Origin of the sequence: Kitasatospora griseola, assembly GCF_014648555.1 — a bacterium.
GTDB classification, from domain to species: Bacteria; Actinomycetota; Actinomycetes; order Streptomycetales; family Streptomycetaceae; genus Kitasatospora; species Kitasatospora griseola.
Map to the genome: position 1 here is coordinate 1 of NZ_BMRI01000029.1, position 49,211 is coordinate 49,211.

Below are 49,211 nucleotides of genomic sequence, written 5' to 3' on the forward strand. Positions count from 1 at the left end.
ACAACGACCACACCGGCCAACCCGTCAAGCGCTCGCTGACCGCCTACGACCACTAACCCTTGGCATCAATCATCTAGAGGGTCTGGCTACCCCAAGCGGCTACCCCCTGCCTGACGACCTGTTTCGGCGCGCAAAGTTGTGTCCCCGCACGGTTCGGAGCGATCGGGGACAGCGTGACCAACGAGCTACTTGCACAACTTCGGGCAGAACAGTTCGAGCAGGCGCGTACGGCGTGCGCCTACCTAGGGAGTGCGCTCAACTCCATCGGTGTCGTGCTGCCGGGACTCAAGGTGGAGCAGGCGGAGTCGGGCGACTGTCGGTTGGCACTCGGCAACTTGGACATTGATCCCGGTAAGGAGTTGGCGTTCGCCGTTCTCGCAGGCGCGTCGGTGCTCCACGCGATCAAGGCGGTCCCGAACGCCGGCGAACTGCTGGTCGACACGTCTACAGGCCGACTCGGCAAGTTCCGCGGCGTGGAGGGCGAACGGTGGCGGCTCGCCGGGGTGTTCGGCAACGGCGAGCCGTGGACGGCTGATCCGCACAACGTAAGGGAGGCGACCGTCAACGAACGGGTCCGTGCGGACATGGCGGCCGTCATCGGCGGGAAGGCAGGGTAAGCGGTGACGCGCTTGACTGCCTTGACGGGCCTTGTGGTGCTCGGATTTGGCGCTGTGCCAGCTGGCGCGGTACTCGCGTTCGCAATGCTGGCACCGGATGACGGGGTGCGGTGGGTGGCGTGCTTCGTCGCCCTGGCGCTCGCCGTGATCGGCGGCGCATACGGCCCGGATTGGCTCGAAGCGTGGCAGCGCCACAGACGGGCCCGCGCTGCCGCAGGGACCGGACGATGAGTGCCGAGGCCGAGACACCGCACGAACTCGCCAGCACTGTCCAACGGGCAGATGTCCCGGCCTGCCCCACCGAGTAGCCCCAACAACTCCCGTTTGGGTCGCGTGCCAACCCCGCGAACGAAACGGGTGCACCACCCGACCGGTCACCCGATCGGCCGGACGCTCGATCACCCCTAGGCGGAGAAATGACGACCAACCTGTACGCGCTGCCGACTGAGGGCCTGGCGCTGGCCAAGGCGTGCGGCGGCAACAGCGGCGACGGCGAGTCCGAGTCGTGCGCGACCATCGGTGCCATCCCGGGCGCGGTGGACGCCTACGCGCTCGGTGACAGCAAGCTGGGCAACGGTTCACCGCTGCTCCGCTTCACCGGGGCCGAGCTGGACGCCCTCGCCGACCGGATCACCGTCATCCGGGGCACGGCGGTCTGAGTTCCAGGCTGACGCACCACTGAATCACACGGGGGTCGCTGGTCTGAGTCTCAGTCAGACCAGCGGCCCCCGCTCCGTGGAGGATAACCCCAGTGACAGAACTCGCCCACTTCCATGGCTACGGCCCGTGGATCGGTAGGCCCGACCAGTACCACGCCGAGTACCTGCGGCGCCCCGCCCCGTTCAACACGGAATGGCGCGACATGGTGGACGCGATGAAGCGCCCCGACCAGGAGGCATATCTCCGGTTCGAAGAACGGACGATTCCGCCGATGCGTACCGGGCATTGGCTGTTGCGTCGACCGGACTGCCTTGCAGGCCAGACGTGGAGGGAATCGAAGGAAGCGGCGGAGTGGTTGGCCGGCGAGTTCGAGCGCCACCCGCCGGTGCCGCTTCCGGACGGCCGCCCGATCCACCCGGGGCTCTCCGCCAAGGTGGAGTACGCGGCTGCCGCGCTCACCAACGGCACGGACGTGGTGTGGATGCACTACCTGCCCGGGGACTACATGTTCAACGCGTGCGTGGTCGTATGTCCGAACCGGCACTTGCCCGATCTCCCCTGTCCGCTTCCCCCCTCGTGATCGGAGAAGACTGCATGGCGCTGGCAACCCTGGTCGGCTCCGAAGCGGCTGAGGCACTGCTACGTGCCTGCCCTGTCGAACCGGCGGTGTACCGCCGTGACGGGTCCGAGCTGGACGAGCGAATCACGCTGCCTTTCATGGGGGCGTACATCGACCACGGGCTGACGGACCCCGCGTTCACGGCCGCTGTGAAGGACGGGAAAGCCGTTCACCCGGGACGGTTCTCACGGGACGGCAGGATGCGTCCCGGGAAGCTGCGGGAGCTGTTCGAAAGCGGGCACACGGTCAACCTGCGGTATCTGCAAACGCGAGTGCCGTACGTGGCCGAGCTGTGCCGCGAGATCGAAGCGGAGACCGGGTACACGCTGTTCGTCTCGGGCTTCGTCACCCCGCCCGGAGCGCAGGGGCTCAGGCATCACTGGGATCAGTTCCTTGCCGTGGTGACACAGCTTCACGGCCGCAAGCGCTGGCCGATCTGGCGTCCGGAAGTGGAGTTCCCGGTGGACGAGTACCTGTCGTCTCCCACCACGTGGACGGCAGAGATGCAAGAGCGGTGGAACAGCACCGAGCCGTACGCGGTGTTCGACCTGAACCCTGGTGACACGCTGGTCATACCGCGCGGGTGGGTCCACAGCCCGCACTGCCTCCCGGACGATCCTGATCCGTCGCTGCACCTGACTTTCGCTCTGCGGGAGCGCGTGCCGCTCGACCTGGCGGAAGCCCTGGTGCATACCGCGCTCGAACGTCCCGAGTTCCGGGCCGGTATCGCACCGAGCCGGCTCACCCCCGAGACCCTGCCTGCGACGCTGACAGACGTGCTGGCGCAGACAGTTCGACACCTGGCTACCACTGATCCGGCGGACGTCGCGGATGCCATTCGCGCGGCACTGTTCTCGGAACCCGCCGGACAGGGTCACAGGCCGGGGCACGGCCGTTAGCGAATTCACTTGGCATGCAAGTGAAAGCGGTACCGGTCCATGCCTACCCGCGCCCCTGACTGGCCCCGTCCGCATGAGCAGTAGCGGACGAGGCCGGGTCGTCAGCCCCGCTCGTCCTGGTCTGTCACGAAGCTACCCATGCCGAACTCGGTCCGGACCAGCTTCCGCCGCCGAAGTTCCGTGAACACCTTCGCCGAGGTTGCCTTCGCAAGACCGAACTCGGCCTGCACCATCGGGCCGGTGATCATCGAACCGGGCGTAAAGCCGGAGTCTCCGCGTTCGATGCGGGCAGCAAGCTCGGCAGCAACCTGCGGCCACTTCGGGCGGGTCGGGTCAAGGTCGGTCACAGCTCCACGCTAGCGGGCTGCATGCCGCTACGCCGCCCCACCGGAGCGCATGACTACCTATAGATAGCTATAGGCTGGTCCCGTATTTTCAACAAAAGGACCCCCAGTAGTCGGGCCTAATCGACTGCCGGGGGCCGTCCGGACAGCTAGTTGGGAGCTGAACGAACATGCGACACCTTATCGTCCGCACTCTGCGCTACATCCTGTGCTTGGCACTGCCCGCCCGGGGCAAACGCCGCATCACCGAACTCGCCACCGCGCCGACCAACGAACCCGTCGCGCATGACCAGCCCGTACAACACGCACACGCGAAGATCCAGGAACAGCCGCTTCCCGGTCCAGTGACCCGCCCATACATCGACCGCAGCAGGTGGCTTGCCGAACTGGACGAAATGCAGAGCCAGTACGAAGAGATGCAGCGCCAGCGAGCGCGGCGCGAAGCACTCCGCGCGGTCGTGCTGGGGCTTCCGGACACCGGCTACACCTACCCCGGTGCGCACACCCTCGCTGGGGCGGTGGCGTGATGAGTAGGGCCTATATCAAGCATGTCCGAACCGACCGGGCCGAAGGCAACACGCAAGGGCTCGCCGCGCTTCTCAAGGCAGGGTGGAGCATCCGGGCCGGTCTCAGTTGGCCGGTGGTCTACGCGCCCCGCCACCGGACCGACAGGGCCCCGTGGGTGGATTCCAGCGGCACCCGGAGACACGCTCTGGAGTGCTGGGCGATACCGCCCGAGTAGCGGCAGTGAACAGAAGCCCCGTCCGGTCTGATCCGGGCGGGGCTTCCGCACGTCAGGGGCCACGTGATAGCCATGTGCCCAAAGATTGATCAAGGGGTGGAAATGACGAAGCAAAACAAGACGTGGGCACTCATGGCCGTGGCCGGTGTGCTGGCGCTGACTGCCTGTAGCTCAACCGGCACCAGCAAGGACAAGGCAACTGCCGACCCGAAGCCGACTGCCAGTGCACCCGCCGCACCGGCCAGCAGCCCGGCCGCGCAGACGACCAGCGAAGCCCCGAAACAGCCGTCCGGCATCCCGTCACCCGACAAGGCACAAACTGTCGCCCTGGTGGCCGCTCTGAAGGCCGTAGACCCCGCCCTGGCGGCCAAGGAAGACAAGGCGGTCGACCGGGCCCGGAACATCTGCCAGGAGATCAAGAGCGGCAAGGATGCTGCCACGGTCGAGAAGAACGCGGCGGCCCGGTTCACGGGCGGTTCGGTGACCGTGACGCCGGAACAGGCAACCGCGATCGTTGCCGCCGTGAAGGGGTCGTTCTGTAGCTGACGCACCACCAGAGAAGCCCCGTCCGGCATGGTCCCGGGCGGGGCTCTTTCTGTTCTGATCAGGCGCTCTCACCACTTGCAAGGGTGTAGGGTCCACCCCGCGCCCCCGACTTCCCGCCGTGCGGGGCTACTTCGCCGCAGCCCCCTCCGCCACGGCCGCCGGCTCGGCCGGGACGGCCTTCAGCGCGGCGGCCTTGCGGATGCCCGGGATGGCGAGGGTGACCAGGCCGGCCAGGACGGCCGCGCCGGCGCCGATCACGAAAGCCGTGCGGAACCCGCCTTCCGACGGCAGTGCGCGGCCGTGGAAGTCGATGGTCATGTGCGCCAGCACCACGCCGATGACGGCGGAGGAGGTGGAGGTGCCGATGGACCGCATCAGGGCGTTCAGACCGTTGGCGGCGGCGGTCTCGGAGGCCGGCACGGCGCCCATGATCAGTGCGGGCATCGCCGCGTAGGCGAACGCGATGCCGCCGCTGATCAGGCAGGAGAACACCAGGACGCCCCAGGCGTGGCCCATCAGGGCGAGCGCGGCGAGGTAGCCCGCGGTGATGATGACGGCGCCGACCAGCAGCGAGACCTTGGGGCCCTTGGCCCGGGACAGCTTGGCGGAGATCGGCGAGAGCAGCATCATCACCAGGCCGGCGGGGGCCATCCACAGGCCGGCCTGGACCATCGACTGCCCGAGGCCGTAGCCGGTGCTGGTGGGCAGCTGGAGCAGCTGCGGGGAGACCAGGCTCATCGCGTACATCGCGAAGCCGATCACCACGGAGGCCAGGTTGGTCATCAGCACCTGGCGGCGGGCGCTGGTGCGCAGGTCGACCAGCGGCTGCTCGGTGCGCAGCTCCCACCAGCCCCAGACGGGGAGGACGACCGCCGCGACGGCGAACATGCCGAGGGTGGAGCCGGACGCCCAGCCCCAGTCGCCGCCCTTGGAGACGGCGAGCAGCAGGGCGACCAGGCCGATGGTGAGGCCGATGGCGCCGACCACGTCGAAGCGCCCGCCGGAGCGAACGGGCGATTCGGGGACGAACGCGACGACGGCGCCGGCGATCAGCGCGCCGAGTGCGGCGGAGATCCAGAACAGGGCGTGCCAGCTGGTGTTCTCGGCGATGACGGCGGACAGCGGCAGGCCGAACGCACCGCCGATGCCGAGCGAGGAACTCATCAGCGCCATCGAGGAGCCGAGCTTCTGCGGCGGCAGTTCGTCGCGCATGATGCTGATGCCGAGCGGGATGACGCCGGCGCCGACGCCCTGCAGTGCGCGGCCGATCACCATCGGCGCGAGCGAGCTGCTGAGGCCGCAGACCACCGAGCCGACGACCAGCAGGGCGAGGCTGATCAGCAGCACCCTGCGCTTGCCGTACATGTCGCCGAGTCGGCCGAGCACCGGGGTGGCGACGGCGCCGGCCAGCAGGGTGGCGGTGATCGCCCAGGACGCGTTGGCGGCGGTGGTGTGGAGCAGCTGCGGCAGTTGGGGGATCAGCGGGACGACCAGGGTCTGCATCAGCGAGACCACGATGCCCGCGCCGGCGAGCACTCCGACGACAGGGCCGGTGCGTGCCTGACTCATGGGGTTCTTCTCTTCTCTCTGACTACGATATGCATGATGCATATAATGTGTACCATACATATTTACTGCCCGCGGGATATGCTGCCGAAAAGTGACGCACGGGACGGAGGAGCATGCGGCACGCCAAGGAACTCGCCCTGATCGAGCGGGAAATGATGCTGCTCAGCCGCCACCAGGTGCTCGCCACCGCCCGCACCTCCGGCAGCCCCGACAGCCTCGACCGCAGCGCGTACACGCTGCTCAGCCGGATCGAGACCGAGGGCCCGCTCACCATCGGCCAGCTCGCCGAGGCGTTCGGGCTGGACACCTCCACCGTCAACCGGCAGACCGCCGCCATGCTGCGGGCCGGCCTGGTCGACCGGATCCCCGACCCGGACGGCGGGGTGGCGCGCAAGCTGCGCATCACCGAGGAAGGCCTGCGCCGCCTCCACCACGACCGCGACTGGTCGATCCAGGGACTGGCCAAGGTGGTCGACGAGTGGACGGCCGAGGACCTCGCCGGGTTCGCCGGGATACTCGAACGCTTCAACCGCGACATCGAGAAGATCCAGGGCCGCCCCTGGCCGCGCGACTGACGACCCGTCCCGCCCCCGCCTTCCTCCCGGCCCCGACCCGGCGTCAATTCGCGCCGCCGGACGCTCCCCCGACCGCGTTGCACCCGAGCGGGTGGCCGGTGCGCCTCGGCCTGGGAACTGCCGGGTAAAACCTGTCACCCGGAGCCCGGCACCCGTCCCCGGCGAAACGATCAGGCCCTACGATCGCCCCAGGAGCGGGCGCCCGGGGCCCCGGGTCGAACCGCGCGGGAAAGGGCGGGCGAGGCGTGGTGGCCGAAGCGGTGATTGATCTCAATGCGGATCTCGGCGAGGGCTTCGGCCGCTGGAGCCTCACCGACGACGAAGCCCTGCTCTCGGTGGTCACCAGCGCCAACGTCGCCTGCGGCTTCCACGCCGGCGACCCGTCCACCATGCGGCGGGTGTGCGCGCTGGCCGCCGAGCGCGGGGTGCGGATCGGCGCCCAGGTCTCCTACCGCGACCTCGCCGGGTTCGGCCGCCGCGCGATGGACGTCCCGCCGGAGGAGCTCGCCGACGAGATCGCCTACCAGATCGGCGCCCTCCAGGTGTTCGCCCGCGCCGCCGGCTCCCGGGTCTCCTACGTCAAGCCGCACGGCGCCCTCTACAACCGGGTCGTGCACGACAACGAGCAGGCGGAGGCGGTGGTCTCGGGCGTCCTGCGGTCCGGCGCGATCTGCGACGGCCCGCTGCCGCTGCTCGGCCTGCCCGGCTCCCGACTGCTGGCCGTCGCCGAGGGCGTGGGGCTCCCGGTCGTCACCGAGGCGTTCGCCGACCGCGCCTACACCTGGGCCGGCACCCTCGTGCCGCGCCGCGACCCGGAAGCCGTCGTCCACGACCCCGAGGCGGTCATCGCCCGTGCGGTCGGCATCGCCCGCGACGGCACCGTCGCGGCCCTCGGCGGCGAGCCCATCGCCGTCCAGGCCCGCTCGCTCTGCGTCCACGGCGACACCCCCGGCGCGGCCCAACTCGCCTGGCGGGTCCGGGGCGCGCTGGCCTCCGCGGGCGTCCGGGTGGAGGCCTTCACCTGACGGGCCGTCGCCGCCGAAAATTCCTCGAATTCGTGGCCCTGCGACCGCCCGGAAATGCCCCTCCCGCGCCCTCCGCGACACCCGCACGCCCCTCGCGCCCCCACCCGCGACCGTGGCGGCGGACCCCCTCCGAAACCCCCCGCGGCGCGGCCTGCGCGCCCTCGCCATACCGCCTCTGACCTGGCGTTTTCTCCAATTTCCCCTAGGGTTGGGGCACTGCCCGAGCACATCGGAGGGGACACTGTGACGGATACGTACGACGCCAGCTCGATCGTGGTGCTGGAGGGCCTGGAGGCGGTCCGGAAACGGCCCGGGATGTACATCGGCTCAACCGGCGAGCGGGGCCTGCACCACCTGCTGTACGAGGTGGCGGAGTCGGCCATGGACGAGGTGCTGCTCGGGCACGCCGACCGGGTGGAGGTCGCCCTGCTGGCCGACGGGAGCGTGCGGGTCACCCACGACGGCGTCTACCGGCGGCCCCTCGACGAACAGTTGACGGTCCTGCACCTGGGCGCGCGCCGGGGCGGCCGTCACGTCATCAGCTGGTTCGACCTCGGCCTCTCCGTGGTCAACGCGCTCTCCGACCGACTGGTCGCCGAAGAACGGCACGGCGGAGTGACGAACCGCCAGGAGTACTCCCGCGGCGAGCCGGTCGCCCCACCGCACCCGACGGGCCCGGCGGACGGCACCGGCACGACCATCACCTTCCGGCCCGACCCGGAGATCTTCGAGACGGTGACGTTCGACCGCTCCACCCTGACCGAGCGTTTCCGCGAACTCGCCGCACTGAACCGCACCTTGGACCTGACCCTGACCGACGCACGCGGGGACGTCCCGCACACCGAGCGCTTCCACTCCCCCGACGGCGTCCGGGAGTTCCTCGCCCGCCTCGGCGCCGACCCGGCCGAGGCAATCGTCGTCGAACACGAGGACGACCGGATGGGCGGGTCGATGGCGATCGCCCTCGCCCCGGCCGGCGACAACGAACCGCAGATCGCGACGTTCGCCAACTCCCGCCGCATCGACGACGGCACCCACCTGGAGGGCTTCCGCGACGGCGTGGCCGCCGTACTCGGCCCCGACGCCCGGCTGACGGCGGTCGTCTCGGTGAAGCTGGACGAACCGAGCTACGAAGGCTCCTGCCGCGAGATCCTCGGCAACACCCCGGTCCGGGCCTGCGTCGCCGAAGCCGTCCAGCAGGCGCTGGAGACCTGGCGGGACGAACACCCGGAGCGGGCGGCCGCGCCGACCACCCGCTGACGCCGCCTCAGACCTCGACCCGAGCCTGCCCCGGGTCGAGGTACCGCACCGCCACCCCCGCACTGTGCGGCGCCAGCAGCTCGGCCAACTCTCCTGCGGCGAACGCCAACTGCCCCTCGTCCGGCTGCAGCGTCTCCAACAGGAACAACGCTTCCACCGATTGCTCGGTGACCCGGGTACGGTGTGCGTCCCGATGGTTCCAGTGCCGAGTGAGAACACCCGCCGCATCCCGGTAGATCACCTCACCCGCCTTCGGCCGCTCCACCGCCTCCGGCTCCCCGAGCGGCGTGAACTCCTCACCGCCATCGGCGAACCCGATCACCACCTCCCCGTCCACCGCCGCCAGATCGAACGCCCCGGCAGGCAGCCCGTGTCGGACGGACACCGCGTTGTACGAGTCCACCGCCGCGTTGATCCGCGGCAACACCCCCTGCTTCGCCAGCCGCCGCCCCAGCGCATCCACACTCGGCCGAACCCGCCGCGGATTGGTGCCGAAGGCTCGATACGCGGCATGCCACACCCCGATCCGCGAATCACCCTCGTCCGCCGGCCGCCAGACGCCTTCGGCAAGTTCCCGCTCCAACCGCTCGATCACGGCAACGGTCTCGGGCCACGGCTCGGCCCCACGAATGCCCCGGGCGGTGACGAGGGCAATCCGAGTGTCGGGAAAGGCCTCGGCCACAGCCGGGTGCAGGTGCACAGACGCCATCCGGATGGTGCTCCGTTCAGAGAGATGCGGACGGACAGGACGCGGGCATCCGCACGCGATGCGCCACGCTCGATTCGGACAGATGAGTGGAGTGCGGGGCGACGAGAACAGCCCGACGACCACAACAACACCCGGGCCACAGCCCGGCGGTGCGGTGCACCTGGCACTCGCCCCTTCCAGCAGGAACCGAAAACCGGCACGCCCGCCACACGGCGACGACAGTCGTTCGACGAGCCGTCGGCAGGCCGAACACGGCTCCGCGCCGGCGACAGCGCGGCGCTACGGCGCAGCCGCCAACCCCAGGCCTCCCTTGCCTGGGCCAAAACCCGCATGCCGACCGAACGCCGCACGGCGACAGCCGAACGGCGAGCCGTCGACAGGCCGAACGCGGCTCCGCGCCGGCGACAGCGCGGCAGTACAGCGCAGCCGCCACCCCAAGCCCCGGACCAGGCCGAGCCGAAGCCGGCGTGCCGACCGGGTGCCGCACCGCGACAGCGGGCACGCGCGACGGCGGCACGCCGGTCCCGGGCCGCTGCCGGCCGCTGAGCTCCGGCCCGGAGGCCCGAGATCGCGCGCCCATTCACACCAGCGCCAGCAGGCCGACCGCGAGGGCGGCGGTGCCGAGGCCGGCGAGTTGGGTGCGGTGGATGCGTTCGGCGAGGACGGCGCGGGCGAGGAGGACGGTGCCGGCCGGGTAGAGGGCGGTGATGACGGCCACGACGGTGAGGTCGCCGGTGCGGGCGGCCAGGAGGAAGAGGACGCTGGCGGTCGAGTCGAGCACTCCGGCTGCTGCCGCCAGGCGGTACGCGGGGCGTTCGGGGCCGAGCCGGCGGCGCCAGATCGCGGCGGCGGTCAGGGTGAGTGCGGAGGTGACGGTCCGTCCGACGATCAGTGGGGCGATGCCACTGCCGGTGGGGGCCTGGTGGAGGCAGACCAGCTGGACGGCGATCGCGGTGCCCGCCCCGAATGCGAGCAGCAACGCGGTCCGGGAGACCCGGGCCCGGCCGTCCGCCGTGCCCGCGCTGACCAGCACCACGGCCGCCAGGGCCAGGGGCAGGCCCAGCAGCCCGGCGGTGCCGAGGTGTTCACCCTGCAGCAGACCGACGGCGACCGGCAGTACCGCCGACACCAGGGCCGTCACCGGAGACAGCACGTTCATCGGGCCGATCGCCAGCGTGCGGTACAGCAGCGCGAAGGCCGCCGCCGAGGCCGCGCCGGAGGCCGCGCCCCAGCCGATCGCCGCCGCGTCGAACGTCGCGCCGAGCAACGGCCACATCGCCAGCTCGACCAGCAGACTGGCGGGGGCGGCGATCAGCACGGTGCGCAGCACGTGCGCCCGGCGCGAGCCGAGGCCGCCGAGGAAGTCGGCGCAGCCGTAGGCGAGCGAACTGCCGAGGGCCAGCAGCAGAGCGATCATGGCATTTCCCCAACCGTGGAGCGGAACACCGGAACGGTACAGCAGACTGTACGCAGCAGACCAACACACTGATCGCTCGAACTGTTCCGCCCGCCCGCACACGACCGGAAAGCACTTGCCGCACCCCGCGCCCGGCTGCTCTGCTCACCCCCATGAACCCCACGAACCCGACGAACCCCACCAACCCTGCGAACCCCACGGACATCCGGCTGCGCACCGACCGGCTCACCCTGCGCCGCCTCTCCCCCGCCGACCTCCCGGCCGTCACCGCGCTGTGCGGCGATCCGCAGGTGATGCGGCACCTGGAGGACGGCCGCCCGATGCCCCCGGCGCAGGTCGCCGACGAGGTGCTCCCGGCGCTGCTGCGCGAGTACGAGCGGCTGCCGGCCGGGCTCGGCTGCTGGGCGCTGGCCACCGATGAGGAGCCGTTCCTCGGCTGGGCCGCGCTGCGTCCGGCGCACTCGGTGGGGTTGGAGACCGGCCCGGCCGGCGGGCTGGAGGTCGGGTACCGGCTGCTGCCCGCCGCCTGGGGGCGGGGGTACGCGAGCGAGGCGGCCGTCGCTCTGGTGGGTGCGGCGTTCGACGAGTTGGGGGCGGAGCGAGTGGTGGGCACCACCATGGCGGTGAACTCCGCGTCCCGCCGGGTGCTGGAGCGGGCCGGACTGCGCCACGTCCGGACGTTCTTCGAGGACTGGCCGGACCCGATCCCGGGCAGCGAGCACGGCGACGTGGTGTACGAGCTGACCCGCGCCGAGTGGGCGGCCCGGGACGTCGACTGACGGGCCGCCGAAACGACAACTGCCGTCAACTGTCCAGGAACGACAGGAACTTCGGCCAGGCGTCCAGGTGCGCGGCCTCGTTCGCCTCGGCGTCGCCGCCCAGGTCGAGCGGGGCGCCGATGAGCGGGGTGGCGGTGCTCCCGGCGGGCAGGTACGGGAGGCCGGCGACCGCGTGTCCGGCACCGGGGTAGAGCAGGGCCTGCCGGTTCGGCGCGGCGGCGGTGGGGGTGCCGATCTGCCGGGCCCAGCGCGGCGCGGGCCAGAGCCGGTCGTTCTCTCCGGCGACGGCCAGGATGGACGCGGGGATCCGGTCCAGCGCGATCGGCCCGGTCGGGACGGGTACGCCGTTCTCGGTCCAGGCTGTCCCGTCCGGCAGGCCGCCGTTGATCTCGGCGGACGGCGCGAACACCACCACCCGCCGCACCAGATCGGGCAGTTGGGCGGCGACCAGCAGGGCGAGCTCGCTGCCGCGCGAGTTTCCGTCGATGGCGATGCCGGTGGCGCCCGTCCGTTCGGCGAGCAGCCGGGCCGCACCGACCGTGTACTCGACGGGGACGTTCTGCAGGGTGGGCGGCAGTCCGGACAGACCGAAGTAGGCGATGGACAGCGCGGGGTGGCCGTGCGAGGCGAGCAGCGCGGCGGCGTCGACGCCCGAGTTGCCGCCCCCGGAGCCGCCGAACAGCAGGACCGGGGTCTTGGCGGGCGTCCCGGCGGGCGGCAGGAAGAGGGTGCCGCGCACGTGGTCGGTGTCGAGGTTCAGCTCGGTGTGGGTGACGCCGTCGACCGTCCACCGGCGGGTCACGGTGTGCTCGGCGGCGGCCAGGCCGTCGGCGGTGGCGGTGATCCGGACCGGGAAGTCGGGAGCGGTGAGGGGCGACGGGGGGCTGAACACCGTGTTGACGCTGCCGTTGGTCGGGAGCATCGACCAGAACAGGCCCATCCCGTCGGCCTGGCGGTAGGAGCCGCTGATCGGCGCGTCCCGGTCGAGGCTGACCGTGCCGTTGCGGTCCGCGCGGTAGACGCCCGTGGACTTCCAGCCGATGCCGAGGAGGTCCTCGGCCTCGGCGGTGACGGTCACGTCCTGGCCCTGCCGCAGACCGGCCAGCACCAGGTGCACGGGCTGGTCGACCAACGCGTCCTTCTCGTCGGCGGTGATCACCAGGTGGTGCCGACCCGATCCCGACGTGCAGCCGGCCGATCCGGTGAGCAGCAGCGCGGCCAAGGCGGCGGAGCCCAGCGCGCGGCGGGTTGTCCAGACCATTCCATCCCCCTGTGTCGCGGAGCATTCTGCACCCGGCGGGAGCCGCGATCAACCGCCCCGGTCCCGAACTTCCGCTCCGGGCGCGGAGGTTGGACGCCCGAACGATCCTGCGCAATTCATCGCCCGATACGCATGGAAATATTCACATATGCCCGGTTGCGAACTCCGCGACACCTGGAGCCCCTATCATGCGGCCACGCCGGACCGAGCCCCCGAGCCGCCGCCGGACCACCCCACGAGCGAACAGGACTGACGCCATGCTGAACCATCGAGCGATATCCGCGGGGGTAGTCCGGTGATCGACTGGTTCCACGGGGCCGTGCTCGGCCTGGTGCAGGGCCTGACCGAGTTCCTGCCGGTCTCCTCCAGCGCGCACCTGCGGGTGTTCTCCGCCCTCGCCGGCTGGGACGACCCGGGCGCGGCGTTCACGGCGGTGACGCAGCTGGGCACCGAGTCCGCGGTGCTGATCTACTTCCGCCGCGACATCGGCGCGATCATCAAGGCCTGGACGCTGTCGCTGTTCAAGGCGGAGTGGCGGAGCGACCGGAACGCGAAGCTCGGCTGGTACGTGATCGTCGGCACGCTGCCGATCGGCATCATCGGCAAGCTGTTCCAGGACACCATCGAGACCACCCTGCGCGATCTGCGCCTGATCGGCACCACGCTGATCGTGTTCGGCCTGATCCTCGCCGTCGCCGACCGCTCGCGCGCCGTCCGCAACGCCCGCCCGATCAGCTCGCTGACCTTCCCGCACGCCCTGATCTACGGCGCGGCCCAGTCGCTGGCGCTGATCCCGGGCGTCTCCCGCTCCGGCGGCACCATCAGCGCCGGCCTGTTCCTCGGCTACAGCCGCGAAGCGGCCGCCCGCTACTCGTTCCTGCTGGCCATCCCGGCGGTGCTCGCCTCCGGCGCCCTCGAACTCTTCAAGATCGGCGAAGGCCCGGCCCCGGCCTGGGGTCCGACCATCCTGGCCACCCTGATCGCCTTCGCGGTCGGCTACGCGGCCATCGCCTGGTTCCTGAAGTACATCTCGAACAACAGCTTCATGCCGTTCGTGATCTACCGCGTCCTGCTCGGCGTCACCATCATCGGCCTGGTCACCGCCGGCGTCCTCGCCCCGGACGCGGGCGCGGTGCACTGACCGCCGCCACCCTCGAAGCGGTGCACTGACCGCCGCCACCCTCGAAGCGGTGCACTGACCGCCGCCACCCTCGAAGCGGTGCACTGACCGCCGCCACCCTCGAAAGGGCGGGCCCCGGAGCCTCCGGACGGCCCGCCCTTCTTCGTGCCGCTCGCGCCCTGCTTCACACCCCCGGAGCCGCTCCGACGCGACACGCCGACCCACCGGCATCCTTGGTGAATCGATCAAATGTGCGATTAGATGCCATGCCATGACACTCGCTTGGAAACTGGTCGTGGACAGCGCCAACGCCTCCACCATCGCCGAGTTCTGGGCCGCCGCCCTCGAGTACGAGGTCGAGGACCCCACCGCGCTGATCGACTCGCTGCTCGCCGCCGGCCGCCTCCCCGCCGCCGCCGTTCTCGAACACCCGGACGGGCGCAAGGAGTTCCGCGGGTACGCGGCCGTCCGCCACCCCGAGGACCCCTACGACCCGCTGAGCGGCATCGGCAAGGGCCGTCGCATCCTGTTCCAGGACGTGCCCGAGCCCAAGGCCGGCAAGAACCGGCTGCACCTCGACGTCCACTCCGACGGCCGGCTCGACGCCACCGTGGACCGGCTGGAGTCCCTCGGCGCCACCCGCGTCAAGGAGCACGACCAGGGCCCGATCGGCCACTGGTGGGTGATGCTCGACCCGGAGGGCAACGAGTTCTGCGTCGCCTGACCGGCCGTCACACCGTCAATGGGCGGACCGCCGTGACAGGCCGACGGCGCGTCACAGCTCGGGCGCGCCGTCGGTGAGGTGGTCGCCGAGCGGGGTGCGGTGGTAGAGGACGCGGCGGCCGAGCCGGGTGCGGTCGACCAGGCCGGTGTCGCGCAGGACGGCCAGGTGGCCGCCGACCGTGCCCACCGACTGGCCCATCAGGGCGGCGAGTTCGCTGGTGGTGGCGGGGACGTCGAGATGGCGGAGGATCACCGCACGGCCCGCGCCGACCAGCCGGGCGAGGGCCCGGTCGCCGCCGGACGCGGGGCCGGCGACGCCCGTCCCGCGGGCCGGGTAGACCAGTGCGTGCGGCCGGCCGGGCGCGTGGCACAGCCAGGAGCTGCGGCGGGCGCTGACCGGGACGAACAGCATGCCGTCCGCGCCGACCACCCGGTCCGGGCCGGGCTGGTCGCTGAACCGGATGGCGTCCGCGCCGACCCACGCGCTGCGGCGGTTCATCAGGTGCAGGGCCCGCGGCCAGCCGTGCGCGGCCAGCAGCCCGGCCCGGTGGGTGACGTCGCGCTGCAGGACGGCCCGGCGGGCCGGCCAGTCGGCGGCGACGTGGGTGTCCCAGACCTCGCGGAACAGCTCGGCGGCCCGCGCCCCGTGGTCACGTCCGGTGAACCAGTCCAGCTGCTGCCGGTCCTCCCAGCTGTGCGCCACCGACAGCCGCAGGCTCTCCCGCACCGCCTCGTCCGGCACTCGCGCCACCTCGGCGAGTTCGGACTCCAGGGTGGTCTCCATCCCCCCGCCCGGCGGCACCACCAGATGGTCCGGCAGGTACTTGGTGGCCGAGATCAGTCCGACCAGCCCCCGCGCGTACGGGTCCGTCCGCAGCCGGTCGTGGAACGCCACCCGGTGCCGGGCGTGCCACTGCGGATGCCACGAATCGGCTGCGGGCCGGGCGAGTTGGACGATCGTCGCGAGCGTCTCGGCGAACGGCGACAGGGCGAACCGGGAGCGCGACAGCGCCAGCGAGTCCAGTCTCAGCATCACCACGACGAAGTCCGCCCTTCCTCCAGGTTTCGGTGAACGGCGAAACGATAGAGCCCCGGCGGCGCACCCTCGCACACTCTGCGGATGCTTCCACCACTCCTTCACCACTCCGGCTTCCGCCGGTTCTTCACCGGCCGCGCGATCTCGCTGTTCGGCAGCGCGATGGCGCCGGTGGCGCTGGCGTTCGCGGTGCTCGACGGCTCCGGCCGGGCCGCCGACCTGGGCGTCGTGCTCGCCCTGCGGACGCTCCCCATGCTGGCGTTCCTGCTGCTGGGCGGCGCGATCGCCGACCGCCTGCCGCGCCGCACCGTCCTGCTCACCACCCACCTCGGGGCCGGCCTCACCCAGGGCGCGGTCGCGGCCCTGCTGCTGACCGGCCACTACGCACTCGGCCCGATCGCCGCCCTGGAGTTCCTCAACGGCCTGCTCACGGCCTTCACCTCGCCCGCCCTGGTCGGCGTCCTGCCCGAGCTCGTCCCGCGCGAGCAACTGCGCCCCGCCAACGCCCTGTTGGGCATCGCCGCGAACGGCAGCAAGGTGTTCGGCCCGGCCCTGGCCGGACTGCTGGTGGCGAGCGCGGGCGCCGGCTGGGCGGTGGCCGTCGACGCGCTCAGCTACCTGCCGGCCGCACTCTGCCTCGCCCGGCTGCCCGCCGGCCGGATCCGCAGCCAACGGGCCGCCCTGCTACCGGAGTTGCGCGAAGGCTGGACGGCGTTCCGGCGCACCCGGTGGATCTGGTGGACGACCTGGTCGTACTGCGCGACCAACCTGCTGCTCACCGGGCCCTGGCAGATCCTCGGCCCCCAGCTCTCCGGCCCCGCCCTCTGGGGCACCCTGCTCGGCGCCCGGGGCGCCGGCCTGCTGCTGGCCGGCGCCGTGCTCTACCGGCTGGCCCTGCCCCGTCTGCTCGCCGCCGGTCAACTCGCGGGCCTGGCACTCCCGTTGCCGCTGCTCGCCCTCGGCCTGCACGCCACCGTCCCGTGGCTGGTCGCCGCCGCCCTCGTCGCCGGCCTCGGCAGTGCGCTCGCCGCCACCGCCTGGGACACCTCGCTCCAGGAACACCTGCCGGCCGATGTGCTCTCCCGGGTCGCCTCCCACGCCGACGTCTTCTCCTATCTCGCCATCCCCCTGGGCCAGTTGGCCTGCGGCCCGCTCGCCGCCCATTACGGCCCGCACACCGTCGCCGCCGCCACCGCCCTCGCCCAGGCCGCCCTGACGCTGCTCCCGCTCCTCGCCCCGTCCGTCCGCACCCTCCCGCACGGCCGACCGGCCGTGGCCTGACCCGTCGCCGGCCGGAGCGTCACGCGTACCGGACCAGCAGGCCGTGGCGGTAGCGGGCGGTCCGGGCGAGGAACGTGCGCAGGGCGGCGTACTCGGCGGCGAGGTGGTCGAGCGCGTGCGGGTCGTCGTCCCCGAGTTCGGCCGGGTCGAGGCCGGCGGCCAGGACGTCGAACGGAAGGTCGGCCAACCGGCGTTCGACAGCCGCGACCTGCTCGGGCATGAGGAGGCGGGGCGGGCCGTAGCCCCAATCCTCCGCGCCGGGGAGCGGCCGGTCGCCGTGGACGAGGTCGGCGGGAAGGTCGCAGCGGCCCAGCAGCACGGCCAGCTCGTCCCAGGCCGGCCCGGTCTCGTGGAGGCGCCGCTCGGAGGGCGCGCGCAACTCTTCCCGCTCCGTCTGTTCGTCCCTGAACTCCTCGGCCCAGCCCGGCTGTTCGACGGCGCGGGCGAGGTCGGCGGCGGAGAGCCGGAGGTAGCTTCCGAGGATGCTCATGCGCGGCATCCTGGCAGCCGCCTGCGACAGCAGCGACTGGGACGGCCTAACGGCCGGAGCGCCCCGAGCGGCGGCGCACCAGCAGGGCGACCAGCGTGCCGATCACGGCGACGGCGATCAGGCCGCCGAGGACGATCGTCGTGGTGCTCTCGCCGTTGTCGTCGTCGGCCTTCTCGGTGCTGCCGGACGGCGTGGGCGACGGCGGGGCGCTGGCGGTGAGGGTGGCGGAGACCGAGGCGGCGGGGGCCGGGGCCGAGGGCGCCGCGGCGGCGGGCAGCGCGGTGGCACCAGCCGCGGCCGGGCGCAGCGCGAGGACGGGCGCGGGGTGCTCCGGCTTGGCGTCGCCCTGCGGGGTCTCGATCCACCGGTCGGTGTGACCGTCGGAGTAGTCGACCAGGGTCTTGAACACCACCGAAGTGGTGGACGGAAGTTGACGGACCTTCACGCTGTACTCGGCGGCCGCGCCGGGCGCGAGGGCCGGGCCGGCGACCGTCCAGCCGTCGGCGGTGGGGGTGAAGGCCCAGCCGTCGGGGGTCTTGTCGGGCGTGATGTCGGCGGGGGCGAGCCCGGCGGGCAGCGTGACCTTGACGTCCGTGATGCCCGCAGTGGAGGACTCGCCCTCGGCGGAGAAGGTGACGGTGGCATCGACGGCGAGCGCCTGCGCGGTCGAGGAGTTGACCTCGACGTGCGCGGCGGCGGGGCCGGCCACCCCGAGGACCACCCCCAGGCTGAGGAGGGCGGTCAGGGCGTGGCGAGGCGCTCGCGGTCGCTGCATGGGCGTGACTCTACCGGTCGCGGGCCGTCAAGCGGCCGCGAACGGCGGCGTGGACCTCGGCTTCTTCGGCCGGGTCGGCGGCCAGGCGGCGCAGGCGTTCGAGAACGCGGGCGTCGCCCGTGGTGATGACATGGGTGGCGGCGAGCTCCCGGGTGGACTCCTCGCAGTCCCACAGGCACTCGACCGCGGGCCCCTCCCCGAAGTACGGGTCGGTGACGGCCAGGGCCTGGGCGGCCCGGCCGCGCAGCTCCGAGGAGACCGCCTCGCCGTAGACGTGCCGCAGGGCGGGCACCGCGGCGTGGGCGCGCAGTCGGCCGATGCCGTCGACGAGGCTGCCGAGGCCGGTGCCGGTGACGCCGTTCAGGGAGATCCATTGATGGAGTGCGGCGACCACCAGCGGGGCGTCGCAGGCTTCGCCCGCGTCGGCGAGGAGGCGGACGGCGGCTTGGCCGAGGGCGCTGTCGGCACTGCCGGTCGCCGGGTCGGCCCAGCGGCGGGCGTGCGTGAGCGCCTCGGGACCTCGCATCCGGCCGAGCAGTTCCAGCGCGGTGGCGACGATCCGGTGGTCCAGGTCGGCGGCGGCGGCCTCGATGTGCTCGGCTGCGGCCGGGTCGCGCTGCTCGACCAGGTACCGCAGCGCGGTGCAGCGGGCGCCGGCCGGGCCGCCGGCGGCGGCCTCGTGCAGCAGCGGCGCGTCCTCGGGTCGGACCACGGCGGTCAGGCAGCGGGCGGCCGCGGCGGCGCGCCTGGCGAGCGCGCCGGGCTCGCGGCCCTCGCCCTGATCGGCCCAGGCGAGCACGTCGGCCGTGGACCAACCGGGCGTGACGCCTTGGCGGTTGAGTTGTCGCTGCCACAGGTCGAACGGCGACTGCTCGCTCGCGGTGGCGACCCGTGGATGGTGGACGGCCCACAGCCGCCACACCCGCGGCTCGTACGCGGCGCGGATGGCTTCGCGCAGTTCGGCGTCGCCCTCCGGGTCGGCCGGGAAGCGGCGCAGGACGGCCGGGGCGAGGGCGAGCAGGGCCTCGTCGGAGTCGCGCAGGGCGAGCTCGTCGAGGGCCCAGGCCCAGTTGGTCCCGGTGGTGGTGTAGGCGCGCAGCAGGTCGAGGGCGTCGCGGCGGCCGTAGCCGGCGAGGTGGCCGAGTACGGCCAGGGCGAGGCCGGTGCGGGCCTCGTCGGTGTCGGTGGCGTCCTCGGGGGAGGTGAGGTGGAGTTCGAGGCCGGTGAGGGGGGCCTCCAACTCCATGTAGAGCCGGGCGTAGTACAAGGAGCGGTTCTCGACCTGCCAGTCGGCGCGGGGGTCGTTGGTCACGCAGCTCTCGACGGCGGCGATCGCCTCGTCGCGGTCTGCGGCCAACGCATGCAGCTGCCCGTCTCCGCGACCTCTCTGGAGGAGGCCGAGTAGGCTGGCGCTGGGCGCTATCACTGGCTCGAACATGAGGTCAGCATCCGTTGCGGCGGTCGTCAAGGCAACGGGATTTCCGTCGCCGGGGTCGGTTGGCACAGCTCAGGCGCCCGGGCGCCGGAATCACCGAAGGTTACCGCCTGGGGGGCCGATCCGCACACAGGGCAACGGATTTCCGCAGGTACGGGCCCGCAGGGGGCGGCTCCGCCCGCGCGGAACCGGATCCGTCCGTACCGGATCGACCGGTTCCGGACGCTCGACCCGGCGCCGCGCGGGCCCGCCGCCGGGAGCGGCTCGGCGTGGCTCAGATCGGCCGGGACTCGCGGGGCGCGGGCAGTGCGGCGCGGATCCGTTCGCGCAGCTCGGCGACGGCCGGGCGGTCCTGGTGGCGGGCGGAGAGCCGGTCCATCGCGCGCAGCCGGTCCCAGGTGCGTCTGGAGGAGGTCTGGTCGATCCCGTCGAGGACCCGGTCGGCCTGCGCCACGGCCGCGTCCGGCTCGTCGGCGATCCAGTGCACGGAGGCGAGGGTGATCCGGTCGAGCAGGGCGGAGCGTTCCCGGCCGCTCTTCTGCCGCAGCCGGATGGCCTGCAGGGCGTGGTGGGCGGCCAACGGGACGGCGGCGGCGTCGTGTTCGGCGAGGGTGCGGTGGACCAGGGCCTGCATGCCGTGCAGTTCGGCCTCGTCGAACAGCTGCATCCAGCTGGGAGTGGGCCCGTCGGCGTCCTGGACGAACAGCTGCTCGGCCTCGCCCAGGGCCCGGTGGGTGGCGTCGGAGCGGCCGAGCGAGGCCTGCGCCCAGGCTTCGACGGTGCACAGCATGGCGCGGGTGCGGGGCAGTGCGCCGTCGGCGGGGCGGGTGCCGGCCCGGGCCAGCTGCATGAGTTCGAGGGCGTCGTCGGCGCGGCCCAGGTGGAGCATCTGGCGGGCGGCGCGGGAGACCGCCTCGGCGGCCCGGGGGCGGTCGCCGGCCTCCCTGGCGGCCTGCGCGGCGATCACGAAGTAGCGCTGGGCGGTGGGTTCGAGGCCGACGTCGTGGGACATCCAGCCGGCCAGCACGGCGAGGTTGGCGGCGACCGTCCAGAGCCGGCGTTCCAGGGCGACGGGATGGCGGTGCGCGAGCAGCCCGCCGACCTCGTTGAGTTGGCCGACCACGGCCTTGCGCTGGAGGCCGCCGCCGCGGGAGGCGTCCCAGGCCCGGAACACCTCGACCGAGCGTTCGAGGGCGGCGACCTCCTCGTTGCCGACCGGGCCCGGTGCGTTGACGTCGGCCACTACGCCCGTGGCCGGGAGGCGGCGGGGACCGGGGCGGGCGGCGGCGTCGGTGGCGCCGCCGGTGAGCCAGTCGTGCAGGTTGTCGGCGATGACCGCGCCCGCTGCGAGGGCTGCGGAGGCGCCGACCAGTCCGCGTCTGTTCAGCATGAGGTCCATTCCCGTGAACTCGGTGAGGACCGCGGCCGTCCGATCCGGTGCCCCGGGCTCCGTCGGCGGCGCTGCCGTGTTGGCGGACCTGGCGGGTCGGTGCCGTTCGAGACCTAGGTCCTCGGTGGTGACGACACGGCCGAGCCGCTCGGTGAACACGGCCGCCAGCACCCTCGGCACCGGGTCGCGCGGGATCTCTCCCTGCTCGATCCAGCGCCGGACCCGGGAGGTGTCGGTGGACAGCTGCTGCTCGCCCAGTGCCGCACCCCGCCGGTTGACCAGCCGTGCCAATTCGCCCTTCGACCAGCCGGTCAGTGCGAAGTGGTCGGCCAACCTGCTGTTCGGCCCCCTGCTCAAATGAGCCCCCAGGTTCATCGGCTGAGCCCGACCCTAGTCGTTCTGTCACATGCCAAGCGACCATTCGCCAGGGTTCGCCAGGGTGCGCTATGTGGTGTGCCAGTGCCGATCGGGTGTCAGGTAGGAATGCGCCAACCCGACTTCGCGTCGGAACGGCCCCCGACCGGCCCGGATGTCGACCCGACGGCTCGTCAGGAGCCGTTCCCGACCGACTGGTTCAGGGGGTGGCGCGACCGGGTGGCGCGGGGGCTCCGGGCACGGCACGGACGGTCGGATCGGACGCATTTCCCCAGGGTGCGGACGGTTCGGTGGGCCTGCTCCGCGCCCGGTGCCCGCGCCCCGCCCGGCGGCCCGGTCCCAGCCCGCCCGGGCCTCGTGAAGCTTTGCCGCCGGTCAAGGAAGGACCCTCACCCGCCCATGTACTCCACAGCCAGTACCGGTACTCGCCCGACCGCCCCGATCGGGGTGGACGGCGCGGTCGCGCGCCCTCAACGCTCCGGTCTGCGACACCCGACCGCCGGCGCGGGCCGTCCCGTGCAGCGCGCCGTGGAGCTGCGCGACCCGCGCGGGCGCACCACCCTGGTGACCCGCCCGATGCCGGAGCAGCCGGGCCGGTTCGGCCGTCCGGCGCCCGGGCGGGGCGGGGAGGCGTTCGTGGACCGGGTGGATCCGGCCGCGCTGCAGACCCCGGCGGTGCGTGCGGTGCTCGCCAACGTCGCGCGGATATGTCCGGCGTTCCTCCCCCGGCAGGTGCTGCGGGAGGGCACTCGGCACGTCCTGGTCGCGGGCACCATCGGCCGGGCCCCGGTGGTGGCCAAGTGCCTGGCGCCGGCGGCGCTGCGCGGTCCGCAGGCGGCGCAGCTGGTGGACCGGTTCCACCACGAGGTGGCGGTGTACCGGGCGTTCGTGCGGCACCGTCCGCCGGTGCGGATGCCGCGGCTGGTGGCGGCGGACCACGACCGCTGCGTGCTGGTGCTGGAGCGGGTCCCCGGCCGTCCGGCGGCCCGCGAACGGCACCCGGCGAACGCGCCGACCCCGGGCGAGGTGCGGGCGGTGCTCGGCGCGGTGCGCACGCTGAACCTGTGGCGCCCGCCGACGGACGTGTTCGACCAGCCGCTGGACTACCAGACGGAGATCGCCCGGTTCCACTCGCTGGGCCTGCTCACCGACCGGGACGCGGGCGACCTGCGCGCCCTGCTGCACGGCCTGGCCGCGGTGCCGCGACAGCTGTGCCACGGCGACGCGCTGCTGGGCAACATGCTGCTGGCGCCGTCCGGCCCGGTGCTGCTCGACTGGGAGCAGGCCGGCTGGTACCTGCCGGGCTACGACCTGGCGGTGCTGTGGAGCGTGCTGTCGGGCGACACCGCGGCCCGCCGGCAGATCAGCCAACTCGCCCAGTCCGGCGGCACGCTGGCCCGGGACGCGTTCCTGGTCAACCTGACGCTGGTACTGATGCGGGAGCTGCGCATCCACGACCTCCCGGGGGCGGGCGAGGAGCAGCGGATCATGATCCGCCGGCTGTACGACGACGCGTCGCTGGCCCGCCGCGCGGTCCGCGCGGCGGTCGGCACCCGCTGATCCGCCCGGCGGATCGTCAACTGCCCAGCAGGGCTTCGCCGAGGGCGTCCAGGACGGCGTCCTCGGCGGGCAGCTGGGTGCGCAGGCTGAGGGTGTCGCGCAGGTGGCGCTCCAGCGGGTGGCGGCGGTCGAGGCCGGCGCTGCCGGTGAGGGTGAGCGCCTGCTGGACGGTGTCGGCGGCCGTGCGGGCCGCCAACAGCTGGACGGTGGGGGCCCGTTCGGCGGCGGCCGGGTCGGCGTCGGTGCGGGCGGCGAGGCCGTGCACGAGCTCCTCGGCGCCGGTGAGCCGGGCGTCGAGTTCGCCGACCGGGCGGCGGTGTGCGGCGGTGCCGCGCAGGCGGCCGGCGGACCAGTCGAGGGCGGCCCGGGCGGTGCCCAGCAGGACGGCGGTGAGGGCGAGTTGACGCCAGGCGGCGGTCAGCGGGTGGGCCGCCGCCACCGGGGTGCGGGACAGCAGGGCGGCGTCGGTGCCGACCCGGGCGCCGTCCAGCAGGACGTCGTGTCCGGCGGCGGCACGCAGGCCGAGCTGGTCCGCGGCGGGGTCGATCTCCAGCCCGACGCTGTCGGCGCGGACCAGGAACAGGCCGGTCCGGGGCAGCTGCTCCTCGGTACGGGCTTCGACGGCGAGCCAGGCGAGGGCCTCGGCGCCGGCACAGTGCGCGGCGCGGCCGGTGAGCTGCCAGGCGTCGCCGTGCCAGTGGGCGGTGACGGCGGGCGGCCGGCCGGTTCCGGCCCGCAGGGTGCCGACCAGTGCCGGGCCGCGGCGGGATTCGGTGAGCAGCCGCCGGTAGAGCGCGGCGGGCCAGGGCGCGGTGCGGGCCTGTTCGGCGTGGTGCAGCAGGGTGTGGGCGGTGAGCAGCGCGACGGAGGCGTCGCCGCGGCCGAGCCGGCTCAACACCCGGACGGTGTCGGCGAGTCCGGCGCCGGGCCCGCCGTAGCGCTGGCCGACCGTCAGGGTGAGCAGTCCGGCTTCGTGGACGGTTTCGACGCCCTGGTACGGGAAGGTGCCGTCGCGGTCGTGTTCGGCGGCGCGGGCGGCGAGCAGGTCGACCACCCGGGGCAGCCGGTCGAGGGCCCGGTCGAGCGCGGTGGCCGACTCGTGGGGGTCCCGCTCGACGACGGGTGCGGTGACGGCGGGGCTGTGCGCGGGGGTGCGGGGCATGGCGGCGTTCCTCCGGGCTGGCGTGGTCGGTCGGGCGGTCCTGGACTCCGGGGTGGGTCAGGACGCCGGACAGGTCGCGCCGGCGGTGCGCCGGAGGTCCACGTGCAGGCGGCGGGTGAGCAGCAGTGGCCGGGGCATCGCGCCTAGTCCTGCTGGAACATCTCCGCCGGAAGCGGCTTCAGGAGTTGGTAGAGGTCGTCCGAAATCGGTCGGTCCCAGGAGGCGATGGTGACCTGGACGTCGTCGCTGCGCCCGAACTGGGAGCAGTACAGGCGTCCTTCGCTGACCTTGACCTTCCGGACGATCAGCAGGTCGTCGCCGAGCATGACCGGGAAGTCCTCGGCGGAGACGAATTCCACCGGCTCGTCGTTCTCCAGGGCGGCGAGCAGCTGGCGGACCTCGAAGGGCACGCCGTCCTCGCTGTCGCGGGCGGGCGACCCCTGCGGGACGTTGCCGATCAGCATGGCCGGGCCGCGGCCGCCGAGCAGGTCGTAGCGCAGGAAAATGCCTTGGCAGGAGCCGTCCGGAGCGGCCATGATCATGGCCCCGAACAGGCCGGGCCAGTCGCCCGGATCCATGGCCAGGACGTCGAAGTCCGGGCCGGCGGGCTGTCCGGAGCGACGGCGGAGAAATGACATGGGCCCATCGTACGTGCCCGGTGGGCCGGGGCCGGTGAGTGGGTCCGCGATCAGGCCGGGATCTACGCTCAGGGACCAATGTTGACTCTGAGCAACCGTCCGGGCTACGTTCGGTTCAGCACGACGGCCGCTCCGGGCGAGATCCACAGGGTGCGGCTTGTCGCAGCGTGCCCTGCGCGCGTTCCCTCACTGCGCACACGGTCGTGTGAACTCAGGTTGTGTGAACTCACAAGCACCATTTGCTGATTCAATGGGACTTCGCCCTTGCGGGAGCCTGCGGACGCCGCGGCGGTCGTGAGCGGCGAACGGCCCTGTCGAAGCGGCACACAAAGCCATATGGAACACCGAGCCAGGTCCGCGGGGCCCTTCTGCCGTCGCGTTCGCGGACCTTGCCCGGATCACCGCCGCGTGGGGGCGTGCGGAATCCGGGTCTCGGCCTGTTCGGGGAGTAGCTCTTCCCGGTCGGGCCCGCTCCCGTCGCGACGGCAGCCGCGCTCTGTGCGGTCAAGGGTGGGAGGGCCCGTCATCGGCGCCGGTGACGGGCAGCACAAGCGGGCGCCGTGCCAGACCGCGTGGGGGCGGTCGGCACGGCGTCTGCCTGCTCTTACTCTCTGGCAGGCTTGTCGGACAGTCAACAAGTTTCGGCCCATCAGAACTCTTTTGTAACCTGGGAGTATGCCCGCTCGTCACCTTTGCGAGCGGTTTCGACGGGTGCGGATCAGGGCAGTCCGGGCGTACCGGTCACCTGCGAAACGACCGAAATCCGCCCGCGTCCGGCCGAATTCGACACCGGGGGCCGCATTCCCGCCGAGTTCGTCCCCGGGGCGCCGGTTTCAGGCCTCCGGCGGCCGGTTCGGGTCGAACTCGCCGTCCCGCGCGCCGAGCACGAAGGCCCGCCATTCGGCGGGGGTGAAGATCAGCGCCGGCCCGTCCGGCTCCGCGCCGTTGCGCATCGCGATGTATCCGTCGACGAAGGCGATCTGCACGCCGTTCGGGTCGTCGCCCGCGGACCGCCACTTGGCTCCGCTCACGTCCAGCTCGATCTTGCGCCGGTCCGCCGCCTGTGCCGCCATGGTGCTGCTCCCTCCGCTGCCCGTCATCCGCGTCAGCTGTGTCGTCCGTGTCGAGCATCTGTGTCGAGCGGCCAGCCTAGCCAGCGCGGGCGCCCGGCCTCGCGGACAGCGCCGAGTCTGCCCCGCGGGTGGTGGAGATGGTCCGATCCGGCCGTGTCCGGCCGACACCTGTGCTAAAGGCGGGCCGCCGAGGTCCGTTCGAGGTAGGGATGGGTGACGAGCAGTCAGCCACGCACCGGGGAGCAGCCGATGGACCAGCGGGACGGCAGCCGCGCCGACGTCATCCCGATCACCACCGCGCCGTCCGCCCCGCCGGTGGGCGCCGCCACCGGCACGCTGACCGCCCCGACGCCCACGGTGCCCCGGCCGGCGCGGCCCGCCGGGCACGGCCGGGTGGGGGTGGTGCTGGTCTCGCACAGCCACGAGGTGGCGGACGCGGTGCGGGCGCTGGCCCTGGCGGTGGCGGAGTCGGACGACCCGGCGCCGGTGGTGGCGACCGGCGGATCGATCGCGGACGGCCTGGGCACCAGCGCGGTGCTGGTGGCGACGGCGGCCCGCCGGGTCGACCAGGGCCACGGGGTGGTGGTGCTGTGCGACCTGGAGGGCGCGGTGGAGACGGTGCTGGCGCTGCTGACCGACGCCGACGAGCACGGCCTGCCGTTCCCGGTGCGGTTCGCGGACGCGCCGTTCGTGGAGGGCTCGGTGGCGGCGGTGGCGACCGCGACGGCCGGCGGCGACCTGGCGGCGGTGCTGGACGCGGCGGAGGAGACCGGGCGTCGGACGAAGCGCTGAGGGGCGCCTCCACCGGTCGTCGTGCGGGATGTGGCCGATGGGACGGTTTGGGTGCGACTGAGCGGGTTTTCGGCCCGGTGGGCGAGGGTGCGCCGCTAGAGTCGGGCGCATCGGCCCGGTGGGGGGATCCCCGGGCCCGGCGGAGGGGTGGTGTACGGCGATGCGAGTGGTGATCACCGGCGGGGCCGGGTTCATCGGGGCCAACCTGGCCCGGGAGTTGACGGCCCGTCCGGAGGTGTCGGAGGTCCGGGTGGTGGACGACCTGTCCACCGGCAGCAAGGCCAACCTGGCGGGTGTGGACGCCACGCTGTTCGAGGGCACGATCCTCGATCCGGCGCTGTTGGACACCGCGTTCGCCGGGGCGGACGCGGTGGTGCACCTGGCGGCGCTGCCCTCGGTGCCGCGCTCGGTGGCCGCGCCGCTGGCCAGCCACCACGCGAACGCCACCGGCACGCTGGAGGTGCTGGAGGCGGCCCGCCGGGCCGGCGGGCTGTACGTGGCGGCGGCGTCCTCGTCCTCGGTGTACGGCGCCAATCGCGAGCTGCCCAAGCGCGAGTCGATGCGCACCGCGCCGATGAGCCCGTACGCGGTCTCCAAGCTCGCCACCGAGGCGTACCTCGGGGCGTACCACCACTGCTACGGCCTGGGCGTGCTCCCGCTGCGGTTCTTCAACGTCTTCGGCCCGCTGCAGCCCGCCGGCCACGCGTACGCGGCCGTCGTCCCGGCGTTCCTGGAGGCGGCGCTGGCCGGCCGGCCGGTGACGGTGCACGGGGACGGGCTGCAGAGCCGCGACTTCACCTATGTCGGCACGGTCGCGCAGGTGCTCGCCGAGGCGGTGCTGCGCCGGGTGGTCAGCGCCGAGCCGGTGAACCTGGCGTTCGGCACCCGGACCACCCTGCTGGAGCTGATCTCCCTGCTGGGCGGGGCGCTGGGCGAGCTGGTCGCCGCCGAGCACGTCGACCCGCGGCCGGGGGACGTGCGCGACTCCCAGGCCGACAACTCCCGGCTGCGCGAGCTGTTTCCCGACGTCCGGCCGGTCCCGCTGCCGGAGGGCCTGCGGCGCACCGCGGCCTGGTTCCGGACGCTCTGAGGCGAACCGGGGTTCCGGGGCACGCCGTCGCGCGCCCCGGAAGCTCCGCTACGCGCCGGCCGGGGCGAAGTACGCGGTGCTGTTTCCGGCCAGCGCCAGTTCGATCCGTTCCTGTGCGGACGCGTCGAGTGCGGGCAGGGCATCCGGGCGGAACCAGGCGACTTCCAGCGACTCGTCGTCGTTCACGCAGGCCTCGCCGGCCAACGGGCGGCAGCGGAAGGTCAGTTCGAGGTACTGGCAGCGGTCCCCGTTGGGGTAGTCGACCACCGGTGAGACGGTGACCGAGATCAGCGCCTGCGGCTCCACCGTCACGCCGGTCTCCTCCAGGCACTCCCGCACCGCCGCGTCCGCGGGTTGCTCGCCCGGGTCGATGATGCCGCCGATCAGCGCCCAGGCCCCGTTGTCGGCCCGCCGCCCGAGCAGCACCTGCCCGTCCTCGTCGACCACGACCACTGTCACGGCGGACAGCCACAGCGCCCGCTGCCCCACGAGTTCGCGCAGCTCGGCCAGAAACACAGGAATTCCCATGGCTCCGAGCCTATGCCCTGCCCGCCGCGCGGCCGGTCAGGACATGGGGCGGGCCGGGCAGCCGACGACGGTGGTGCGCTCCGCGACGTCGCGGGTGACGACGGCGCCGGCGCCGACGAAGGCGGCGGGGCCGACGGTGCGGCCCTGGAGCACGACGGCGCCCGAGCCGACGGTGGCGTCGTCGTGCAGCAGCACGGCGCCGGAGACGTTCGCGCCGGGGTAGACGGTGACGCGGGCGCCGAAGCGGGTGTCGTGGCCGACGGTGGCGTTGTAGTGGACCTGGCTGTGCGGCCCGAGGGTGACGCTGCTGGAGACGTGCGCGCCGCCCATGACCAGGCAGCCGGCGGCCAGTTCGGTCTCCGGCGCGACGATCGCCCGCGGGTGCACCAGCGTGGCGGGCCGGCCGCCCGCCGCGTCCAGCAGCTCGGCCAGCCGGGCCCGTACCGCCGGGTCCGCGATGCCGACCAAGTACGGCGCACCGGAGGGGAGTTCACCGGGCTTGCGGACGGGGAGCCCGCGCACCCGCCGGCCCGCCAGCCGGTCGTCCAGGAATCCGGCGACCGGCACGCCCGCCGCGATCGCCACGTCCAGTGCTTCCCGGCCGACTCCGCCGGCTCCCGCGATCCACAGCATCCCGTCCCGCTCCCTCTCCCCGCCCTGACGCACCGTCGGTTCCGGACCCTACGGCAGACCGGGCGGCCGCGGGGTGAGCCGCGGCCGCCCGGCCGAAGGCTTGCCCGATCGAAGTCCTGCCGGGCCGAATCGTTTCGTCAGCGGGGCAACTCCTCCCGGGCCAGCCGGGGCGCGGCCGCCGTCGCCTGGCGCGGCAGCACGACCCGCGCAGCGGGCATCGCCGCGGGCGCCTCGGCGGGAACGGGGAAGCCGGGGTTGACGCCGCCGGCGGCCGTGATGCCGGTGGGGCGCAGCAGCATCCGGGCGGTGCCGAGGAGGATGCGCAGGTCGAGCAGCAGGGTGCGGTGCTCGATGTACCAGAGGTCGAGTTCGATGCGTTCGGGCCAACTGATGGAGTTGCGGCCGCGGATCTGCGCCCAGCCGGTGAGGCCGGGGCGCAGCGCGAGCCGGCCCCGCTGTCGGGGCGAGTAGTGGACGACCTGCTCGGGCAGGGTGGGGCGGGGGCCGATGACGGCCATGTCGCCGCGGGCGACGTTCCACAACTGCGGGAGTTCGTCGAGGCTGGTGCGGCGCAGCAGGGCGCCGAGGCGGGTGATCCGCGGGGCGTCGGGCTCGTCCTCGTGGCGTTTGTCGCGCATGGTGCGGAACTTGAGGATGCGGAACTCCTGGCCGTGGCGGCCGGAGCGGGTCTGCCGGAAGATCACCGGTCCGCCCATGGTGGCGCGGATCAGGAGGGCGATCACCAGGCCGAGCGGGACGGCGATGATCCCGGCCAGTGCGGCGACCGCGAGGTCCCCCCCTCGCTTCATTTCTCCCCCAACTGGGTTGGTGCGTGGTGGTGTGGTGGGCCCCGGTCGGGGCGGGTTGCGGGCACGCCGGGCTGCCGGCGCGCATGACGGTGGAGCCGCGGTGCCAGTGCTGTGGTGCGGCCGTGCCGGTGCTGTGGTGCGGCGGTGCCGGTGTGCTGGTGTGCTGCGGTGCGGGTGGCGCCGGTCAGTCGGTGGTCCAGGGCAGGCCGCGTCTGCGGGCGACGGCGGCGTAGGTCTCCAGGGAGATCCGGGCGACGGTGCGCTGGTCGAACTGTTCGAGGGCGCGGCGGCGGGCGGCCGTGCCCAGGCGGTTCCGCAGGGCCGGCTCGGTGAGGAGCCGGTCGAGTGCGCCGGTCAGGGCGGCGGCGTCGGCGGCGGGGGCGAGCAGCAGGTGCTGGTCGTGGGCGCCGATCTCGCGGCAGCCGCGGATGTCGCTGAGCACCATGGGCAGACCGCTGGCGGCGGCCTCCATGCCGGAGCGGGAGAAGCCTTCCCGGTAGGAGGGCAGGACAAAGACGTCGAGCGCGGCGTACACGGCGGGCATGTCGTCGCGGCTGCCGAGGAATTCGAGTCCGGCCTCGGCGGCGCGCAGCGCGTCGGGCTTGTCGGGGTCGTCCGGTCCGATCCACACGAAGCGGGCTTTGCCGGCCAGCGCCCGGGCGGCTTCGGCGTATTCGCGGATGCCCTTCTCCGCGACCCGCCGGCCGACCCCGCCGACCAGCAGTTCGTCGTCCCGGACGCCCAGTCGGTCGCGCACCGCGGTGCGCAGCGCGTCCCGGGCGGGGCCGGGGGCGGGGAAGCGGTCGAGGTCGACGCCGTTGCCGACGACCCGGGCGCGCCGGGCGGGGACGCCCCAGCGGGCGAGGGTGCGGTGGTCCTCGGCGTTCTGATACAGCTCGGCGTGCGAGAACCGGGCGGCGAACGCTTCGGCGCCGCGCACCAGCAGCCGCTTGGCGAGCGGGTCGTGGGCCTGCGCCCAGAGCCCGTGGCAGGTGTTGACGACGACCGGCACCCGGGCGAGCCGGCCGAGGACGCGGCCGAGGACGCCGGTCTTCGGGTTGTGGGTGTGCAGCACGTCGGGCCGGATCTCGCGCAGCACGGAGAGCAGTTCGCGGGCGGCGGCGAGGTCGGCGGCGGGCTGCCAGGCCCGGGTGAGCGAGGGCAGCGGCCGGTGGTGGACGCCGAGGTGCTCGATCCGCTGCCGGTAGGGGCCGGGGGCGCTGAGCCCGTACGTCGTCAGGCCGTGTTCGACGTCGACGGTCAGTTCGGTGGACAGCAGCAGGTGCAGCGACATGTCGACGGTGGTGAGGTGCGCGACCCGCAGCGGCCGCCCGTCCTCGCCGCGCAGCCGCAGCGGAAGCGAGGGCCGCTCAGGCACGGGCGCCCACCGCCTTCGCGGTGGCGACGATCCGGGCGTAGGCGCGTTCGGGGATCAGCCGGCCGTACAGCTTGGCGCGGAAGAAGTCGATCGGGTCGGTGCGGCGGACCGGCACCCGGTGCAGGCGGACCGGGTCGCCGCCGGGCAGGTTGCGGCCGACCCGGCCGGTGGCGCTGGTGCGGAACCGGGCGCGCAGCGCGGTCTCCATGTGCGGGACGGGCGTGCCCCAGGTGTAGGCGAAGTGGCGCGGGCGGGTGCCGAGGTGCTCCTCGACGTCGTCGCCGCAGGCGTCCAGTTCGGTGGTGGTGAGCAGCATGGGGCGGGCGTGGCTGCGGGTGTGGTTGGCGACGGTGCACAGGCCGGTCGCGGCCATCTCGCGCAGCTGCTCCCAGCTCAGCCCGGTGGCGGGGGCGCCTTTGGCGGTGGAGCCCTCCCAACGCATCGGGCCGCCGACCATGCCGCTTGCCAGGTAGACGGTGAACGGCAGGCCGCGTTCCCTGAGGATCGGCCAGGCGGTGTCGTAGGTGTCGGCGAAGCCGTCGTCGAAGGTGAGGACGGTGCTGGGGGTGCGCAGGCCGGCGTCGAGCCGGTCGGCGGCGGCGTCCAGGGAGACCACCCGGCCGGGCGGGAGCTCGGCGAGCAGGTCGGCCTGGGCGGTGAAGTCGGCGGTGGCGAGGTCGAGCTCGTCGGCGGTGCCGCCGCCGATCCGGTGGTAGATGAGGACGGTGGCGCCCTCGCCGGGTACCCGGCCGGCCGCGCGGGCCAGCTGCTGTTTGACCTTCGCCCTGATGCCTGCGGCGGCGACGGCGGTGCTCGCCATGACGTCCCCCTCGCGGTGCCCCCGCACCGGAAAATGCGGCCGCGGCGCCCCCGCGCCCGGCCCTGATGACTCCCCCGGCCCGCGGCCTGCGCGGGCGATGCGTTTCACAGTAGGGGGAAGTGTGCTTTCGCTGCCGGGGAAACGTGAAAGAAGTGCGCAGGTAGGCCGAAAATCAGTCGATCCGACCGGTGCTGTCCGTTTGCTGGACGTTTTCGGCCCGTCCGGCCGATTCGCACCCCTCCTGACACCGCAGCCCCTCCGGGAACCGCAGCCCCTCCTGAAGCCGCAGCCGCTCCCGGAACGGCAGCCGCTCCGTGCGGAGTCTCAGGATGCGGCGCCGCGGCCGGGGCGCAGCAGCGCCAGGCCGACCCGGGCGAGCAGCAGCACCCCGGTGGCCAGGCAGCCCGCCACCGCCATCACCCAGGCGGGGCCGTCGCTCTCCGGGACCAGCACCGCGACCAGGATGCCGAGCACCACGCAGCCCACGCCGACCAGGGACAGCAGCAACTGGTGGCGGCGCAGGGCGCAGCCGCCGAACACGGTGGACCAGCGCGTAGCGGCGCGGTCACTGGGGGTGTCTGCCATGCCCTCCACGGTAACCCGGCCCCCGAGGGCGGGCCACGGACCTTCGGCACTGGTCGGCGGCGCCGCGATGCGCTCCGACGTCGCCCGGGCCGCCACCCGAACCGTGCCCCGGCTGCCCTGCGGGCTGTCCGTCGCCGTGCTCCGGCCGACCTTCCCGACCGGTGTCCGGACCGTGCCTGATCACCGTTCGGACGATTCCGGACGGCCGTTCGGAGGTCCCCGCGAAATCTCGCCGTCCGCCGTACAACCATCCCGCCATGTCGATGGTCTCCACTACATTGAGCGATCCAGGAGCCGTCCGACGAGCGGGATTGGGAGTACCCGCCGCGGGCTAGATCACTCGGGAGCGGAGCCGCCGTTCCCGGGGTCGGAGGCCGGGCTCCGCCTGCCGACGGGACCGCCACGCCGCATGCCGGCGACCGAGGGGGGAACCGTGTCGTACGCCACCACCGCCGCCGCCGTCTGCGCCCCGCCCCAACCTGCCGCCGTGCCCGCCGCCGCGCCCGCCCGCGCGTCGGAACAGCCCCGGGACCGCAGCAGCTGGCTTCGGTTCAGCCCGGCCCAGCCGCTGTTCCGGGCCCGGGCCGCGCAGCGGCTGGCCGTGCTCGCCTATCACGGCATCACCGATCCACGCTCGTTCGGCGCCCAGCTCGACCGGCTCCGACGCCTGGCCACCCCGGTGTCGGTGCAGGACGTGGAGCGTTCCCTGGCCGAGGGCCGGCCGCTGCCGCCGCGCTCGGTCCTGGTGACCTTCGACGACCCGGACCGCACCGTGCTGCGGCACGCGCTGCCGGAGCTGGTGGCGCGCCGGATCCCGGCGGCCGCGTTCGTGATCGCCGAGGTGATCGGCACCGAGCAGCCGTTCTGGTGGCACGAGGCGGCGTTCCTCGCCCGGCACGGCGGCCGGGCCCGGCTGCTGCCCACCGGCGGCGACCCGGCGCGGGTGCTGGCACTGCTCAAGGCGCTGCCGGACCCGGACCGCCGCCGCAGCCTCGCCGAGCTGCGGGTCTCCGCGTCGCGTCGCCCGCCGGCCCAGGAGCAGCTGCGCCCGGAGGACCTGCGGGCGCTGCGCGAGGCCGACGTCACGGTGGGCAACCACACCCTGGGGCACCCGTCGCTCCGGCGCTGCGACGCGGCGACGGTGCAGGCCGAGATCGCGGGCGCGCACCTGGCGCTGACCCGCTGGCTCGGCGAGACCCCGTCGGCGTTCGCCTACCCGGACGGCGGGTTCGACGAGCGGGCCGACACGGTGCTGCGCCAGCTCGGCTACCGGCTGGGCTTCCTCTCCGACCACCGCCTGGGCCCCCGACTGCCCGCCCACCCGCTGCGGATCAGCCGCCTGCAGGTGGACTCCACCACCTCGACCCGGCGGTTCGACACCATCCTGTCGGGCCTGGAGCCGGCGGTTCAGCGCCTGCTCGGCGCCCAGGCGTAACGGTTCGCCGAGGCGTAACGATTCGCCGCGCTGTGACAGCCCGCCCGGCCGTCACGGTCGGCCGGTTCCTCCTCGCCGTGCGCATGCGGCCCGTGGGCGCTCGACGTGAACGGCGTCGCGGCCCGCGCCCGCGCTCGGCGTCCCGTCACGCGGCGGCGGTCGTCGTCCCGTCACGCGGCGGCGGTCGGCCGGATGTTCCGCATCCGGCCGACCGCGTAGACGCAGCCGGCCAGCGCGAGGTCGGACAGCAGCATGAAGCCGATCGAGTAGCTGCCCTTGGCGCTGTAGATGGCGCCCATGACCAGCGGCGGGACGAAGCCGCCGAGGCCGCCGATCGCGCCGACGATGCCGGTGACGGACCCGACCTGGGCGACCGGGGTGACCTGCGAGACCAGCGCGAACACCGAGCCGCTGGTGGTGCCGAGGCCCGCGGCCATCAGCAGGAAGGCGATCGTCCCGACCGGGTCGAGCGCGGGGTCGAAGGCCTGCACGACGGCGAAGAGCGCGGTCAGCGCGAGCGCCCAGCCGGTGACCACGGCCGGGTGGACGCGGTCCGACAGCCAGCCGCCGAACGGCCGGAACACCACGGTGACCAGCGCGAAGCCGGCCGCCTTGGTGCCCGCGTCGGTCGCCGACAGGTGGTACCAGGTCTTCAGGTACGTCGGCAGGTAGACGCCGAACGCGACGATGCCGCCGAAGCCGATCGCGTACAGCGCGGACAGCTCCCAGGTGACCCGCAGCCGCCCCGCCCGCCCCAGCCGGGTGGCCAGCGAGGCGGTGGGCACGGCCCGGTCCGGGCGGTCGCGCAGCAGCAGCGCCGCGAGCACGGTGTACCCGGCGAGCGCGCCGGCCATCACCAGGAACGGCAGGTCGTGACCGTGCTTCCACAGCCGCGGCGTGAAGTAGCCGGACAGCGCGACGCCGCCCATGCCCATCCCGAACACGCCGAGGCCCAGGCCCCGCTTGTGCGCCGGGAACCAGGAGTTCACCAGCGGCACCCCGATCGCGAACGTCGTGCCGCCCAGCCCGAGGAAGAACCCGACCGCCAGCAGCGCCCCGTACGACTCGCGGGCCGGGATGATCAGCAGCACCGGGACGATGGTCAGCGCCGAGATCAGCGGGAACATCAGCCGGGCCCCGTACCGGTCGGTCAGCGCGCCGACCGGGACCCGCCCCAGCGAACCGACGATCACCGGGACGGCGACCAGGAACGACTGCGCGAACGACGACATGTGCAGCGTCTTGTCGAACTCGCCCGCCAGCGGGGCGATCAGGTTCCACGCCCAGAACGTCAGCGCGAAGCCGAGCGTCGCGACCACCAGGTTGGTGTACGCCGCCCCCGACACCCGCCCGTCCGGCCCGTTCGACGTCGTCCGCTCTCCCATGGGGCCCAAGCGTGGGCACCTGCCGGACCCGCCGCACCCAACCCGGCCGCACCACCGCCGCACATCAGCCGGACGGAGCAGGCGGCCGGGGCGACGGCCGGGGGCCGGGGGCCGGGCCTCAGGACACGGCGGGCGCCGCGGCCCGGGTGGCGGGCACAGCAGTCGGGGCGGCGGTCGCGCGAATCTGGGCGGCGTGGCCGGGCAGTTCGGTGGCGGCCAGCCCGTCGAGCAGGTCGAGGATCGCCAGCGGGCCCTCGAACACCGGTCGGCCGTGCGAGAGCAGCAGGGTCGGCAGCGCGGTGTGCAGCTCCTCCGTCCCGAGCGACGCCGCGAGCGCGCACAGCGCCTCGGCCTGCGCGGCGATCCGGCGGCGCAGCTGCGGGCCGCCGCCGGTGCGGTCGATCACCCGCCCGATCGTCCAGCTGTCCTGGGAGATCCGGTTGTCGAAGGTGGCGGGCGAGCCGGCCGCGACGGCGGCCACCGCCGCCAGGGTGCCGGCCGTGACCGACCCGACATGGGCCAGCACCTGTTCGGCGTCCCACTCGCCGGGCGGGACGGCGGCCGGCTCGGCACCGGCCGCCTCCTCGGCGGCGGCGATCACGTCCTGGTACGCGCGGTGGAGTGCGGCGGTGTCGTACATCCGTGGTGCCCTTCTGCTGCGGCGGCGCGCTCGGGGGCGCCGCGTCGGGTGCATGGGGTGCTTCGACGTGCGTGGGGTGCGTGGGGTGTGTGGGGCCTGTGAGGTCCGTGGGGCCCGTGGGTGCGTCAGTCGGCGCGAGTCTCGGTGGGGGCCATCTCCCACGGGGCCTGCGGCAGGGTCTCCCCGGTCTCCAGCAGCGACTTCAGGTTGGCCAGGACGGCCGGCCAGCCGTGCGAGATCGCCTGCAGCGCGGTGCGGTCGCGGAGCTTCTCATGGGTGACGGTCAGCCGGACGATGTCCTCGTGCGGCTCGACCAGGAAGGTGACGGTGGCCGCCTCTTCGAGGCCGGACAGGTCCGGCCGGTCCTCGAAGGTGAGCACCAGGCGGGTCGGCGGCTCGGCCACCAGCACCCGGCCGGTGACGTCGACCTTGCCGGAGCCGTCGGTGCGACGGTGCTCCCAGGTGGATCCGGCCTGCCAGTCGGAGACGTTGGCGTGGCCCCAGTAGCGGGCCGTCAGCTCGGCGTCGGTGAGCGCCTTCCACACCTGTTCCGGGGTGGCCCGGATGTAGGTGGCGTACACGTAGGTCGGGACAGTACCGGTCTCGGATGCGCTGTTCATGGCGTTCTCCTGCTCTGCCTGTCGTTTGATCGCGCCGAGGACGGCCAGCCGGGGCCGGTCGAAGTCGGCGATCCACCGCTGCTCGATCTCGTGGATCGGCCCGGGGTTGAGGTAGTGGAGCCGCTCCCGCCCCCGGCGGACCACGGTGACCAGTCGCGCCGCGACCAACAGGTCCAGGTGCTGGGTCACCGACTGCCGGGCCATCGCCACCTCCTCGCACAGCTCCCGCAGCGTCTGCCCGTCCCGCACCCGCAGCCGGTCGAGCAACGCCCGCCGCGTCGGGTCGGCGAGGGCCTTGAACACCGCGTCCATCGGGGCGGTGGGGATCGGTTCTGGACTCACCCCTCCATCATGCAGGCATTTGCCTGCCTATCGCAACGCGAGCGGTGGGAGGCACCGGCGAACCCCGGCCGCACGCGTCGATCCGGTCGAACGCGGCCCGTCCGGGCGGCGTCCGGGCAGGGCGTTCGGGCAGGGCGTTCGGACCCGTTCGGCCAGGGCTGCGGTGCAGGTGGCCCCATCGGCCGGACAGGGGTGTGCGACGGCCAAGAGGTAGAGTCGTTGCTCGTGAAGATCGCCCTCGTGGACTCCGGAATCGGACTGCTCGCCGCCACCGCCGCGCTGCGCCGCCTGCGGCCGGACGCGGACCTGGTCATCTCCTGCGACCCCGACGGCATGCCGTGGGGACCGCGCACCCCCGAGGACATCACCGAGCACGCCCTCGCCTGCGCCCGGGCCGCGGCCGCGCTCGAACCCGATGCGCTGGTGGTCGCCTGCAACACCGCCTCCGTGCACGCGCTCGCCCGGCTCCGCGCCGAGTTCGAGCCCGACCTGCCGGTGATCGGCACCGTCCCCGCGATCAAGCCTGCCACCGCGGCGGGCGGCGTCGTCGCCATCTGGGCCACCCCCGCCACCACCGGCAGCGACTACCAGCGCGGCCTGATCGCCGAGTTCGGCGCCGGTGCCGCCGAGGTCCACGAGGTCGCCTGCCCCGGCCTGGCCGAAGCCGTCGAACACGCCGACGAGGACGCCGTCGCCGCCGCCATCGCCTACGCCGCGGCCCGCACCCCCGCCTCCACCACCGACGTCGTCCTCGGCTGCACCCACTACGAACTCGTCGACGACCGCATCGCCTCGGCGCTGTCCGTCCCCGCCCGCTTCCACGGCTCCGCCGACGCCGTCGCCGCCCAGGCCCTCCGCCGCATCACCTCCACCACCGCCGGCGCCGGCACCCTCACCGTCCTCCACTCCGGCCGCCCCGCCGCCCTCCAGACGGCGGCCCTCAACTACCCCCAGGGCGAGATCCTGATCGGCGCAAGGGTCTGACCGTCCGGCCGGCCCGAGCGGCCACCGGTGACGCCTCGGTGTCGTCGCAGCGCGAGTAGACCGAATCTGCCCCCCTGGCAGCCCGCACCACGCCTCGCCCCCGGACCCTTGCCCTCCCGCCCCAACGGGCGGCCGCCCGTCGTGCCCCGACGCCGGCGCCGCACCGGGCGGGGCTGCGGCCCACCCCTCCAACCCCCTCCCTGCCACACCCTCACACCCCCGACCCCTGCCCTCTCGCCCCAACCGATCGTGCCTCCGGGCGGCAGCCCGTCGCGCCTCGGCGTCCGCGCACTGTCCGTGGGGCAGACTGCCGGGGTGACCGTGCTGTGGTGGGTGTCGGTGGTGGCGCTGGCGGTGTGGGTGTGGCTGGCGGCGTGTCACGGCGGGTTCTGGCGGACCGATCAGCGGTTGCCGCGCGGAGGTGCGGAGCCGTCGCGGTGGCCGGACGTGGTGGCGGTGGTGCCGGCCCGTGACGAGGCCGGCGTACTGCCCCTCTCCCTCCCGTCCCTGCTCGCCCAGCAGTACCCGGGCCGGGCCAGGGTCGTCCTGGTGGACGATCACAGCACGGACGGGACCGCCGAGCTTGCGAGAGAACTCGCGGCCGCGTCCGATCTGGAGCTGGAGGTGACCACTCCCCCGCCTCTCCCCGAGGGCTGGACGGGCAAGTTGTGGGCACTGCGGCACGGCGTCGAACGCGCCGGCGACACCGAGTGGCTGCTGCTGACGGACGCGGACATCGCGCACCGGCCCGGTTCGCTGCGGGAGCTGGTCGTGGCGGGCGAGGCGCACGACCTGGACCTGGTCTCCCAGATGGCCCGTCTGCGGGTGGCGTCCGGCTGGGAGCGGCTGATCGTGCCGGCGTTCGTGTACTTCTTCGCCCAGCTCTACCCGTTCCGCCGCTCCAACCGTCCCTCCTCCCGGACGGCCGCCGCGGCCGGCGGCTGTTCGCTGGTCCGTCGTTGTGCGCTCGAACGGGCGGGCGGGGTGGCGGCGATCCGCGGCGCGGTGATCGACGACGTGTCACTCGCCCGCGCCGTCAAACGCACCGGCGGACGCACCTGGCTGGGCCTCGCCGACCGCGTCGACTCCGTCCGGCCCTATCCCGGCCTGGCACCGCTGTGGCGGATGGTCTCCCGCAGCGCCTACGCCCAACTCCGCTACTCCCCACTCCTGTTGCTCGGCACCGTTCTCGGTCTGACGCTCGTCTACCTGGCACCGCCGATCGCAGCCGTCACCGGCCTGCTGACGGGCGACCGGTGGACCGCCGGTGCCGGACTCGCCGCCTGGGTGCTGATGGCGGGCACCTTCGCGCCGATGCTGCGCTACTACAGCAGACCGGTGATCGAAGCCTCGCTCCTCCCCTTCACCGCGCTGCTGTACCTGCTGATGACGGTCGACTCCGCCGTCCGGCACTGGCGCGGCCGAGGCGCGTCCTGGAAGGGCCGCACCTATCCGACCCCGCAACGCATCGACGACCGAACGACCCACCGGGCATAGTCACATGATGGAACGCCAGACGATCGGACGAATCGCCCACCGCGACCACCCCGTGGCCGCCCCCCTGTCGGACGAGTCGGTGCGCCGCCTGCTGGAGCACCAGCTCCGTCGCCGCCCGAACGGACGCCTGCTCGACCTCGGCTGCGGCGAAGCCGCGTGGCTGGTAAGGGCGTTGAGCATGTACCCCGACCTGCACGCCATCGGCGTGGACGCCAACCCGGACGCCCTGGAGGACGGCCGCCGAACCGCCGAACGCGCGGGCGTGGCCCGCCGAATCGGCCTGCACCACACCGACGTACGGGACTTCAGGACGAACGAACCCTTCGACTCCGTCCTCTCGGTCGGCGCGACCTACGCTTTCGGCGGCCTGCTGCCGACCCTCGAAGCCGTCCGCCCACTCCTCGCCCCGGGCGGCACCCTGCTGCTCGGCGAGTCCTACTGGGACGGCCAACCACCCGACCACGCACGCGAGTTCTTCGGCGACGACCTCACCGACCTGGCCGGCGTCCTCACCACCCTCCGCACCGCCGACTGGTGGCCGATCGCCGGACATACCTCCACCCGCGAAGAACTCGACACCTACGAATGGTCCTGGACCGGAGCCCTCACCGACTGGGCCCTCGACCAACCTCCCGGCCCCGACCGCGACCAGGCCCTCGACGCCGCCACCCACCACCGCGACCAATGGCTCAACGAATACCGCGCCGGCTTCGGCTTCGTCACCCTCCTCCTCCGCCCCGGCGACTGACGGTTCGACGTTCCAGGAAGCCTGCAGTAGACGACTTCGGACGGGTCAGCACCCTCAAGCCCGGGCTGTCGCAGGCCGACGCCACAATGGTGGATATGAGCGACGCCTCCGACACTGCCACCCCGGAAACCGCAAAGGCCTGGGTCGAGTCCATGGGAGGCCCGCTCGTCGTCGTGCCCGTCTCGGCGTTGGCCCGGTGGGAAGGCTGCACTCCCGGGGGCGAGATCCTCGGCGCCACCGGCCGGCGGGACGACTACGACCGGGCCTGCGCGGTGACGGACTTCGCAGGGGTCGTCGACCTGCACGGAAGCGACTCCGTATCGGCCCTGGTACTGGGCGAGGAGCCCTCCGACACCTGCTACTTGCCCGAGCGGACGGCCTTCGTCCGGTGGCTCGCGGCAGACTCCGCCGCTGCACTGCTGGACGCTGCCCAGTCCGTGCTGGTCGATCCGGCCACCCCGTGGGAGGAGTGCGGCACCTGGATCACCGACGGCCCTGCGGTCCTCATGGACTCGGCCGTAGCCGGCCGGAATCTCGTAGAGCCCTCCCCGCACGGACAGGGCGAGCCTTCCGCGGCCCCCGTCCCCGTGCCACCGGGGTCCTGGAGGGTACGCGCGTTCCACACCCGGGCCGAGGAGTCCGTCTGGGTCGGTGTCGTCCAACTCCGGGCACAGGACGAATCCCCGTCAGCGAACTGAACTCCGAAACCGCTGCTCGACTCCTTGCCGCCGGGTGCTGAGCGGCGGCGTGCCGTCAGTGCCGCACGAATTTGGCGTACAGGTAGTCGCAGGCGTCTCCTTCGGAGTCGAAGCTCGCCTCGACCCAGTGCTCGCCGCGCTCCCACACGTCGATCGTCCATCGGCCGTCGCGCTGGTCGATGAGGACGGGGATGCTCTCCTGGATGTACTTGGAGCTGGGAAGGTCCCGCACCTGGAGCCCGTACCGGCGGTCGGGCACCCCGGCTTCCCGGAGGGCGGCTATGAGTTGATGGTGGTTCACGTGCGAGTTCCTCCGGTCTCGAATCCGGGCCGACCCCGAAGATGTGGTCCGTCAGCGCGTGAGCAGCCGTCGGGCCGTCGGCTTCACGTACTCGTAGCGGGTCATCTGTTCCAGGTCGCGGAGCCAGGCGGTGCGGCCGGGGGGTTGGCGGAGGAGTTCGCGGTAGATCTCTTCGAAGGCTGTGGAGACGTGGTCGAGCGAGAACCGGCCGACCACCCAGTCGCGGCCCCAGCTGCCGAGTTCGGCGCGGCGGGCGGGGTCGTCGGCGAGGGTGCGGATCTGGGCGGCGAGGGCCTTGGGGTCGGTGGGGCCGTCGCCGTGGCCGTACATGCAGCGGGAGGCGTGGGGTTCGACGAGGGGGCCGGGTTCGTGGATGGCGGTGTAGCCGTTCGCGCCGTGGACGATGACGGGTTTGGCGAAGGCGAGGCCGCGCAGGGCGGAGCCGCCCATGCCGAGGACGAGGTCGGCGGCTTCGTAGGCGGGGCGCGGGTCGGAGCGTTGGCCGGTGAGGACGATGGCCTCGCGGCCGAGTTCGGCGTTGAGTCGTGCGGCCTCGGCGCGCAGCGGTTCTTCGCTGGGGCCGCCGCCGACGACGGCGAGGACCAGCGAGGGGTCGTCGAGGAGGCGGACGGCGGCCATGGTGCGTCGGACGCCGGCGTCCTTCTCCAGGCCGGAGACCAGCCGGGTGACGATGCAGAGCAGCAACTGGGAAGGGGCGGCGCCGACTTCGGCGCGGAAGGCGGAGCCGGAGACCGAGCCGGGCGCGTCCAGTGCGGTGTTGACGGGGGGTTCGATCAGTCGCAGGTCGCGGTGGCCGAAGGCGCGTCCGTCGGGCATCAGCGCGCCGAGGCCGAGGACGAGGGGCTGGTGGCGGGGCATGCCGCGGAGCATGCGGATGCCGTAGAAGGTGGTGACGATCGGGAGGCGGCCCTGTCGGCCGGGGCCGAAGTACGCGTTGCGGGCGGCCCGGACCTCCCAGGCGTGGACGAGTTGGGAGCCGTGTTCGTCGGCGAGGCGCGCGAGGCGGGCGCGGATGACGGCGTGCGGGGTGTCGGGGTCGCCGGCCACGACGAGGTCGAGGTCGTGGGAGGCGGCGAGTTCGACGAGGGGGGCGGGGCCGTCGACCCCCTGGGCGAACAGGACGGGTTCGTGGCCGCGGTCGCGCAGGGTGCGGGCGATGTCGACGGCGTTGAGCTGGGCGCCGCCGAGGGCAAGGTTGTTGAGGTGGACCAGGACGCGGACCGAACGCACGCTCACTCCTCCCACTGGTGCGGTACGAAGACCGGCGCGGCGAGCACGACCGCGCGCGGCGGGGTGTCCAGCATCGGGCCGAACACGTCGAACTGGCCGGCGGAGTGCCAGCTCATCAGGGTGCCGCCGTCGGTCTTGCCGATGGAGTAGACGCCGGTCCACAGGGTGTAGCGGCCGCGCGGCAGCGGCAGCCGGGGGATGACGCAGGCGACGCGGTGGTCGCCGCCGGTCAGGCGGATCTCGTGGCTGATCTGGAAGATCGGGCTGGAGGTGCCTTCGCTGACGCCGAGGTGCAGGGTGGCGTCGCCGCGGTAGTCGCCGCCGAGGGTGAGTTCGACGGTGACGGGTTCGTCGGTGTGCAGGTTCTCCTCGCCGTCCTCGCCGCGCACTTCGTACTTCAGCAGCGCCAGCGGTTCGCCGACCCGGGCGGTGGCCTCGGACTGGGCCTCGATGGAGTCGCGGTAGCCGGCCAGGGCGTCCTTGATGCCGGCGTCGACCCGGACGGTGCCCTGTTCGAGCCAGACGCCGCGCCGGCAGATGGACTGGACGGCCGGGAGGTCGTGCGAGACGAAGACGATGGTGGTGCCCTGTTCGGCGACTTCGCGCATCCGGTCGAGGCAGCGCTGCTGGAAGACGGCGTCGCCGACGGCGAGCACCTCGTCGACCAGCAGGACGTGCGGCTCCAGGTAGGCGGCGACGGCGAAGCCGAGGCGCATCTGCATGCCGGAGGAGTAGAACTTGACCTGCCGGTCGATCGCGCCGCCGAGCCGGGCGAACTCGACGATGTCGTCGAAGCGTCCGGCGACCTCGCGGCGCTTGAGGCCGAGCAGCGCGCCGAACAGGTAGATGTTCTCCCGGCCGGTCAGGTCGGGGTGGATGCCGGCCCGGATCTCGATCAGCGCGCCGATCCGGCCGCGGACGTCGATGATGCCCGCGTACGGGTACATGACCCTGGTCAGCATCTTCAACAGGGTTGATTTTCCCGACCCGTTGGAGCCGATCAGGCCGACCGACTCGCCCGGTTCGATGTGCAGGTCGATGTCGCGCAGCGCCCAGCGCCAGTCCTCGCCGCGGTCGCCGCGCAGCCGGCGGGCGGCCTGTTCGACCCGGTCGCGCAGCAGCATCCGCTGCTGGTCGGCGCGGAACCGCTTCCAGACCTGCTGGGTGCGGATGGTGCCCAGCGGGTAGTCACGCGACATCGGCGATCCCCGTTTCCAGCTTCTTGAAGAACAGGTAGCCGCCGACCAGGAAGACCAGCGAACTGGCGGCCGCGATCAGCGTCATCCGCCCGTCGGGGGCCTCGCCGTACAGCAGCGCCTTCCGGTAGCCCTCGATGACCGCGCCGAGCGGGTTGACGCCGACGTAGATCTCCTGCAGCCGGTGCGGGATCTTGGCCAGCGGGTAGGCGACGGGGGTGGCGAACACTCCCATCTGGGTGATGATCGGCAGCAGGTGGCGGACGTCGCGCAGGTACACCACGGCCACCGACAGGATCAGCGCGATGCCGTAGGTGAAGGCGAACTGGATCACCAGCAGCGGCAGCGCCCACAGGAAGGTGGCGGCGGGGGCGGTCCAGAACACCAGGAACATCAGGCCGAGCACGCCGACGCCGATCGCCATGTCGACGGTGGCGACCAGCATGGTGGCCAGCGGGAACACCTCGCGCGGGCAGTACACCTTGTTCAGCAGGCTGAGGTTGTTGGCGAGGCTGAGCGCGCCCTGGTTCATCGTGTTGCTGAAGAACTGCCAGACGATCAGACCGACATAGGCGAACAGCGTGTACGGCACCGCGCCGGTCTCGATCTTCACGGCGCGGTGGAAGACCAGCGTGAAGATGGCGCACAGCGCGAGCGGCGTGAGCACCGCCCAGGCGAAGCCGAGCACCGCCTGCTTGTACCGGGCGCGCAGGTCGCGTTCGGCCAGGGCGCGCACCAACTCCCGTGCGGCCCAGAGCTCGTGGGCCACCTGGACGGGGCGCAGCCGGCGTTTGAAGACCAGTTCGGGCGGTGGCCCGGCCGGGATCGTGACGCCGCCGGGCGCCTGTTGGCCCTCGCGGTCGTCGATGACCTGTGCGCGCTGTCCCCCCACGGACTCCCGCCCTCTCCGGGCGCGGTGCGGCCGCGCCCGGTGTCTGTGTCGGCTGTGTCGGAGCCGGGCGGACGGTGCGGTCCGGTCGGGCCCGGCGACCACCATGACACAGAGTGTGGGGGCGGCGGGCGGGTTCCGTGAAGATTGCGCCAGCTCAACCCGCCTGTCGACGGTTTTGGGTCGAACCGGTCCGCGTGCCAAGGGAGTTCACGGATCAGCGGGCCCGGTTCGGGCTTCCCTCGGCGACCAGCCGGTCGAGCGCAGCGGGCATGTTCTCGACGCCGCCGGCCCGGGTGGGCGAGGTGCGGCCGCCGTGGTCCACGACCACCGTGGGCAGTTCGTTGACCTGGTAGTCGGCGAACAACCTTGGCGCCTGCTCCACGGCCCGGTCCACCTCCGCGGAGTGGTACGCGGCACGGAACTTGGCGGCGTCCAGGCCGTGCGCGGCGGCCCAGTCGGCGGCGCGCTGCTCGGTGGTCAGGTCGACGCCGTCGTCGCGGACGGCGCGGAACACGGCGGCCTGCTGCCGGTCCACCTCGCCGAGCCGGTCGAGGGTGTAGAACAGCCGTGCGTGGGCGCGCTGTTCGGCCTCGTCGGGGCTGCCGACCCAGATCGCCGGGATGCGGCGCAGCGTGACGTCCGTCTGGTGCTGGGCGGCCCAGCGGGTGAGCGGGGCTTCGAGCGCGGCGGAGTGCAGGCAGTTGTACCAGAAGAATTCGACGGCCTCGTGCGGGCGGGTGGCCTGCGGCCCGGCGGCCTGCGTGCCGGTGGGCGGGCTCTGCGGCGCCGCGGCCGGGGCCTGCGAGCCGGCGTCGACCGGCCGGGTGTCGGGGGCCGATCCGTGCTGCTTGGCGGGACCGGTCTGCTGCGCGCCGGCGAGGAACCGACCCGGCGTCAGCAGCTGCTTCCCGGCCAGGCCGTGCGACGCGCTCGGACGGGCGGAGACGGCGTTGGCGGCGGCGGCCGGGGCGGCGATCAGGCCTCCGGCGACGGCGATCAGGACTGTGGTTCTCAGCAGCGGCTTCACGAGGGCAGCGTGGCAGCCCGCCCCGGCGCGGGCCAGGCGATCCGGAGCCGGTCGGCGAAGTTCCCCGGAACGGAGCAGCATCGCTCGAACAGGCGTCTGGTGTCAGGACGTTCGCCCGGTCGGGCCGTGGAACACCGGCCGGGCATCGGGTCCCCGGCGGGCGGGCGGCGCCCCCGCACACTCGCCCGCCGGAACCCGGTCACGTCGTTCCTCGACTACTTGCCGAGGCCGCGCAGCTGGGCCTTGGCCTCGGCCTCGGAGGCCTGCGGGACGCCGATCTGGACCTGGGCGGAGCCCTCCTCCTTGATCGGGCAGTACCGGGCGTCCTTGACCTGCATGGGGAGGGAGAGGACGTCCTCGTTGCGGACCAGCACCAGCAGCGAGCCGGTGGTGCAGGAGGCGTTGGGCGCGACGGGCGGCGCGGAGAGCCAGGTGACGGCCTGGTAGACCGGCACGTTGGGGTGCAGCACGGTGCCGTGGGCCTTGTCGGTGGCGAAGGTGCCGGAGCCGAGGACGCCGCTGACGAGCTTCTGGAACTGCGCGGTGTGGTCGGTGCGCAGGTCGGGCTTGCCGTAGACGACGCACTCGGTGGACGTGGTGTTGGTGAGCTTGATGATGCCGGTGATCCGCGGGTCGGCGCTCCGGTCGAGGGTCAGCTCGGCCTTGACGTCGCTCTCCTTCTCGGAGTTGCCGCAGATCCGGACGTCGGCGGCGGGCTTGCCGCCGCCGGGGGCGGCGGACGAGGAGCCGCCGGACGCGCCGTCGGAGGCGGCCGGCGGGGCCGCCGGGGCGCTCGCGGCGGTGCTCTTCGCGGGCGCGGCGTTGGTGGAGCTGTCGGGGTCACAGGCCGTCAGGGCGAGGACGGAGCAGGCCAACAGGGCAAGGGCGGCGGGCTTGCGGAGGTTCATCGAAGGCTCCTGTGGGGGCGAGGCGTGCGGTCCGCCGAGCGGCGGGCATGCGTCACCACGCGTCCGGTTGTCGGACGGTTCCTCGGCTTTCCGTCCGGTACGCCGCTGTTACACGTCCGGGACGGACCGCGGGGCCGAACTCCGATCAGGGCCGGTTCGGTTCGGGTGCCGACGGCTCGGCGGCCGTGACACTCCGCACCTCGACCCGGTCCAGCCGCCCGCTCCAGCCGGCCGCGGCGGGCCGCCACCTCGCGCAGCAGCGCGCGCCTCAGTTCCTCGCGTGCGGTGGCCAGTTCCTCGAAGGTCCGCTGCTCGACCTCGGTGCGCAGCACTACCAGCGCGAGCCGGCAGATCGCCGTCCGGTGGTTCTGCACCGCGGTGGCCGCCACCACCGGATCCACCACCCGGAACGTCAGCACGGCCTCGACGCGCACCCGTCGGCCGTCCTTGGCGGGGCCGGTGAACGGCACCTCGACGACGGTCTCGGACACGTCGACGCGCTCCAGCCGATCGACGAACGGCACCAGCACGACCGTCCCGGGCCGCAGCACGCGTTCCCGCAGCCGGCCGGTGCGGAACACCAGTCCGCGCTCGTCCTCCCCCACCCGCTTCACGCTCGCCGCCGCCAGCAGCACCACGAGCCCCACCGCGACGAGCCACGCCGTGGCCGCCTCCCCCGCTCCCGACCTGCGCCCAGTATGGGCGGCGCATGGCCAACCAGCAGTGGCTGCGGGCGACTTGGCCCGGCGGCGGCGAGCACGGCCGACCGGACACAAGAACCGCGTTAGGAGAGGCTGCCCTTAGTAAGGTTAGGATCACCTTATGACATACCTGCAGCTGGCCGCGGAGGCGGCCGGATACACCACGCCTCCGACCTGGCGGGTCCTCACCAAGGCCGGCTACTTCCTCGGCCTGAGCGGCACCATCGGCACCACCGTCACGTACCTCACCTCCGTGCGCCCCGCCCTCAGGGCCGCGAGCACCACTCCCGAGGACGCCGCCGCACTGCGCCGACGGTCGGCCGGCTACCTGGCGTGGGCGGGCGTCGTCCTGCTGGTGACCGGGTACTTCCAGCTGGTGGCGCGCGTCGCCAGGGCCGGCAAGGGCATGCCGTTCGGCGACGCCATGGCCCCCGGCCGGATAGCGGACTTCCTCGACGCCCCGGCGGCCAAGGGCGCCTGGATCGCGCAGGGCACGCTCTACCAGCTGCAGAACGTCGTGCTCCTCGCCACCGCCGCCGCACTGATCGCGTTGTTCGCCCCGGCGGTGCGCCGCCACCTCGACCGCATCGTCCTCGCGGCGCTGCCGGCCTCCCTCGCGATCACCCTGATCGCCGGCACCCCGGCCACCGCGCCCGCCAACCTCGACCGGTGGCTCGACCCGGTGTTCGACCAGCTCCACATCGTCTCCGGCACCGTGTGGCTCGGCGGCCTGGCCCTGCTGGTCGCCCTCGCGGGCACCCGCGGCCGCCTCGGCGAGGGCGCCGGCCTGCTGTGGGCCGACATCTGGCGCCGCTTCAGCCTGGTCGCCATGGTGTGCGTCGGCGCGGTCACCGCCTCCGGCCTGTGGCTCACCTGGAAGCACGTCGGCGCCGTCTCCCAGCTGTGGACCACCGGCTACGGTATCGCCCTCCTGATCAAGATCGCGCTGGTCCTGGGCCTGGTCACGGCCGGCGCCTTCAACCAGTTCTGGCTGATGCCGAGGATCGCGCAGGCCCGCCGCGCCGACGACTCCGCCTCGCTGCTGCACCTCACCCTGCGGCACTTCCCGAAGGTGGTCTGGGGCGAGGTCGTCCTCGGCGTCGCCGTCCTGGTGGTCCTGCCCTTCATCACCGGCTCCGCCCGCACCGAGGCCGGCAGTGCGAAGGCCGTCTCCGACGGCAGCGTCTTCGCCGCCGGCGCCGCGCTGGTGGCCGCCCTCGCGGTCTCGCTGTACGCCACCGCGAAGGCATCCGACGCCCTGTCCCGCCGCCCCGCCCCCGGCGCCGCCGCACCCGCCACGGCCGGCTGAGGCTCGGCGGCCGCGTCACGCGACGGGCCGAGAGGTCCGGCTGGACGAAGGTCGCGGCCGCCGTCCGCCGGCAGGTCGACCGGGCGGTCAGTTCCTCCCGTCCACCCGCCGGCCGTCCCGGGCGACTTCGCGCAGCAGGTGCTGCCAGCGGGTGGCGACGGCGGCGAGGTCGAAGTGGGCGAGGGCGTGCTCGCGAGCGGCCTCGCCGTAGGGGGTGCGATCGGCGGCGAGGAGGGCGCGGAGGGCCTCGGCGATGGCGGACGGGTCGTCAGGGGGCGTGAGCAGTCCGGTCTCGCCGTGGCGGACGACGTCGGAGACCCAGCCGACCTCGGTGGCGACGACGGGCAGAGCGGCGAGGGCGGCTTCGATCAGGACGCCCGGGACGCCTTCGGAGTCGCTGGTGAGCAGCAGCAGGTCGGCGGCCCGGTAGAGAGGTGCGGGATCGGCGAGCGGGCCGAGCAGGTGAGTGCGCGGGCCGGCGTCGGCCGCGAGGCGCTCGCGCAGCGGGCCCTCGCCGGCGAGGGCAAGGTGGACGTCCTCGGGCAGGCGGGCGTGGGCGGCG

Annotated in this window: 53 protein-coding genes; 22 read left to right on the forward strand and 31 right to left on the reverse strand. The window is 73.2% G+C overall.

What is annotated here, in order from left to right:
• Positions 1-173 precede the first annotated feature (173 nt).
• The 4 genes from IEZ12_RS39260 (at position 174) to IEZ12_RS27760 (ending at position 2,795) form a co-directional block, all read left to right on the forward strand.
• Positions 174-617 (forward strand): hypothetical protein, encoded by a 444-nt coding sequence (locus IEZ12_RS39260; protein ID WP_229848158.1) that lies wholly within the window; start codon positions 174-176, stop codon positions 615-617.
• Between the two features lie 416 nt (positions 618-1,033).
• Positions 1,034-1,276 carry a DUF397 domain-containing protein gene (locus IEZ12_RS27750; protein WP_189275708.1) on the forward strand — a complete coding sequence of 81 codons (243 nt, stop codon included), beginning with the start codon at positions 1,034-1,036 and terminating at the stop codon, positions 1,274-1,276.
• Positions 1,277-1,368: 92 nt separating this feature from the next.
• Complete coding sequence (locus IEZ12_RS27755) at positions 1,369-1,857, forward strand: hypothetical protein (protein WP_189275709.1); 489 nt, start codon at positions 1,369-1,371, stop codon at positions 1,855-1,857.
• A 14-nt stretch (positions 1,858-1,871) separates the two neighbouring features.
• Positions 1,872-2,795 carry a JmjC domain-containing protein gene (locus IEZ12_RS27760; protein WP_189275711.1) on the forward strand — a complete coding sequence of 308 codons (924 nt, stop codon included), beginning with the start codon at positions 1,872-1,874 and terminating at the stop codon, positions 2,793-2,795.
• Positions 2,796-2,896: 101 nt separating this feature from the next.
• On the opposite strand, the gene IEZ12_RS27765 is transcribed toward IEZ12_RS27760, so the two are convergent.
• Positions 2,897-3,142: a GntR family transcriptional regulator gene (locus tag IEZ12_RS27765; protein ID WP_189275713.1), complete on the reverse strand. Its 246-nt coding sequence runs from the start codon at positions 3,140-3,142 to the stop codon at positions 2,897-2,899.
• 209 nt (positions 3,143-3,351) lie between these two features.
• On the opposite strand from IEZ12_RS27765, the gene IEZ12_RS27770 reads away from it, so the two are divergent.
• Together IEZ12_RS27770 and IEZ12_RS27775 are read left to right on the forward strand one after the other, a co-directional pair.
• Complete coding sequence (locus tag IEZ12_RS27770; protein ID WP_189275715.1) at positions 3,352-3,666, forward strand: hypothetical protein; 315 nt, start codon at positions 3,352-3,354, stop codon at positions 3,664-3,666.
• 317 nt (positions 3,667-3,983) lie between these two features.
• The gene (locus tag IEZ12_RS27775) at positions 3,984-4,427 is read left to right on the forward strand and encodes a DUF732 domain-containing protein (RefSeq protein WP_189275716.1); all 444 of its coding nucleotides are present in this window, start codon (positions 3,984-3,986) and stop codon (positions 4,425-4,427) included.
• A gap of 126 nt (positions 4,428-4,553) precedes the next feature.
• On the opposite strand, the gene IEZ12_RS27780 is transcribed toward IEZ12_RS27775, so the two are convergent.
• Complete coding sequence (locus IEZ12_RS27780) at positions 4,554-6,038, reverse strand: MFS transporter (protein ID WP_229848160.1); 1,485 nt, start codon at positions 6,036-6,038, stop codon at positions 4,554-4,556.
• A 71-nt stretch (positions 6,039-6,109) separates the two neighbouring features.
• On the opposite strand from IEZ12_RS27780, the gene IEZ12_RS27785 reads away from it, so the two are divergent.
• The 3 genes from IEZ12_RS27785 to IEZ12_RS27795 all read left to right on the forward strand — a co-directional run bounded on the left by IEZ12_RS27785 (position 6,110) and on the right by IEZ12_RS27795 (position 8,856).
• On the forward strand, positions 6,110-6,571 hold the full coding sequence (locus IEZ12_RS27785; RefSeq protein WP_043908975.1) for a MarR family winged helix-turn-helix transcriptional regulator: 462 nt from the start codon (positions 6,110-6,112) through the stop codon (positions 6,569-6,571).
• A gap of 260 nt (positions 6,572-6,831) precedes the next feature.
• Positions 6,832-7,596, forward strand: a complete 765-nt coding sequence (locus IEZ12_RS27790; RefSeq protein ID WP_100589380.1) for a LamB/YcsF family protein — start codon at positions 6,832-6,834, stop codon at positions 7,594-7,596.
• Between the two features lie 243 nt (positions 7,597-7,839).
• Entirely contained in the window at positions 7,840-8,856 is a 1,017-nt protein-coding gene (locus IEZ12_RS27795) for a DNA topoisomerase subunit B (RefSeq protein ID WP_229848162.1), read from the forward strand.
• Positions 8,857-8,863: 7 nt separating this feature from the next.
• On the opposite strand, the gene IEZ12_RS27800 is transcribed toward IEZ12_RS27795, so the two are convergent.
• Both IEZ12_RS27800 and IEZ12_RS27805 read right to left on the reverse strand, forming a co-directional pair.
• The gene (locus IEZ12_RS27800; RefSeq protein WP_189275718.1) at positions 8,864-9,565 is read right to left on the reverse strand and encodes a B3/B4 domain-containing protein; all 702 of its coding nucleotides are present in this window, start codon (positions 9,563-9,565) and stop codon (positions 8,864-8,866) included.
• A 580-nt stretch (positions 9,566-10,145) separates the two neighbouring features.
• On the reverse strand, positions 10,146-10,982 hold the full coding sequence (locus IEZ12_RS27805) for an EamA family transporter (protein WP_189275719.1): 837 nt from the start codon (positions 10,980-10,982) through the stop codon (positions 10,146-10,148).
• Between the two features lie 152 nt (positions 10,983-11,134).
• Here IEZ12_RS27805 and IEZ12_RS27810 point away from each other — a divergent pair, with 152 nt between their 5' ends.
• Positions 11,135-11,761, forward strand: coding sequence for a GNAT family N-acetyltransferase (locus IEZ12_RS27810; protein ID WP_189275720.1), 627 nt, complete (start codon positions 11,135-11,137; stop codon positions 11,759-11,761).
• A 25-nt stretch (positions 11,762-11,786) separates the two neighbouring features.
• Here IEZ12_RS27810 and IEZ12_RS27815 read toward each other — a convergent pair whose 3' ends face one another.
• A complete protein-coding gene (locus IEZ12_RS27815; RefSeq protein WP_189275721.1) occupies positions 11,787-13,022 on the reverse strand; it encodes an acyl-CoA thioesterase/bile acid-CoA:amino acid N-acyltransferase family protein in 1,236 nt (411 codons plus the stop codon).
• Positions 13,023-13,320: 298 nt separating this feature from the next.
• On the opposite strand from IEZ12_RS27815, the gene IEZ12_RS27820 reads away from it, so the two are divergent.
• Positions 13,321-14,163 (forward strand): undecaprenyl-diphosphate phosphatase, encoded by an 843-nt coding sequence (locus tag IEZ12_RS27820; protein ID WP_369880759.1) that lies wholly within the window; start codon positions 13,321-13,323, stop codon positions 14,161-14,163.
• Between the two features lie 250 nt (positions 14,164-14,413).
• Complete coding sequence (locus IEZ12_RS27825; protein ID WP_189275722.1) at positions 14,414-14,866, forward strand: VOC family protein; 453 nt, start codon at positions 14,414-14,416, stop codon at positions 14,864-14,866.
• 51 nt (positions 14,867-14,917) lie between these two features.
• Here IEZ12_RS27825 and IEZ12_RS27830 read toward each other — a convergent pair whose 3' ends face one another.
• A complete protein-coding gene (locus tag IEZ12_RS27830) occupies positions 14,918-15,898 on the reverse strand; it encodes an ArsR/SmtB family transcription factor (RefSeq protein ID WP_229848165.1) in 981 nt (326 codons plus the stop codon).
• Between the two features lie 87 nt (positions 15,899-15,985).
• Between IEZ12_RS27830 and IEZ12_RS27835 the strand changes: the two genes are divergently transcribed.
• Entirely contained in the window at positions 15,986-17,182 is a 1,197-nt protein-coding gene (locus IEZ12_RS27835) for an MFS transporter (protein ID WP_189275724.1), read from the forward strand.
• Positions 17,183-17,201: 19 nt separating this feature from the next.
• Here the strand turns inward: IEZ12_RS27835 and IEZ12_RS27840 are convergent, their stop codons facing one another.
• The 4 genes from IEZ12_RS27840 to IEZ12_RS27855 all read right to left on the reverse strand — a co-directional run bounded on the left by IEZ12_RS27840 (position 17,202) and on the right by IEZ12_RS27855 (position 21,629).
• A complete protein-coding gene (locus IEZ12_RS27840) occupies positions 17,202-17,672 on the reverse strand; it encodes a YfbM family protein (RefSeq protein ID WP_189275725.1) in 471 nt (156 codons plus the stop codon).
• Positions 17,673-17,718: 46 nt separating this feature from the next.
• Positions 17,719-18,447, reverse strand: coding sequence for a DUF1775 domain-containing protein (locus IEZ12_RS27845; RefSeq protein ID WP_189275726.1), 729 nt, complete (start codon positions 18,445-18,447; stop codon positions 17,719-17,721).
• A gap of 10 nt (positions 18,448-18,457) precedes the next feature.
• On the reverse strand, positions 18,458-19,885 hold the full coding sequence (locus IEZ12_RS27850) for a hypothetical protein (protein WP_100589318.1): 1,428 nt from the start codon (positions 19,883-19,885) through the stop codon (positions 18,458-18,460).
• 271 nt (positions 19,886-20,156) lie between these two features.
• Entirely contained in the window at positions 20,157-21,629 is a 1,473-nt protein-coding gene (locus tag IEZ12_RS27855) for a DNA-binding protein NsdB (RefSeq protein WP_189275727.1), read from the reverse strand.
• Between the two features lie 417 nt (positions 21,630-22,046).
• Between IEZ12_RS27855 and IEZ12_RS27860 the strand changes: the two genes are divergently transcribed.
• Positions 22,047-23,207, forward strand: a complete 1,161-nt coding sequence (locus tag IEZ12_RS27860) for an aminoglycoside phosphotransferase family protein (RefSeq protein ID WP_189275728.1) — start codon at positions 22,047-22,049, stop codon at positions 23,205-23,207.
• Positions 23,208-23,223: 16 nt separating this feature from the next.
• Here IEZ12_RS27860 and IEZ12_RS27865 read toward each other — a convergent pair whose 3' ends face one another.
• The 4 genes from IEZ12_RS27865 to IEZ12_RS27875 all read right to left on the reverse strand — a co-directional run bounded on the left by IEZ12_RS27865 (position 23,224) and on the right by IEZ12_RS27875 (position 26,080).
• On the reverse strand, positions 23,224-24,369 hold the full coding sequence (locus tag IEZ12_RS27865; RefSeq protein ID WP_189275729.1) for an acyl-CoA dehydrogenase family protein: 1,146 nt from the start codon (positions 24,367-24,369) through the stop codon (positions 23,224-23,226).
• Between the two features lie 57 nt (positions 24,370-24,426).
• Positions 24,427-24,507 carry a putative leader peptide gene (locus IEZ12_RS40695; RefSeq protein ID WP_363478054.1) on the reverse strand — a complete coding sequence of 27 codons (81 nt, stop codon included), beginning with the start codon at positions 24,505-24,507 and terminating at the stop codon, positions 24,427-24,429.
• A 5-nt stretch (positions 24,508-24,512) separates the two neighbouring features.
• Positions 24,513-25,007 (reverse strand): hypothetical protein, encoded by a 495-nt coding sequence (locus IEZ12_RS27870; RefSeq protein ID WP_043908989.1) that lies wholly within the window; start codon positions 25,005-25,007, stop codon positions 24,513-24,515.
• 833 nt (positions 25,008-25,840) lie between these two features.
• Positions 25,841-26,080, reverse strand: coding sequence for a DUF397 domain-containing protein (locus IEZ12_RS27875; protein ID WP_189275730.1), 240 nt, complete (start codon positions 26,078-26,080; stop codon positions 25,841-25,843).
• A 213-nt stretch (positions 26,081-26,293) separates the two neighbouring features.
• Here IEZ12_RS27875 and IEZ12_RS27880 point away from each other — a divergent pair, with 213 nt between their 5' ends.
• Both IEZ12_RS27880 and IEZ12_RS27885 read left to right on the forward strand, forming a co-directional pair.
• Positions 26,294-26,872: a PTS-dependent dihydroxyacetone kinase phosphotransferase subunit DhaM gene (locus tag IEZ12_RS27880; protein WP_308431089.1), complete on the forward strand. Its 579-nt coding sequence runs from the start codon at positions 26,294-26,296 to the stop codon at positions 26,870-26,872.
• Positions 26,873-27,032: 160 nt separating this feature from the next.
• Positions 27,033-27,962, forward strand: coding sequence for an NAD-dependent epimerase/dehydratase family protein (locus tag IEZ12_RS27885; protein WP_189275731.1), 930 nt, complete (start codon positions 27,033-27,035; stop codon positions 27,960-27,962).
• A 48-nt stretch (positions 27,963-28,010) separates the two neighbouring features.
• Here IEZ12_RS27885 and IEZ12_RS27890 read toward each other — a convergent pair whose 3' ends face one another.
• The 6 genes from IEZ12_RS27890 to IEZ12_RS27915 form a co-directional block, all read right to left on the reverse strand.
• Entirely contained in the window at positions 28,011-28,490 is a 480-nt protein-coding gene (locus IEZ12_RS27890) for an NUDIX hydrolase (RefSeq protein ID WP_189275732.1), read from the reverse strand.
• A 36-nt stretch (positions 28,491-28,526) separates the two neighbouring features.
• Complete coding sequence (locus tag IEZ12_RS27895; RefSeq protein WP_189275733.1) at positions 28,527-29,123, reverse strand: NeuD/PglB/VioB family sugar acetyltransferase; 597 nt, start codon at positions 29,121-29,123, stop codon at positions 28,527-28,529.
• Positions 29,124-29,260: 137 nt separating this feature from the next.
• Positions 29,261-29,932: a sugar transferase gene (locus tag IEZ12_RS27900; protein ID WP_189275734.1), complete on the reverse strand. Its 672-nt coding sequence runs from the start codon at positions 29,930-29,932 to the stop codon at positions 29,261-29,263.
• Between the two features lie 184 nt (positions 29,933-30,116).
• Positions 30,117-31,310: a glycosyltransferase family 4 protein gene (locus tag IEZ12_RS27905; protein WP_189275735.1), complete on the reverse strand. Its 1,194-nt coding sequence runs from the start codon at positions 31,308-31,310 to the stop codon at positions 30,117-30,119.
• Complete coding sequence (locus tag IEZ12_RS27910) at positions 31,303-32,130, reverse strand: polysaccharide deacetylase family protein (protein ID WP_189275736.1); 828 nt, start codon at positions 32,128-32,130, stop codon at positions 31,303-31,305. The genes IEZ12_RS27905 and IEZ12_RS27910 overlap by 8 nt, the downstream gene beginning before the upstream one ends.
• A gap of 324 nt (positions 32,131-32,454) precedes the next feature.
• Positions 32,455-32,715 carry a hypothetical protein gene (locus tag IEZ12_RS27915; RefSeq protein ID WP_189275737.1) on the reverse strand — a complete coding sequence of 87 codons (261 nt, stop codon included), beginning with the start codon at positions 32,713-32,715 and terminating at the stop codon, positions 32,455-32,457.
• 433 nt (positions 32,716-33,148) lie between these two features.
• Here IEZ12_RS27915 and IEZ12_RS27920 point away from each other — a divergent pair, with 433 nt between their 5' ends.
• Entirely contained in the window at positions 33,149-34,150 is a 1,002-nt protein-coding gene (locus IEZ12_RS27920) for a polysaccharide deacetylase family protein (RefSeq protein ID WP_189275739.1), read from the forward strand.
• Positions 34,151-34,320: 170 nt separating this feature from the next.
• Here the strand turns inward: IEZ12_RS27920 and IEZ12_RS27925 are convergent, their stop codons facing one another.
• From IEZ12_RS27925 to IEZ12_RS27935, 3 genes are all read right to left on the reverse strand, one after another.
• Entirely contained in the window at positions 34,321-35,535 is a 1,215-nt protein-coding gene (locus IEZ12_RS27925) for an MFS transporter (RefSeq protein ID WP_189275741.1), read from the reverse strand.
• A gap of 118 nt (positions 35,536-35,653) precedes the next feature.
• Positions 35,654-36,175 (reverse strand): DinB family protein, encoded by a 522-nt coding sequence (locus IEZ12_RS27930; RefSeq protein ID WP_189275742.1) that lies wholly within the window; start codon positions 36,173-36,175, stop codon positions 35,654-35,656.
• Positions 36,176-36,300: 125 nt separating this feature from the next.
• On the reverse strand, positions 36,301-37,107 hold the full coding sequence (locus IEZ12_RS27935; protein WP_189275822.1) for an ArsR/SmtB family transcription factor: 807 nt from the start codon (positions 37,105-37,107) through the stop codon (positions 36,301-36,303).
• Between the two features lie 255 nt (positions 37,108-37,362).
• Here IEZ12_RS27935 and IEZ12_RS27940 point away from each other — a divergent pair, with 255 nt between their 5' ends.
• From IEZ12_RS27940 to IEZ12_RS27955, 4 genes are all read left to right on the forward strand, one after another.
• Entirely contained in the window at positions 37,363-38,121 is a 759-nt protein-coding gene (locus IEZ12_RS27940) for a glutamate racemase (protein ID WP_189275743.1), read from the forward strand.
• 315 nt (positions 38,122-38,436) lie between these two features.
• Positions 38,437-39,618 (forward strand): glycosyltransferase, encoded by a 1,182-nt coding sequence (locus tag IEZ12_RS27945; RefSeq protein WP_229848168.1) that lies wholly within the window; start codon positions 38,437-38,439, stop codon positions 39,616-39,618.
• Positions 39,619-39,625: 7 nt separating this feature from the next.
• Positions 39,626-40,366, forward strand: coding sequence for an SAM-dependent methyltransferase (locus IEZ12_RS27950; RefSeq protein ID WP_189275745.1), 741 nt, complete (start codon positions 39,626-39,628; stop codon positions 40,364-40,366).
• Between the two features lie 95 nt (positions 40,367-40,461).
• On the forward strand, positions 40,462-41,064 hold the full coding sequence (locus IEZ12_RS27955; protein WP_229848170.1) for an Imm21 family immunity protein: 603 nt from the start codon (positions 40,462-40,464) through the stop codon (positions 41,062-41,064).
• Between the two features lie 55 nt (positions 41,065-41,119).
• Here IEZ12_RS27955 and IEZ12_RS27960 read toward each other — a convergent pair whose 3' ends face one another.
• From IEZ12_RS27960 to IEZ12_RS27990, 7 genes are all read right to left on the reverse strand, one after another.
• The gene (locus tag IEZ12_RS27960; protein WP_189275746.1) at positions 41,120-41,365 is read right to left on the reverse strand and encodes a hypothetical protein; all 246 of its coding nucleotides are present in this window, start codon (positions 41,363-41,365) and stop codon (positions 41,120-41,122) included.
• A gap of 51 nt (positions 41,366-41,416) precedes the next feature.
• Complete coding sequence (locus tag IEZ12_RS27965) at positions 41,417-42,616, reverse strand: glycosyltransferase family 4 protein (RefSeq protein ID WP_189275747.1); 1,200 nt, start codon at positions 42,614-42,616, stop codon at positions 41,417-41,419.
• A gap of 2 nt (positions 42,617-42,618) precedes the next feature.
• Positions 42,619-43,815 carry an ABC transporter ATP-binding protein gene (locus tag IEZ12_RS27970; RefSeq protein ID WP_189275749.1) on the reverse strand — a complete coding sequence of 399 codons (1,197 nt, stop codon included), beginning with the start codon at positions 43,813-43,815 and terminating at the stop codon, positions 42,619-42,621.
• Positions 43,805-44,704 (reverse strand): ABC transporter permease, encoded by a 900-nt coding sequence (locus IEZ12_RS27975; protein WP_100589301.1) that lies wholly within the window; start codon positions 44,702-44,704, stop codon positions 43,805-43,807. The genes IEZ12_RS27970 and IEZ12_RS27975 overlap by 11 nt, the downstream gene beginning before the upstream one ends.
• Positions 44,705-44,918: 214 nt before the next feature.
• Complete coding sequence (locus IEZ12_RS27980) at positions 44,919-45,731, reverse strand: thiol:disulfide interchange protein DsbA/DsbL (RefSeq protein WP_189275751.1); 813 nt, start codon at positions 45,729-45,731, stop codon at positions 44,919-44,921.
• A gap of 215 nt (positions 45,732-45,946) precedes the next feature.
• Positions 45,947-46,639 carry a hypothetical protein gene (locus tag IEZ12_RS40175; protein WP_189275753.1) on the reverse strand — a complete coding sequence of 231 codons (693 nt, stop codon included), beginning with the start codon at positions 46,637-46,639 and terminating at the stop codon, positions 45,947-45,949.
• Positions 46,636-47,286 (reverse strand): SPFH domain-containing protein, encoded by a 651-nt coding sequence (locus IEZ12_RS27990; RefSeq protein ID WP_189275754.1) that lies wholly within the window; start codon positions 47,284-47,286, stop codon positions 46,636-46,638. Before IEZ12_RS27990 ends, IEZ12_RS40175 begins: the two co-directional genes overlap by 4 nt.
• A gap of 175 nt (positions 47,287-47,461) precedes the next feature.
• On the opposite strand from IEZ12_RS27990, the gene IEZ12_RS27995 reads away from it, so the two are divergent.
• Positions 47,462-48,649: a CopD family protein gene (locus tag IEZ12_RS27995; protein ID WP_189275755.1), complete on the forward strand. Its 1,188-nt coding sequence runs from the start codon at positions 47,462-47,464 to the stop codon at positions 48,647-48,649.
• Between the two features lie 87 nt (positions 48,650-48,736).
• On the opposite strand, the gene IEZ12_RS28000 is transcribed toward IEZ12_RS27995, so the two are convergent.
• A partial coding sequence (locus tag IEZ12_RS28000) for a glycosyltransferase (protein WP_189275756.1) occupies positions 48,737-49,211 on the reverse strand: 475 nt, incomplete at its 5' end.

Coding starts and splice junctions, on each gene's coding strand:
- IEZ12_RS27750 (WP_189275708.1), top strand. CDS start 1,034: ATGACGACCAACCTGTACGCGCTGCCGACTGAGGGCCTGGCGCTGGCC.
- IEZ12_RS27760 (WP_189275711.1), top strand. CDS start 1,872: ATGGCGCTGGCAACCCTGGTCGGCTCCGAAGCGGCTGAGGCACTGCTA.
- IEZ12_RS27775 (WP_189275716.1), top strand. CDS start 3,984: ATGACGAAGCAAAACAAGACGTGGGCACTCATGGCCGTGGCCGGTGTG.
- IEZ12_RS27780 (WP_229848160.1), bottom strand. CDS start 6,038: ATGCATCATGCATATCGTAGTCAGAGAGAAGAGAAGAACCCCATGAGT.
- IEZ12_RS27785 (WP_043908975.1), top strand. CDS start 6,110: ATGCGGCACGCCAAGGAACTCGCCCTGATCGAGCGGGAAATGATGCTG.
- IEZ12_RS27800 (WP_189275718.1), bottom strand. CDS start 9,565: ATGGCGTCTGTGCACCTGCACCCGGCTGTGGCCGAGGCCTTTCCCGAC.
- IEZ12_RS27805 (WP_189275719.1), bottom strand. CDS start 10,982: ATGATCGCTCTGCTGCTGGCCCTCGGCAGTTCGCTCGCCTACGGCTGC.
- IEZ12_RS27810 (WP_189275720.1), top strand. CDS start 11,135: ATGAACCCCACGAACCCGACGAACCCCACCAACCCTGCGAACCCCACG.
- IEZ12_RS27815 (WP_189275721.1), bottom strand. CDS start 13,022: ATGGTCTGGACAACCCGCCGCGCGCTGGGCTCCGCCGCCTTGGCCGCG.
- IEZ12_RS27825 (WP_189275722.1), top strand. CDS start 14,414: ATGACACTCGCTTGGAAACTGGTCGTGGACAGCGCCAACGCCTCCACC.
- IEZ12_RS27830 (WP_229848165.1), bottom strand. CDS start 15,898: ATGCTGAGACTGGACTCGCTGGCGCTGTCGCGCTCCCGGTTCGCCCTG.
- IEZ12_RS27835 (WP_189275724.1), top strand. CDS start 15,986: ATGCTTCCACCACTCCTTCACCACTCCGGCTTCCGCCGGTTCTTCACC.
- IEZ12_RS27840 (WP_189275725.1), bottom strand. CDS start 17,672: ATGAGCATCCTCGGAAGCTACCTCCGGCTCTCCGCCGCCGACCTCGCC.
- IEZ12_RS27845 (WP_189275726.1), bottom strand. CDS start 18,447: ATGCAGCGACCGCGAGCGCCTCGCCACGCCCTGACCGCCCTCCTCAGC.
- IEZ12_RS27850 (WP_100589318.1), bottom strand. CDS start 19,885: ATGTTCGAGCCAGTGATAGCGCCCAGCGCCAGCCTACTCGGCCTCCTC.
- IEZ12_RS27860 (WP_189275728.1), top strand. CDS start 22,047: ATGTACTCCACAGCCAGTACCGGTACTCGCCCGACCGCCCCGATCGGG.
- IEZ12_RS27865 (WP_189275729.1), bottom strand. CDS start 24,369: ATGCCCCGCACCCCCGCGCACAGCCCCGCCGTCACCGCACCCGTCGTC.
- IEZ12_RS40695 (WP_363478054.1), bottom strand. CDS start 24,507: ATGCCCCGGCCACTGCTGCTCACCCGCCGCCTGCACGTGGACCTCCGG.
- IEZ12_RS27870 (WP_043908989.1), bottom strand. CDS start 25,007: ATGTCATTTCTCCGCCGTCGCTCCGGACAGCCCGCCGGCCCGGACTTC.
- IEZ12_RS27875 (WP_189275730.1), bottom strand. CDS start 26,080: ATGGCGGCACAGGCGGCGGACCGGCGCAAGATCGAGCTGGACGTGAGC.
- IEZ12_RS27885 (WP_189275731.1), top strand. CDS start 27,033: ATGCGAGTGGTGATCACCGGCGGGGCCGGGTTCATCGGGGCCAACCTG.
- IEZ12_RS27890 (WP_189275732.1), bottom strand. CDS start 28,490: ATGGGAATTCCTGTGTTTCTGGCCGAGCTGCGCGAACTCGTGGGGCAG.
- IEZ12_RS27895 (WP_189275733.1), bottom strand. CDS start 29,123: ATGCTGTGGATCGCGGGAGCCGGCGGAGTCGGCCGGGAAGCACTGGAC.
- IEZ12_RS27900 (WP_189275734.1), bottom strand. CDS start 29,932: ATGAAGCGAGGGGGGGACCTCGCGGTCGCCGCACTGGCCGGGATCATC.
- IEZ12_RS27910 (WP_189275736.1), bottom strand. CDS start 32,130: ATGGCGAGCACCGCCGTCGCCGCCGCAGGCATCAGGGCGAAGGTCAAA.
- IEZ12_RS27915 (WP_189275737.1), bottom strand. CDS start 32,715: ATGGCAGACACCCCCAGTGACCGCGCCGCTACGCGCTGGTCCACCGTG.
- IEZ12_RS27925 (WP_189275741.1), bottom strand. CDS start 35,535: ATGGGAGAGCGGACGACGTCGAACGGGCCGGACGGGCGGGTGTCGGGG.
- IEZ12_RS27930 (WP_189275742.1), bottom strand. CDS start 36,175: ATGTACGACACCGCCGCACTCCACCGCGCGTACCAGGACGTGATCGCC.
- IEZ12_RS27935 (WP_189275822.1), bottom strand. CDS start 37,107: ATGGACGCGGTGTTCAAGGCCCTCGCCGACCCGACGCGGCGGGCGTTG.
- IEZ12_RS27950 (WP_189275745.1), top strand. CDS start 39,626: ATGGAACGCCAGACGATCGGACGAATCGCCCACCGCGACCACCCCGTG.
- IEZ12_RS27955 (WP_229848170.1), top strand. CDS start 40,462: ATGAGCGACGCCTCCGACACTGCCACCCCGGAAACCGCAAAGGCCTGG.
- IEZ12_RS27970 (WP_189275749.1), bottom strand. CDS start 43,815: ATGTCGCGTGACTACCCGCTGGGCACCATCCGCACCCAGCAGGTCTGG.
- IEZ12_RS40175 (WP_189275753.1), bottom strand. CDS start 46,639: ATGAACCTCCGCAAGCCCGCCGCCCTTGCCCTGTTGGCCTGCTCCGTC.
- IEZ12_RS27995 (WP_189275755.1), top strand. CDS start 47,462: ATGACATACCTGCAGCTGGCCGCGGAGGCGGCCGGATACACCACGCCT.